Annotated in this window: 58 protein-coding genes and 3 tRNA genes (2 of these 61 only partly in view); 34 read left to right on the plus strand and 27 right to left on the minus strand. The window is 60.0% G+C overall.

Annotation, left to right across the window (positions count from 1 at the left end):
* Positions 1-695, minus strand: partial view of a phosphogluconate dehydrogenase (NAD(+)-dependent, decarboxylating) gene (gnd, locus tag AC1RBR_RS14315; protein ID WP_492567240.1) — the 5' portion only. 310 nt of this gene lie to the left of the window's left edge; the window shows 695 of its 1005 coding nt (coding positions 1-695); the start codon lies at positions 693-695; its stop codon lies beyond the left edge, outside the window.
* Positions 696-945: 250 nt separating this feature from the next.
* Between gnd and AC1RBR_RS14320 the strand changes: the two genes are divergently transcribed.
* A complete protein-coding gene (locus AC1RBR_RS14320; protein WP_007964649.1) occupies positions 946-1128 on the plus strand; it encodes a DUF6026 family protein in 183 nt (60 codons plus the stop codon).
* Positions 1129-1327: 199 nt separating this feature from the next.
* Positions 1328-3076, plus strand: coding sequence for a phosphoethanolamine transferase CptA (locus tag AC1RBR_RS14325; RefSeq protein WP_492565093.1), 1749 nt, complete (start codon positions 1328-1330; stop codon positions 3074-3076).
* Between the two features lie 343 nt (positions 3077-3419).
* On the opposite strand, the gene galU is transcribed toward AC1RBR_RS14325, so the two are convergent.
* Positions 3420-4259, minus strand: coding sequence for a UTP--glucose-1-phosphate uridylyltransferase GalU (gene galU / locus AC1RBR_RS14330; protein WP_007912230.1), 840 nt, complete (start codon positions 4257-4259; stop codon positions 3420-3422).
* Positions 4260-4517: 258 nt separating this feature from the next.
* Here galU and AC1RBR_RS14335 point away from each other — a divergent pair, with 258 nt between their 5' ends.
* On the plus strand, positions 4518-4703 hold the full coding sequence (locus AC1RBR_RS14335; protein ID WP_007964653.1) for a hypothetical protein: 186 nt from the start codon (positions 4518-4520) through the stop codon (positions 4701-4703).
* 151 nt (positions 4704-4854) lie between these two features.
* On the plus strand, positions 4855-5142 hold the full coding sequence (locus AC1RBR_RS14340) for a hypothetical protein (protein ID WP_095136105.1): 288 nt from the start codon (positions 4855-4857) through the stop codon (positions 5140-5142).
* A 3-nt stretch (positions 5143-5145) separates the two neighbouring features.
* On the opposite strand, the gene AC1RBR_RS14345 is transcribed toward AC1RBR_RS14340, so the two are convergent.
* Together AC1RBR_RS14345 and AC1RBR_RS14350 are read right to left on the minus strand one after the other, a co-directional pair.
* On the minus strand, positions 5146-5376 hold the full coding sequence (locus AC1RBR_RS14345) for a hypothetical protein (RefSeq protein ID WP_027612691.1): 231 nt from the start codon (positions 5374-5376) through the stop codon (positions 5146-5148).
* Between the two features lie 72 nt (positions 5377-5448).
* The gene (locus AC1RBR_RS14350) at positions 5449-5805 is read right to left on the minus strand and encodes a hypothetical protein (protein ID WP_095136107.1); all 357 of its coding nucleotides are present in this window, start codon (positions 5803-5805) and stop codon (positions 5449-5451) included.
* Between the two features lie 212 nt (positions 5806-6017).
* Between AC1RBR_RS14350 and AC1RBR_RS14355 the strand changes: the two genes are divergently transcribed.
* From AC1RBR_RS14355 to ada, 4 genes are all read left to right on the plus strand, one after another.
* On the plus strand, positions 6018-6320 hold the full coding sequence (locus tag AC1RBR_RS14355) for a DUF1883 domain-containing protein (protein ID WP_041064472.1): 303 nt from the start codon (positions 6018-6020) through the stop codon (positions 6318-6320).
* Positions 6321-6350: 30 nt separating this feature from the next.
* Positions 6351-6521 carry a hypothetical protein gene (locus tag AC1RBR_RS14360; protein WP_456019732.1) on the plus strand — a complete coding sequence of 57 codons (171 nt, stop codon included), beginning with the start codon at positions 6351-6353 and terminating at the stop codon, positions 6519-6521.
* A 62-nt stretch (positions 6522-6583) separates the two neighbouring features.
* Complete coding sequence (gene alkB / locus AC1RBR_RS14365; RefSeq protein ID WP_492567241.1) at positions 6584-7249, plus strand: DNA oxidative demethylase AlkB; 666 nt, start codon at positions 6584-6586, stop codon at positions 7247-7249.
* Between the two features lie 85 nt (positions 7250-7334).
* Complete coding sequence (gene ada, locus AC1RBR_RS14370; protein ID WP_492565097.1) at positions 7335-8402, plus strand: bifunctional DNA-binding transcriptional regulator/O6-methylguanine-DNA methyltransferase Ada; 1068 nt, start codon at positions 7335-7337, stop codon at positions 8400-8402.
* Here ada and AC1RBR_RS14375 read toward each other — a convergent pair.
* Positions 8399-8857 (minus strand): GyrI-like domain-containing protein, encoded by a 459-nt coding sequence (locus AC1RBR_RS14375; protein ID WP_115984802.1) that lies wholly within the window; start codon positions 8855-8857, stop codon positions 8399-8401. The genes ada and AC1RBR_RS14375 overlap by 4 nt on opposite strands.
* A 60-nt stretch (positions 8858-8917) precedes the next feature.
* Entirely contained in the window at positions 8918-9901 is a 984-nt protein-coding gene (gene acuI / locus AC1RBR_RS14380; RefSeq protein WP_166495865.1) for an acrylyl-CoA reductase (NADPH), read from the minus strand.
* A 188-nt stretch (positions 9902-10089) separates the two neighbouring features.
* Here acuI and AC1RBR_RS14385 point away from each other — a divergent pair, with 188 nt between their 5' ends.
* The 12 genes from AC1RBR_RS14385 to AC1RBR_RS14440 all read left to right on the plus strand — a co-directional run bounded on the left by AC1RBR_RS14385 (position 10090) and on the right by AC1RBR_RS14440 (position 21414).
* Positions 10090-12552 (plus strand): autotransporter, encoded by a 2463-nt coding sequence (locus AC1RBR_RS14385; RefSeq protein ID WP_492565098.1) that lies wholly within the window; start codon positions 10090-10092, stop codon positions 12550-12552.
* 101 nt (positions 12553-12653) lie between these two features.
* A complete protein-coding gene (locus tag AC1RBR_RS14390) occupies positions 12654-13718 on the plus strand; it encodes an NAD(P)H-dependent flavin oxidoreductase (RefSeq protein ID WP_492565100.1) in 1065 nt (354 codons plus the stop codon).
* Between the two features lie 169 nt (positions 13719-13887).
* The gene (gene modA / locus AC1RBR_RS14395; protein ID WP_492565101.1) at positions 13888-14655 is read left to right on the plus strand and encodes a molybdate ABC transporter substrate-binding protein; all 768 of its coding nucleotides are present in this window, start codon (positions 13888-13890) and stop codon (positions 14653-14655) included.
* Positions 14656-15336, plus strand: a complete 681-nt coding sequence (modB, locus tag AC1RBR_RS14400; RefSeq protein WP_047598540.1) for a molybdate ABC transporter permease subunit — start codon at positions 14656-14658, stop codon at positions 15334-15336.
* 3 nt (positions 15337-15339) lie between these two features.
* The gene (modC, locus tag AC1RBR_RS14405) at positions 15340-16419 is read left to right on the plus strand and encodes a molybdenum ABC transporter ATP-binding protein (protein ID WP_492565103.1); all 1080 of its coding nucleotides are present in this window, start codon (positions 15340-15342) and stop codon (positions 16417-16419) included.
* A 69-nt stretch (positions 16420-16488) separates the two neighbouring features.
* Positions 16489-17517: a DNA topoisomerase IB gene (locus AC1RBR_RS14410; protein WP_492565104.1), complete on the plus strand. Its 1029-nt coding sequence runs from the start codon at positions 16489-16491 to the stop codon at positions 17515-17517.
* 146 nt (positions 17518-17663) lie between these two features.
* Entirely contained in the window at positions 17664-19289 is a 1626-nt protein-coding gene (locus AC1RBR_RS14415; protein ID WP_492565105.1) for an ABC-F family ATP-binding cassette domain-containing protein, read from the plus strand.
* A gap of 69 nt (positions 19290-19358) precedes the next feature.
* A complete protein-coding gene (locus AC1RBR_RS14420; protein WP_095136127.1) occupies positions 19359-19589 on the plus strand; it encodes a hypothetical protein in 231 nt (76 codons plus the stop codon).
* Between the two features lie 124 nt (positions 19590-19713).
* Entirely contained in the window at positions 19714-19944 is a 231-nt protein-coding gene (locus AC1RBR_RS14425) for a hypothetical protein (RefSeq protein WP_007964939.1), read from the plus strand.
* A 107-nt stretch (positions 19945-20051) separates the two neighbouring features.
* Positions 20052-20336, plus strand: a complete 285-nt coding sequence (locus tag AC1RBR_RS14430; RefSeq protein ID WP_492565106.1) for a hypothetical protein — start codon at positions 20052-20054, stop codon at positions 20334-20336.
* Between the two features lie 208 nt (positions 20337-20544).
* On the plus strand, positions 20545-21051 hold the full coding sequence (msrA, locus tag AC1RBR_RS14435; protein ID WP_492565107.1) for a peptide-methionine (S)-S-oxide reductase MsrA: 507 nt from the start codon (positions 20545-20547) through the stop codon (positions 21049-21051).
* Between the two features lie 201 nt (positions 21052-21252).
* The gene (locus AC1RBR_RS14440; protein ID WP_166495875.1) at positions 21253-21414 is read left to right on the plus strand and encodes a hypothetical protein; all 162 of its coding nucleotides are present in this window, start codon (positions 21253-21255) and stop codon (positions 21412-21414) included.
* Positions 21415-21567: 153 nt separating this feature from the next.
* Here the strand turns inward: AC1RBR_RS14440 and AC1RBR_RS14445 are convergent, their stop codons facing one another.
* The 9 genes from AC1RBR_RS14445 to AC1RBR_RS14485 form a co-directional block, all read right to left on the minus strand.
* The gene (locus tag AC1RBR_RS14445) at positions 21568-22008 is read right to left on the minus strand and encodes a hypothetical protein (RefSeq protein ID WP_492565109.1); all 441 of its coding nucleotides are present in this window, start codon (positions 22006-22008) and stop codon (positions 21568-21570) included.
* Between the two features lie 331 nt (positions 22009-22339).
* A tRNA-Leu gene (locus tag AC1RBR_RS14450) sits at positions 22340-22426 on the minus strand.
* Positions 22427-22620: 194 nt separating this feature from the next.
* A tRNA-Cys gene (locus AC1RBR_RS14455) sits at positions 22621-22694 on the minus strand.
* A 46-nt stretch (positions 22695-22740) separates the two neighbouring features.
* Positions 22741-22816: transfer RNA gene (locus AC1RBR_RS14460), tRNA-Gly, on the minus strand.
* Between the two features lie 60 nt (positions 22817-22876).
* The gene (gene pgsA, locus AC1RBR_RS14465; protein WP_003225417.1) at positions 22877-23437 is read right to left on the minus strand and encodes a CDP-diacylglycerol--glycerol-3-phosphate 3-phosphatidyltransferase; all 561 of its coding nucleotides are present in this window, start codon (positions 23435-23437) and stop codon (positions 22877-22879) included.
* A 32-nt stretch (positions 23438-23469) separates the two neighbouring features.
* On the minus strand, positions 23470-25293 hold the full coding sequence (gene uvrC / locus AC1RBR_RS14470) for an excinuclease ABC subunit UvrC (protein WP_492565111.1): 1824 nt from the start codon (positions 25291-25293) through the stop codon (positions 23470-23472).
* 2 nt (positions 25294-25295) lie between these two features.
* Positions 25296-25937 (minus strand): response regulator transcription factor GacA, encoded by a 642-nt coding sequence (gacA, locus tag AC1RBR_RS14475; RefSeq protein WP_024012761.1) that lies wholly within the window; start codon positions 25935-25937, stop codon positions 25296-25298.
* Between the two features lie 127 nt (positions 25938-26064).
* Complete coding sequence (locus AC1RBR_RS14480; protein ID WP_492565119.1) at positions 26065-26508, minus strand: GNAT family N-acetyltransferase; 444 nt, start codon at positions 26506-26508, stop codon at positions 26065-26067.
* Positions 26505-27266, minus strand: a complete 762-nt coding sequence (locus tag AC1RBR_RS14485; RefSeq protein WP_492565120.1) for a carbon-nitrogen hydrolase family protein — start codon at positions 27264-27266, stop codon at positions 26505-26507. Before AC1RBR_RS14485 ends, AC1RBR_RS14480 begins: the two co-directional genes overlap by 4 nt.
* 615 nt (positions 27267-27881) lie before the next feature.
* Here AC1RBR_RS14485 and AC1RBR_RS14490 point away from each other — a divergent pair.
* Entirely contained in the window at positions 27882-28946 is a 1065-nt protein-coding gene (locus AC1RBR_RS14490) for a 3-deoxy-7-phosphoheptulonate synthase (RefSeq protein WP_492565122.1), read from the plus strand.
* A gap of 73 nt (positions 28947-29019) precedes the next feature.
* Here AC1RBR_RS14490 and AC1RBR_RS14495 read toward each other — a convergent pair whose 3' ends face one another.
* On the minus strand, positions 29020-30198 hold the full coding sequence (locus tag AC1RBR_RS14495; protein ID WP_492565124.1) for a hypothetical protein: 1179 nt from the start codon (positions 30196-30198) through the stop codon (positions 29020-29022).
* Between the two features lie 337 nt (positions 30199-30535).
* Between AC1RBR_RS14495 and AC1RBR_RS14500 the strand changes: the two genes are divergently transcribed.
* From AC1RBR_RS14500 to AC1RBR_RS14545, 10 genes are all read left to right on the plus strand, one after another.
* On the plus strand, positions 30536-31405 hold the full coding sequence (locus tag AC1RBR_RS14500) for an esterase/lipase family protein (RefSeq protein WP_492565125.1): 870 nt from the start codon (positions 30536-30538) through the stop codon (positions 31403-31405).
* A 96-nt stretch (positions 31406-31501) separates the two neighbouring features.
* Complete coding sequence (locus AC1RBR_RS14505) at positions 31502-31783, plus strand: peptidylprolyl isomerase (protein ID WP_007912303.1); 282 nt, start codon at positions 31502-31504, stop codon at positions 31781-31783.
* 135 nt (positions 31784-31918) lie between these two features.
* Positions 31919-33787: an extracellular solute-binding protein gene (locus AC1RBR_RS14510; protein ID WP_492565131.1), complete on the plus strand. Its 1869-nt coding sequence runs from the start codon at positions 31919-31921 to the stop codon at positions 33785-33787.
* Positions 33787-34848 carry a microcin C ABC transporter permease YejB gene (locus tag AC1RBR_RS14515; RefSeq protein WP_064587713.1) on the plus strand — a complete coding sequence of 354 codons (1062 nt, stop codon included), beginning with the start codon at positions 33787-33789 and terminating at the stop codon, positions 34846-34848. Before AC1RBR_RS14510 ends, AC1RBR_RS14515 begins: the two co-directional genes overlap by 1 nt.
* Positions 34848-35870 carry an ABC transporter permease gene (locus AC1RBR_RS14520; RefSeq protein ID WP_492565133.1) on the plus strand — a complete coding sequence of 341 codons (1023 nt, stop codon included), beginning with the start codon at positions 34848-34850 and terminating at the stop codon, positions 35868-35870. Before AC1RBR_RS14515 ends, AC1RBR_RS14520 begins: the two co-directional genes overlap by 1 nt.
* Before the next feature lie 9 nt (positions 35871-35879).
* Positions 35880-37454, plus strand: coding sequence for an ABC transporter ATP-binding protein (locus AC1RBR_RS14525; RefSeq protein ID WP_492565135.1), 1575 nt, complete (start codon positions 35880-35882; stop codon positions 37452-37454).
* A gap of 140 nt (positions 37455-37594) precedes the next feature.
* Positions 37595-39010: a sigma-54 interaction domain-containing protein gene (locus tag AC1RBR_RS14530; protein ID WP_492565136.1), complete on the plus strand. Its 1416-nt coding sequence runs from the start codon at positions 37595-37597 to the stop codon at positions 39008-39010.
* A gap of 276 nt (positions 39011-39286) precedes the next feature.
* Entirely contained in the window at positions 39287-40678 is a 1392-nt protein-coding gene (locus tag AC1RBR_RS14535) for a GntP family permease (protein WP_027612663.1), read from the plus strand.
* 7 nt (positions 40679-40685) lie between these two features.
* The gene (gene hbdH, locus AC1RBR_RS14540) at positions 40686-41459 is read left to right on the plus strand and encodes a 3-hydroxybutyrate dehydrogenase (protein ID WP_492565138.1); all 774 of its coding nucleotides are present in this window, start codon (positions 40686-40688) and stop codon (positions 41457-41459) included.
* A 167-nt stretch (positions 41460-41626) separates the two neighbouring features.
* A complete protein-coding gene (locus AC1RBR_RS14545; protein ID WP_492565139.1) occupies positions 41627-43582 on the plus strand; it encodes an acetoacetate--CoA ligase in 1956 nt (651 codons plus the stop codon).
* 301 nt (positions 43583-43883) lie between these two features.
* Here AC1RBR_RS14545 and AC1RBR_RS14550 read toward each other — a convergent pair whose 3' ends face one another.
* Entirely contained in the window at positions 43884-44996 is a 1113-nt protein-coding gene (locus AC1RBR_RS14550; RefSeq protein ID WP_492567242.1) for a PilT/PilU family type 4a pilus ATPase, read from the minus strand.
* 133 nt (positions 44997-45129) lie between these two features.
* Between AC1RBR_RS14550 and AC1RBR_RS14555 the strand changes: the two genes are divergently transcribed.
* Both AC1RBR_RS14555 and AC1RBR_RS14560 read left to right on the plus strand, forming a co-directional pair.
* A complete protein-coding gene (locus AC1RBR_RS14555) occupies positions 45130-47679 on the plus strand; it encodes a PAS domain-containing hybrid sensor histidine kinase/response regulator (protein WP_492565141.1) in 2550 nt (849 codons plus the stop codon).
* Positions 47680-47718: 39 nt separating this feature from the next.
* A complete protein-coding gene (locus tag AC1RBR_RS14560; protein ID WP_003225447.1) occupies positions 47719-47994 on the plus strand; it encodes a peptidylprolyl isomerase in 276 nt (91 codons plus the stop codon).
* A 123-nt stretch (positions 47995-48117) separates the two neighbouring features.
* Here AC1RBR_RS14560 and AC1RBR_RS14565 read toward each other — a convergent pair whose 3' ends face one another.
* From AC1RBR_RS14565 to AC1RBR_RS14610, 10 genes are all read right to left on the minus strand, one after another.
* The gene (locus AC1RBR_RS14565; protein WP_492565143.1) at positions 48118-49053 is read right to left on the minus strand and encodes a sugar kinase; all 936 of its coding nucleotides are present in this window, start codon (positions 49051-49053) and stop codon (positions 48118-48120) included.
* A 130-nt stretch (positions 49054-49183) separates the two neighbouring features.
* Positions 49184-50398 (minus strand): amino acid deaminase, encoded by a 1215-nt coding sequence (locus AC1RBR_RS14570; protein ID WP_492565145.1) that lies wholly within the window; start codon positions 50396-50398, stop codon positions 49184-49186.
* 39 nt (positions 50399-50437) lie between these two features.
* Positions 50438-51202, minus strand: coding sequence for an IclR family transcriptional regulator (locus tag AC1RBR_RS14575; RefSeq protein ID WP_027612656.1), 765 nt, complete (start codon positions 51200-51202; stop codon positions 50438-50440).
* A gap of 130 nt (positions 51203-51332) precedes the next feature.
* Positions 51333-51722 (minus strand): RidA family protein, encoded by a 390-nt coding sequence (locus AC1RBR_RS14580; RefSeq protein ID WP_007912330.1) that lies wholly within the window; start codon positions 51720-51722, stop codon positions 51333-51335.
* A gap of 29 nt (positions 51723-51751) precedes the next feature.
* Positions 51752-52549, minus strand: coding sequence for an amino acid ABC transporter ATP-binding protein (locus tag AC1RBR_RS14585; protein WP_097087296.1), 798 nt, complete (start codon positions 52547-52549; stop codon positions 51752-51754).
* Positions 52546-53208, minus strand: coding sequence for an amino acid ABC transporter permease (locus AC1RBR_RS14590; protein ID WP_222014693.1), 663 nt, complete (start codon positions 53206-53208; stop codon positions 52546-52548). Before AC1RBR_RS14590 ends, AC1RBR_RS14585 begins: the two co-directional genes overlap by 4 nt.
* A 9-nt stretch (positions 53209-53217) precedes the next feature.
* Complete coding sequence (locus AC1RBR_RS14595) at positions 53218-53880, minus strand: amino acid ABC transporter permease (RefSeq protein ID WP_003225455.1); 663 nt, start codon at positions 53878-53880, stop codon at positions 53218-53220.
* Between the two features lie 51 nt (positions 53881-53931).
* A complete protein-coding gene (locus AC1RBR_RS14600) occupies positions 53932-54780 on the minus strand; it encodes a transporter substrate-binding protein (protein WP_492565152.1) in 849 nt (282 codons plus the stop codon).
* A 283-nt stretch (positions 54781-55063) separates the two neighbouring features.
* Positions 55064-55345, minus strand: a complete 282-nt coding sequence (locus tag AC1RBR_RS14605) for a type II toxin-antitoxin system RelE family toxin (protein WP_166495892.1) — start codon at positions 55343-55345, stop codon at positions 55064-55066.
* Positions 55335-55583, minus strand: coding sequence for a type II toxin-antitoxin system Phd/YefM family antitoxin (locus tag AC1RBR_RS14610; RefSeq protein WP_003225462.1), 249 nt, complete (start codon positions 55581-55583; stop codon positions 55335-55337). The genes AC1RBR_RS14605 and AC1RBR_RS14610 overlap by 11 nt, the downstream gene beginning before the upstream one ends.
* A gap of 276 nt (positions 55584-55859) precedes the next feature.
* Between AC1RBR_RS14610 and AC1RBR_RS14615 the strand changes: the two genes are divergently transcribed.
* Positions 55860-56024 carry the start of a thioredoxin family protein gene (locus AC1RBR_RS14615; RefSeq protein ID WP_492565154.1) on the plus strand. The gene runs 264 nt beyond the window's last position, so only the first 165 of its 429 coding nucleotides appear in the window; the start codon lies at positions 55860-55862; its stop codon lies off the right edge, out of view.

Raw genomic sequence — 56024 nt, forward strand, 5'->3', positions numbered from 1 at the left:
AAACGCTGATCTTCCGGCAGGCGCTCGCTGGACTTGGTCTTGAGGATGTCGAAGCCTTCTGCGAAGGCGGCCATCATGCCGTATTCGATGCCGTTGTGAATCATCTTCACGAAGTGCCCGGCACCGGCAGGACCGGCGTGAATGTAGCCGTGCTCGGCGCGGTGATCCTCGGACTTGCGATCCTTGGTGCGCGGAATGTCACCCATGCCCGGCGCCAGAGCGGCGAACAGCGGGTCCAGACGGTTCACCGTCTCGGCGTCGCCGCCGATCATCATGCAATAGCCGCGTTCCAGGCCCCAGACGCCGCCGGAGGTGCCGACGTCGATGTAATGCAGGCCCTTCTCGGCCAGGGTTTTCGCCCGGCGAATGTCATCCTTATAGTTGGTGTTGCCGCCGTCGATGATGGTGTCACCGGCTTCCAGCAAGTCGCTCAAAGCGTTGATGGTGTCTTCGGTCGGCGCGCCGGCCGGCAGCATGACCCATACGGCACGTGGCTTGGCCAGGCCTGCCACCAGGGCTGGAAGGTCGGCAACGCCCGTGGCGCCCTCGGCGGCCAGGGTGTCGACAAAGGCGGTATTGCGGTCGTAAACAACGGTGGTGTGACCGTTGAGCATCAGACGTCGCGCAATATTGCCGCCCATGCGGCCCAGTCCAATAATCCCGAGTTGCATGTGCTGATGCTCCTTACTACAAATAAATGTGTGTCATTGGTTATAGCCCAACGCGACTGATGGAGGTTAGTCCAGAGCGTTGCGATGAAGTTTCCGGGCATTGTGCCCGATCCAGACTGATAACGCCCCGAATCCTGCCGAAGACACACCGACCATGAAAAATAAAAAAGTTCCATTCGCGGGCAAAAGAAATCAAAATTGGCGCCGATAGCAAGTCAGTAGCCCCGACGCGGGGACGATTTGCAGTTGAGACACGCCATTTGCGAGGTGAGCAATGGGCACAGTACACACAGCAATGCCGCCACAAACCCTGTACGTCACGATCCGTCGCGATGAACTGCGTCAGTTGAAAGACGAGCGCGACCAGTTGAAGCAGGAGCTGGCGCAGCTGCGCTCGCTGACCCAGGGCGCTCAGCCCAAACCTCTGCCGGTGGTCCAGCGCCATCCGCACGCCTGACCTGCCCCGCCAGCTTCGGGAACGGCGCCTGTCGTTCCCGACATGATGCTCCCCTGCCCCTGATCGGCAACTAACGAAGTTTTCACACTGCCTTGGTGATACTCCGGCGCATTCTGGCCGTGCGTTTGCGCGCGGCCTCCGTTCGTCGGTTTGATGTAGCACTCCGACGGTGGTTAGTGACGATGAGCTGGAGTGCTGAATGGCATTGTTCAAACGCAGCAAAACGACTGCGACAGGTTTCGACTGGGCCGGGGTTCTCTGGCTGTTCGCTTTCTTCTGGTATTTCTCGGGTATCACCCAACTGCTGATCCAGCTGACCGGCACCTCCGGTTTCAGCGGGTTCCGTCAGGCCTTCGTGATGAGTGCGCTGTGGCTCGCCCCGATGCTGGCGTTTCCCAAACGCACCAAACTGCTGGCCGCGCTGATCGGTGTCGTCCTCTGGGCCTGCTCGATGGCCAGCCTGGGTTATTTCTTCATCTATCAGCAGGAATTCTCGCAAAGCGTCATCTTCATCATGTTCGAGTCGAACATCTCTGAAGCCGGCGAGTACATGACCCAGTACTTTGCCTGGTGGATGGTCCCGGCGTTTCTCGCGCACACCGCGTTCGCCTACTTCCTGTGGACGCGCCTGCGCCCGGTGTACATGCCCCGTGGCCGCGCTTTCGCCGCAGCGATCGCGATCCTGATCGCCGTGGTCGGCTACCCGCTGATCAAGCAGACCCAGCGTACCGGCAGTTTCGCCGGCGGTTTCGAGAAGTTCGAAGACCGCATCGAGCCCGCCGTGCCTTGGCAGATGGCCGTGGCCTACCACCGTTACCTCGACACCCTGGCCGGTATGCAGGACATGCTGCACAGCGCGAGCAAGGTGCCGCCGCTGCATAACCTCAAGGTGGCCGACGCCGATAAACCTTCGACTCTGGTGCTGGTGATCGGCGAGTCGACCAACCGTCAGCGCATGAGCCTGTATGGCTACGGACGCAAAACCACGCCGGAACTGGACAAGCTCAAGGATCAGCTCGCGGTGTTCGACAACGTCATCACCCCGCGCCCGTACACCATCGAAGCGCTGCAGCAGGTGCTGACCTTCGCCGACGAAGAAAATCCGGACCTGTACCTGTCCACGCCGTCGTTGGTCAGCATGATGAAACAGGCCGGTTACAAGACGTTCTGGATCACCAACCAGCAGACCATGACCAAGCGCAACACCATGCTCACAACCTTCTCCGAACAGGCCGACGAGCAGGTGTACCTGAACAACAACCGCAACCAGAACGCCGCGCAGTACGACGGTGACGTGATCGAGCCGTTCAACAAGGCGCTGACCGACCCGGCGCAGCGCAAGCTGATCGTCGTGCACCTGCTCGGTACTCACATGAGCTACCAGTACCGCTATCCGCCGACCTTCGACAAGTTTCAGGACCGTAATGGCGTACCGGCCGGTGTGCGCGACGATCAGGTGCCGACCTACAACAGCTACGACAACGCCGTGCTGTACAACGATTTCGTGGTGTCGAGCCTGATCAAGGACTACGCCAAGTCCGATCCGAACGGTTTCCTGCTTTACCTCTCCGACCACGGTGAAGACGTGTTCGACTCCACCGGCCACAACACCCTGGGCCGTAACGAGAACAAACCGACCGCGCCGATGTACACCATTCCATTCATGGCCTGGGCTTCGCCGAAATGGCGCGAGAACCACGACTGGGACTTCGCCGCTGATCTGGGCCGGCCGTACAGCAGCTCGCACCTGATCCACACCTGGGCGGATATGGCCGGTTTGAGTTTCGATGAACTGGACCGCAGCAAGAGCCTGGTCAGCGACAGCTTCAAACCGCGTCCGCTGATGATCGGCAACCCGTACGAGCGCGAGCAGCGGGCATTGATCGACTTCAGCCTGATGAAGCCGAAGAAAGTCGACTCTGCCGCAACGAATGTCGTGCTGCAGTAACCGCATGGAAGGCGCCGGTCGCGACAGATCGCCATCGGCGTAACGCACAAATAAAAAGCTCCGTATCGCAAGATGCGGAGCTTTTTATTTGTGCGGGCGGACAGGTTGCCCGCTTGTGCGAGGCTCTGCTGTAACGGCTGAAGAGAATCGGGGCAGCCAGCATGCTCGAACGCACCCTCGCGCTTGAAAAAGCAGCGAGCGCGCTCAGAGCGCGTCAGTGAATCGCGGCGCTCGACTCAAGGTTTTTTCCAGCTCAAAAACAAACGCCCCGAACAGGTCGGGGCGTTTGTGGGTGCGTTCGCGCGGGTGCTTTCACACCCTTCGCGAGGCAGATCCGGCGCTATCAGTAAGCCTTGCCGGTCTTGTAGAAGTTCTCGAAGCAGAAGTTGGTGGCTTCGATGTAGCCTTCAGCGCCACCGCAGTCAAAACGCTTGCCTTTGAACTTATAGGCCATGACGCAGCCGTTCTGGGCCTGCTTCATCAGGGCGTCGGTGATCTGGATTTCACCGCCCTTGCCTGGCTCGGTCTGCTCGATCAGGTCGAAGATGTCCGGGGTCAGGATGTAACGACCGATGATCGCCAGGTTCGACGGCGCGTCTTCCGGCTTTGGCTTCTCGACCATGCTGTGTACGCGGTAGATGTCGTCGCGGATCATCTCGCCGGCGATCACGCCGTACTTGCTGGTTTCCTGTGGGTCGACTTCCTGAATCGCGATGATCGAGCAGCGGAACTGCTTGTACAGCTTGACCATCTGGGTCAGTACGCCGTCGCCTTCGAGGTTGACGCACAGGTCGTCCGCCAGCACCACGGCGAACGGTTCGTCACCGATCAGCGGGCGACCGGTGAGGATCGCGTGGCCCAGACCTTTCATTTCGGTCTGACGGGTGTAGGAGAACGAGCACTCGTCCAGCAGCTTGCGGATGCCGACCAGGTATTTTTCCTTGTCGGTGCCCTTGATCTGGTTTTCCAGCTCATAGCTGATGTCGAAGTGGTCTTCCAGCGCGCGCTTGCCACGACCGGTCACGATCGAGATTTCAGTCAAGCCAGCGTCCAAAGCTTCTTCAACGCCGTACTGGATCAGTGGCTTGTTTACCACCGGCAGCATTTCTTTGGGCATGGCTTTAGTCGCTGGCAGGAAGCGAGTACCGTAACCGGCTGCTGGGAACAAGCATTTCTTGATCATATAAGTCCTTGAAAGGGCTGTGTGTACGAGTTTCGGCGCAGTCTAATCAGGCGGCGTGCACCTTACAATGCCCCGCACTGGCTAACCGATGTCAACATAGAGAAATATTCTCGCCGATAGTTCCATTGGCGACTTCGACCCGCGAAAACAGAGTAGTTCAAACACGCAAATGCGCTGCATCACCATACGCTGATCGCCCCACAATGTGAGGATTTGTCGGTATCATGGCGCCTTTGAACCAGCGAACGAGACTGATAGATGGCCGCGGTAAAAATCATCAACGGGTATGTGATCGACAAGAAAGACGGCAAGTGGAACCTGACCACGACCAACGGCGAACACATTGCCGGGCCTTTCGACAGCGAGCAACTGGCGACGGACGTAGCGTCGGTGTTCACCGACACTCCAGCGTCGTCCAAGCGCCGTGGCAAGGATCAGGACTGATCCACTGCGACACATACCGAGCCCTGCCCTTGCGCAGGGTTTTTTATGGCCGGGCGAAAGATCCGTGCAAACAAGTGGCCAATCGCTATAACCTTTTCACTTGGGCGCTGTCAGAGCGCTTAGCCCCTCCCTCGCTGAAGACGACACATCTATGAACATGAACCGATTGCTGCCGCTGATTGCGGTACTGGCCCTGGGTGGCTGTGCTACCTCGCAAACCACCTACCTGAACAACGGCGAACAGGGCTTGAGCATCGATTGCTCCGGCGAAGCCAACTCCTGGGCCACGTGCTACGAAAAGGCTGACGCCTCCTGCGCCGGCACCGGTTATCGCATCGTCGGTACCGACGGCACACCAGCACCCAAGGAAAGCGACAAGACCCTGGGGGTCGATGTCGGCAACTACAAGAACCGCAGCGTGGTGGTGGTCTGCAAATAGACCCTACATGTGGATCTCGGCGAACTTGATCCCGAGCCCGCGCACGATCTCGATCAGGTCGTCGAGACGGGCGAAGGATTCGACTTCGTCGTTATCGTCCACCAGAAAATAGCTGCGACCGGCGCTCTTCTTGAAAAACACGATCCATTCGCCCGAATTCGCCGGATTCTGAATCACATGCGTGGCAGAGATAAGGCCCTCTGCATGCCGTTCCCGTACTTGCTCTCGCTTCATGCGCGACTCCAGAAATGAAAATGCCGTCACAGCATGGCTGCGACGGCATCGGTGCTGATGAGCGCTATTCTATCAGCCGGAAATACAGGCATTGGCGGCGTTTCGCACGTCATGCGGACGAACCGGCACATTGGACATGCGCTCATGCAGCTTGATGCTGCTACCGCCGGATCGGTCTTCGATATCAAACACCGCAGCCGCGCCAGTGGCAAATTTCCCGGGAACAATCACTCGCACGCCATCCTTGTGCGGCTGCATCTGCAGCGCGCCACGACTGCTGGCAAGCTTGTCCGCCAGGCACTGAGCATACTCATGGGGTTTCTTGCCGGAGATCACGCTCATGGTCGGCAGGGTTTCATTGATTTCGGAAACACTCGCGCAACCACCCAAAGCCAATATCAACGGCAGACACACCACACCCCACTTCATACAAACACCTCCCATAAAGACCGTCGGACAGCAGTAATGCCATTTTTCTCCGAGGCTCACTCCATTAAACCCGCATCGAATCGCGAATAACTGTTTTTAATTGTCAAAGCAGCGCTCGACGGCGGGATAATAACCCGTTCTGGCTGATAAACTGCGCCAATCGCACATGCTATCGTTTTGATTTAGTAGAAAAAGCCCTTCTGGAGGCGCCCATGAAATTCATTCACCAGCGCGAGCACCTCAACGAAGACGACATCGTCGTCATCCAGTGCTCGCAAACCTGCAACATCCGTTTGATGAACGACGCCAACTTCCGCGCCTTCAAGAACGGCGGACGCCACACCTACCACGGCGGCGCTTTCGACACGTTTCCTGCGCGCATCACCGCACCGAGCACCGGTTTCTGGAACATCACCATAGACACCGTCAGCCGTCGCGCCATCAGCGTCACGCGCAAGCCGACCCTGACCCACTCGATCAAGATCATCCGCCGCTCCAGCTCCAAACTCAGCTGAGTTGCCCCCAACGCAAAGGTAAGCACGACCGTGGCCCAAACGACCAAATACGTCATCAAATACAAGCTCAACGGCGAACGCCGCTTCGAGTTCGCGCAACTGGAAAACGGCACCGTGGAAGAAGCCAAGGCTGCACTGGACGCCATTCACGGCCAGACTGACGACGAGATCAGCGATATCGCCGTCAGCAAAGCGCTCTAAGTGCCGACTTGGGAGAAGTGGCATACCCTTGGCACTGTCTGTCACGAGGTTCAATGACCGCCATGCACCCGACCACCCTCGATCTGTTTGCCGACGACGCTCTCGAACAACAGCCCCGCGATGAACAGATCGGCGAGCAATCGTGGGTGTTGCGCGGCTTCGCCCTGCCGGTGATCGATGAACTGCTGCCGGCGCTGGATGGCATTCTCGCCGCAGCGCCGTTACGCCACATGATGACCCCGGGTGGCTTCAGCATGTCGGTGGGCACCAGCAGTTGCGGCGCGTTGGGCTGGATCACTGACCGCAGCGGTTATCGCTATAGCGCTGTGGATCCGCTGAGCGGCAAGCCTTGGCCAGACATGCCTGAGGTGCTGTCCGAACTGGCGCAGGCAGCGGCACTACGTGCAGGGTTTGCCGACTTCCACGCTGATTCCTGCCTGATCAACCAATATGTCCCCGGCGCGAAGATGTCTTTGCATCAGGACAAAGACGAAAATGCCTACGCGGCGCCGATCGTCTCACTGTCCCTGGGTTTGCCGGCGATGTTCCTGTTCGGTGGTTTTTTGCGCAGCGACAAGAGCCAGCGCATTCCTCTGCTGCACGGCGACATGGTGATCTGGGGCGGGGTTGATCGCTTGCGCTTTCATGGCGTGCTACCGATCAAACCCGGGCGGCATCCGCAGTTGGGCGAACGCCGGATCAACCTGACCTTGCGTGTCGCCGGGTGATCTGAAAGTTTGACCGCAAGGCCCGGAGTGTTACCAACATTGCTGCTGGTTAACCTGAATCAAACAGGTCAACGGACTACTCGCCATGAAAAAGCTGTCGCCAATCATCAACGTTGAAACCGATCCACGCTGGGCTGCCGTCGTTGCGCGGGATCCTCGGGCCGACGGGCAGTTTGTCTACGCGGTGAGGACCACCGGCATCTATTGCCGCCCGAGCAGCCTGTCGCGGTTGCCCAAGCCGCAGAATGTCGAATTCTTCGACAACGCCGAAGCCGCCGAGGCGGCGGGTTACCGCCCAAGCAAGCGCACCAGCAAGGATCAGACTGAAGTCGCCAGCCAGCACGCCGCGACCGTGGCGATGGCCTGCCGCCAGATCGAGTCGAGTGAAACAGTGCCCGCACTCAATGAACTCGCCGAAACCGCCAGCCTCAGTCCTTTCCATTTTCATCGGGTGTTCAAGGCCGCAACCGGCCTGACACCAAAGGGTTACGCGGCGGCGCATCGTTCGCGCCGGGTGCGGGAACGGCTCGCAGATGGCGGCTCGGTGACTGATGCGTTGTATAACGCGGGTTTCAATTCCAACAGCCGCTTTTATGAGTCAGCCGACAAAGTGCTGGGCATGAAACCCGGCGACTACCGCGCTGCTGGACGCAACAACGACATTCATTTTGCCGTTGGCCAATGTTCCCTCGGAGCAATTCTGGTGGCGCAGAGTGAGCGCGGCGTGTGCGCGATTCTGTTGGGCGACGATCCGCATCAACTGGTGTGCGATCTGCAGGATCAGTTCCGCAACGCAAACCTGATTGGCGCCGATGCCGGATTCGAGCAATTGATCGCCAAAGTGGTGGGTTTCATCGAAGCGCCAGCGCTGGGCCTCGACTTGCCACTGGATGTGCGCGGCACTGCGTTTCAGGAACGGGTGTGGCAGGCGTTGCGGGAGATTCCAGTAGGTCGCACCGCCAGTTACGCCGAAATCGCCCAACGCATTGGCGCTCCGACCTCCATGCGCGCCGTGGCGCAAGCCTGCGGCGCCAACCGTCTGGCTGTGGCGATTCCCTGCCACCGCGTGGTGCGTAGCGATGGCAATCTGTCGGGGTATCGTTGGGGCGTTGAGCGTAAACGCCAATTGCTGGAGCGCGAAACGCAGCCTTAGCGGACGCCGATGTAGACCGACACGGACTCGGGGCCGGTATAGGCCTCGAAATCCGTGGCGTAACGGCGCTGGATCTGCGGATTCTCTTCAAAGAACTTCCAGATCTTTCCCCAGGTCGAGATGACCGCGTCAGGCAACGGCCCCTGCGCTTCGAATACCAGATACTCGCCCGCCTCGATCAGGACCGACTCGAAGTCTTTGGTCGGGGCATTCACGGCGACGCCGGCAGTGACATCGAACTCACCCGAGGCATCCGACTCGTAACCCGAATACACGCCATAAATCGGCGAATTGGCTGACTTGCCGGGAATGGATTCCGCCAACTTCTCGCCGAAAAACCGGCCCCACATCGGGCCGATTTTCGCAGTTTCGGCTTGGTGCTCTGCGGCGTTGGTGGTGCGAACGCGCAGGCCGGCAACGGTAAAGGCGTCGATTTGCTGTCGTTTCAAATCCATCGAAATTACGGCTCCCTAATAGAAGTGCGGCCACACAGGGCCGCAATGACGCCTACTCTGTCAGCGATTGACGTCGACCACAACCCTGCCGCGAAGCTGTCCGGCCAGCAGTTTCGGCGCCGCGTCGATGGCTTCGCTCAGGGCGATTTCATGGCTGATCAAGGGCAACAGGGCGAAGTCCAGATCCTTGGCCAGACGCTCCCAGGCCTCGATCCGCCGAGCCTTGGGCTGGGTCACGCTGTTGATTCCGGCCAGGGTCACTCCGCGCAGAATGAACGGTGCCACCGATGCCGGAAAATCCATGCCCTGAGCCAGGCCGCAGGCCGCCACCGTGCCTTCGGCGCGGGTGCTGGCACAGGCGTTGGCCAAAGTGTGACTGCCGACCGAATCGATCACTGCGGCCCAGCGTTCCTTGGCCAGCGGTTTGCCCGGCTCCGACAAGGTTGCGCGATCAATGATTTCGCTGGCGCCCAGTTGCTTCAGGTACTCATGCTCGGACACCCGGCCGGTGGAGGCCACCACGCGATAACCCAGCTTGCTGAGCAGCGCGATGGCGAAACTGCCGACGCCGCCATTGGCACCCGTCACCAGCACCTCACCCTGATCGGGAGTGACGCCGTTACGCTCCAGCGCCAGAATGCACAGCATTGCCGTGTAGCCGGCGGTACCGATGGCCATCGCTTGCGCGGGAGTAAAAGCCTTGGGCAGCGGAATCAGCCAGTCGCCATTGAGTCGCGCCTTCTGCGCCAGACCGCCCCAATGACTCTCGCCCACACCCCAACCATTGAGCAGTACTTGATCACCGACTTTATAGGCAGGATGCGAGCTGACCTCGACCGTGCCCGCCAGGTCGATCCCCGGCACCATCGGAAACTTGCGCACCACCGGGCTGCTGCCGGTGATCGCCAGACCGTCCTTGAAGTTCAGCGTGCTGTACGCGACCTTCACCGTCACGTCGCCTTCAGGCAATTGCGCTTCGCTGATCTGTTGCAGGCTGGCGTGATAACCGCTGTCGTCTTTGTCGATCAAAATGCCGTTGAACATGGCTGCCTCTCAATCAATGGGTTCAAATCCTCGTGCCCTGAAATAACACAAAGCAACACATTGCCCCACCCGACTTTGCGCCAATTCATAAATCCGCCCGGTAATTCCAGAGCGGACGACTATGCTTTTTCGACGGTCGTGCTTTCGCTGCCCTCCTGCTGAAAGCGGCCCTGTCGATGGAGCTGACAATGTCTTACCCGCGCCCGTTGCTTGCGATGCTGATGCTATGTCTGCTGGCCGTTGGCAATGCCTGGGCAGCTCCTGCCCCGGCCACCAAAACTTCTGCGGCCGACACCGCCACGAGCGCCCCGACGTGGCCGCAAGTGATCACCAGCGGCAAGGCCAAACTGACCGTGTACCAGCCGCAACTCGACAGCTGGGATGGCTACACCCTCAATGCCCGGGCCGCCGTCGAAGCCACCGGCGCCGACGGCAAACCCACTTACGGCATAGTCCAGTTCAGCGCGCACACGCTGGTCGACAAGGCCACACGCTGGGTCGCGCTGGATCAATACAAAATCATCAAGGCCGATTTCCCTGCCGATGCCAACCAGGCCGATGTCTGGCTCGCGGCGTTGCAAAAAGATGCCGAAAGTCGCAAGAAAACCATTTCCCTCGATCAACTGGAAGCCGCCGTCGGCGTACTGTCGGCGGAGCAGAAGGCCGACAGCGCCCCACTGGAGAACACCCCGCCGGCGATCATCAGTTCCGACGTCCCTGCCCTGCTTGTCTACATTGATGGCGATCCGGTCTACAGAGCAGTGGACGCTACCGCGCTGCAACGGGTGATCAACACTCGCCCGCTGCTACTTGAGGACGCCGCAGGCAAGCACTACCTGCACGTGTTCGATGGCTGGATGGTTGCCGACAGCCTCAGCGGCGAATACACCCGCCTGACCACGCCTCTGGCCGATCTGGAGAAAGCCAGACAGGCGGCGATTCAGAGTCGTCAGGTCGATCTGCTGACCGGCCAGAGTGACCCGAAAGACAAGATCCCCAGCCTGGCCAAACCGCCGCAACCGAAAATCTTCATCGCCACTACCCCCACCGAACTGATCGTTACCGATGGTGCGCCGCAGTGGTCGCCGATTCAGGGCACCAGCCTGCTCTACGTGAGCAACACCACCGGGCACATCTTCAAGGAAATCGGCGACCAGAACAGTTACGTGCTGATCTCAGGACGCTGGTTCCGGGCGGCCGACATGCGCGGCCCATGGACGTTTACCCCGGCGGACAAACTGCCGGCAGATTTCGCCAACATCCCCGACGACAGTCCGAAAGAGAACGTCAAGGCCTCGGTCGCAGGTACGCCACAGGCCAGGGAAGCCGCGATCGCCGCGACCATTCCGCAAACCTCGGCGATCAAGAAAAGTGCAGTGAAAATGACCGCACCGCAGTTCGATGGCGAGCCGCAACTCAAGGCAATTAACAGTACATCGCTGCAGTACGTGGTCAACAGTGCCACGCCAATCATCCGGGTCGCCAACGACAGTTGGTATGCGGTGGAAAACGGCATCTGGTTCACCGCGACGTCGGTGAACGGGCCATGGGCCGTAGCCAGTTCAGTACCGGCGGTGATCTATTCGATCCCGCCGAGTTCGCCGATGCATTACCTCACCTACGTCAAAGTCTATGAATCCAGCGGCGACACCGTGGTAGTCGGTTACACCCCGGGTTATCAGGGATCGACGCTGGACCCGGCCACCGGTGTGGTGGTCTACGGCACCGGTTATCCGTATACGCCGTGGGTCGGCAGCGTCTGGTACGGGCCACCGGTGACCTACGGTTTCGGCGTCGCGATGCGCTACACACCGTGGACCGGCTGGACCTTGGGTTTCGGCTTCGGCTGGAGCTGGGGCGGCAACACCGTGGCGATGGGTTGGGGCTGGGGCGCTTATCCGTGGTGGGGCAATTACGGCTGGGGTTACGCTTGGGGCCCGCGCCTGTACCCCGCGCCGCTGGCCTGGGGCGGCGCCGCTTATGGATATCGCGGCGGTGCTGTGGCCTGGGGGCCCGGTGGCTGGGCTGGCACCACCGGCAACATTTATCGTCAGTGGGGCGACCGCGCGACCGTCAGCCGCTATGGCGCCGGCTACAACGCCTGGACCGGCAATCGCTGGGCCGGCCAGGTCGGCTCGTCCTATAACTCACGCACCGGCATTGCGGCGGCAGGCCAACGCGGCGCGGTACACAATGCCTACAACGGCAATTACGCGGCTGGACGCAGTGGTGAAGTGGTCGGGCCGAACGGTGGCGCCATTGCCGGTGGCCGGGTCACCGCAGGTAATGCTCGCACCGGCACCCAGGTCAGCGCCAATCGTGGCGCGGTGTACAACCCCAACACCGACAAGACCACGCAATACGCCGGCGTGAAAGGCCGCAACGGCGGCGCCGCCCGGGTCGGCGACAACGTCTATGCCGGGCGCGACGGCAACGTCTACAAGAAAACCGATAACGGCTGGCAATCGATGGTCAAGGGCAGCCCGGCCCGCACGGCGCCGGTCAACAACAATGCGCAGTTGCAGAACCTCAATCGCGAGTCTGCCGCCCGCAACTTCGGCAACCAGCGCACCAACAACTTCCACAACTCTTCGCAATTCATGAACCGCTCATTTGGGGGCGGCGGAGGCGGCGGTTTGCATCGACGCTGATCGCTGCATTGAAAATTCAGGCTGGCCCTGAGTCCGGTTTTGCTGTTAAAAAACCGGCTCTGCCGTCCCTGCCCCGCTTCATCGTTCGGAGAACCGCTTTCATGAGCCAATGGCCTGACACCCGCATCCTTGACCTGCTCGGCATCGAGCTGCCGATCATCCAGGCCCCGATGGCCGGTGCCACGACGTCGGCGATGGTAATCGCCGTGTGCAATGCCGGAGGCTTGGGTTCGATGCCGGCGGCGATGCTGAGTACCGAGCAATTGCGCGAAGAGCTGAAGACTATTCGTGAGCACACGGACAAACCGTTCAACGTCAATTTCTTCTGCCACCAGCCACCGGCCGCCGATGAACAGCGCGCGCAAGACTGGAAGCATCTGCTCGAGCCGTACTACCGCGAACTGGGCATCGACTTCGATGCACCGACACCGGTTTCCAACCGCGCGCCATTCGATGAGGCAGCGTGCGCAGTGCTTGAAGAATTTCGCCCGCCAGTGGTGAGTTTTCACTTCGGCCTGCCCGAGAAATCCCTGCTGGAACGGGTCAAGGCCACAGGTGCGAAAGTCCTCTCCTCTGCCACCACGGTCGACGAAGCGGTTTGGCTTGAGCAAAACGGCTGCGATGCAATCATTGCGATGGGGTACGAGGCGGGTGGTCATCGCGGGATGTTTCTCAGCGAAGACTTGAGCAGTCAGGTCGGTACCTTTGCGCTGGTTCCGCAGATCGTCGATGCGGTCAAGGTGCCGGTGATTGCTGCCGGGGCGATTGCCGATGCCCGCGGTGTGGCCGCAGCACTGGTACTCGGTGCGTCAGCGGTGCAAGTCGGTACCGCGTATCTGTTCACACCGGAAGCGAAAGTCAGCGCCTCCCATCACCAGGCGTTGCGCAGCGCCAAGGAAAGCGAAACCGCGGTGACCAATCTGTTCACCGGGCGCCCGGCGCGGGGGATTCTCAATCGGGTGATGCGCGAAATCGGCCCGATGTCGGCCAAAGCCCCGGCCTTCCCGCTGGCCGGTGGAGCCTTGATGCCGTTGCGCGCCAAAAACGAAGCGCAGTTCAGCAACCTCTGGGCCGGTCAGGCGTTCCCATTGGGACAAGATCTGAACAGCGCTGATCTGACCCGGCAACTGGCGCAAGGCGCCCTGGCAAAACTGGCTCGCAGTTGATCCAGTGAACAGGGTGAGACATGGCACCACCTCACCCTGTGTTCACCAGCGCTTCCTGTTTAGCGGCCTTTCGCTATATATTTCGCTATATAGCGTTTCACCTTTCGCATCGGTGCAGTTCACCTCCAACAATCACTGCCCTCTGCACTCGCCCTAACGGAGCCGTTACATGACCATTCGTGCCTCTCGTTTTGCCCCGACTTGCCTGGCCACCTTGCTTGCGGTATTCGCCTTCGGTACCGCTCAGGCTGATGAAGTGCAAGTGGCGGTTGCCGCCAACTTCACCGCGCCGATCCAGGCGATTGCTGCCGATTTCGAAAAAGACACCGGGCACAAACTGGTCGCCGCCTACGGTGCCACCGGCCAGTTCTATACCCAGATCAAAAACGGCGCGCCTTTCGAAGTGTTCCTCTCGGCGGACGACACCACGCCGGAAAAACTGGAAAAAGAAGGCGACACCGTCAAGGGTTCGCGCTTCACCTACGCCATCGGCACCCTGGCCCTGTGGTCGGCGAAAGATGGTTATGTCGACGCCAAAGGTGAAGTCCTGAAGAAGAATGAATACCAGCACCTGTCCATCGCCAATCCGAAAGCCGCGCCATACGGTCTGGCCGCTACTCAAGTGCTGGAAAAACTCAATCTGACTGAGGCGACCAAGGCGAAGATCGTCGAAGGCCAGAACATCACTCAGGCCTACCAGTTCGTGTCCACCGGCAACGCCGAACTGGGCTTCGTCGCGCTGTCGCAGATCTTCAAGGACGGCAAGGTCAGCAGCGGTTCGGCGTGGATCGTTCCAGCGAGCATGCACGACCCGATCAAGCAGGACGCGGTGATTCTCAACAAAGGCAAGGACAGCGCCGCCGCCAAAGCGCTGGTTGAATACCTCAAGGGGCCGAAAGCCGCTGCGGTGATCAAGTCCTACGGTTACCAGCTCTAAATGTCGCTGACGAGTGCCGACTTCGCGGCGATCTGGCTGACCCTGAAACTGGCGTCCCTGACCACCGCTATCCTGCTGGTCGTCGGCACGCCGATTGCCCTGTGGTTGTCGCGCAGCCGTTCCTGGCTGCGTGGCCCCATCGGCGCAATCGTCGCACTGCCCCTCGTGCTGCCGCCGACAGTGATCGGCTTTTATCTGCTGCTGGCGATGGGACCCAATGGCTTTCTCGGCCACTTCACGCAATGGCTGGGCCTGGGCACTCTGACCTTCAGCTTTACCGGGCTGGTAATCGGTTCGGTGATCTATTCCATGCCGTTTGTGGTGCAACCGCTGCAGAACGCGTTCTCGGCCATCGGCACCCGCCCACTGGAAGTGGCCGCAACCTTGCGCGCCAATCCGTGGGACACTTTTTTCAGCGTGATCCTGCCCTTGGCGCGCCCCGGTTTCGTAACGGCGGCGATCCTCGGCTTCGCGCATACCGTCGGCGAATTCGGCGTGGTGCTGATGATCGGCGGCAACATTCCCGACAAGACCCGCGTGGTCTCGGTGCAGATCTACGACCATGTCGAGGCGATGGAGTATGCCCAGGCCCATTGGCTGGCCGGGGCGATGCTGGTGTTTTCGTTTCTGGTGTTGCTGGTGCTCTACTCCAGCCGCAAGACCCGCGCGGGTTGGAGCTGATCGATGATTGATGCACGTCTGAAAATCGCTTATCCGGGTTTCAGCCTGGATGTCGATCTGCACTTGCCGGGGCGTGGCGTGACTGCGCTGTATGGTCATTCCGGGTCGGGCAAAACCACTTGCCTGCGCTGTATCGCCGGGCTTGAGCGAGCCGAGCAGGGTTTCATCCAGATCAACGACGAAGTCTGGCAGGACAGCGAACGGCGCATTTTTGTCCCGCCGCACAAACGTGCAATCGGTTACGTGTTCCAGGAAGCCAGTTTGTTTCCGCACCTGTCAGTGCTGGCCAACCTGCAATTTGGCCTTAAACGCATTGCCAAGGCCCAGCGCTTGGTCGACATGGCGCAAGCCACCGAACTGCTGGGCATCGGCCATCTGCTGGAGCGCCATCCGCAACATCTGTCCGGTGGCGAACGCCAGCGTGTCGGCATCGCCCGTGCGCTGTTGACCAGCCCGAAACTGCTGCTGATGGATGAGCCACTAGCCGCTCTCGACAGCCAGCGCAAAAACGAAATCCTGCCTTACCTGCAACGTCTGCACGACGAACTGGACATCCCGGTGCTTTACGTCAGCCACGCGCAGGATGAGGTCGCGCGCCTGGCCGATCATCTGGTGCTGCTCAGCGACGGCAAGGCCCTGGCCAGCGGCCCGATTGGCGAGACCCTCGCCAGGCTGGACCTGCCAATGGCGCTGGGCGACGACGCCGGGGTGATTATCGAAGGCCAGGTCAGCGCCTACGATGCCGATTATCAATTGCTCAGCCTGCAGCTGCCGGCCACTGAAATGAATATCCGTGTGACTCACGCACCGATGACGGTCGGTCAGGCCCTGCGCTGCAAGGTGCACGCCCGCGACATCAGCCTGGCTCTGCACAACAGCGAGGCCAGCAGCATCCTCAATCGCTTGCCGGTGACCGTGGTCAGCGAGCTGGCGGCGGACAATGCCGCGCACGTGCTGATTCGTCTGGACGCCGGTGGCACACCGTTGCTGGCGCGGATCACCCGCTTCTCTCGGGATCAGCTTGGCATCCATCCGGGCCAGCATTTGTGGGCGCAGATCAAGGCTGTCGCCGTGCTAGCCTGAATTGGTTGGCACGACGGCCACGGCGCGCGGTCAATCGCTGTAACAGAGCGATTCGCCAAGGACACCGCCATGCCCGACACCGCACTAGCCGACGTCTTACCGCCCGACCTGCATTACGTCGACGATACCCAACCCGGCCTCACCCGTAAAAAGCTGCGTGGCAAGTTCGCCTATTTCGATCCGGCCGGGCAGCGCATCACCGACCCTGATGAGATCAAACGGATCAATTCACTGGCAGTGCCGCCGGCCTACACCGACGTGTGGATCTGCGCCGATCCGCGTGGCCATTTACAGGCCACCGGACGCGATGCCCGGGGCCGCAAGCAGTATCGCTATCACCCGCGCTGGCGCGAGGTGCGCGATGCCGACAAGTACTCGCGCTTGCGAGAGTTCGGCATGGCGTTGCCGAAGTTGCGCAAACAGCTCGAAACCTTGCTGGACGCCCCCGGCTTCAGCCGCGACAAGGTCATGGCCACGGTCATCACGCTGCTCGACGCCACGCTGATTCGTGTCGGCAACACCCAGTACGCGCGGGACAACCGCTCCTATGGCCTGACCACCCTGCGCAGCCGGCACGTCGAGGTCAACGGCAGCGCGATTTTGTTCCAGTTTCGCGGCAAGAGCGGCATCGAACACCAGATCACCGTCAAGGATCGACGCCTGGCGCGCATCATCAAGCGCTGCCTGGAGATTCCCGGGCAGAATCTGTTTCAGTATCTGGATGAAAACGGCGAGCGGCACACCGTCAGCTCTCACGACGTCAACAGCTACCTGCAAACCCTTACCGGCGCCGATTTCACCGCCAAGGATTACCGCACCTGGGCCGGCAGCGCATTGGCCCTGGCGGTATTGCGCGAACTGCAATGGGAGTCGGAAGCCGAGGCGAAACGGCACGTGGTGGAGATGGTCAAGAGCGTGTCCAAACAGCTGGGCAACACCCCGGCGGTGTGCCGCAAGTGCTACATCCATCCGGCGGTGGTCGAGCGCTTCCTGCTCGGTGCGCTGGCCGAACTGCCACGCCCGAGAGTGCGCAAGGGCTTGCGTACAGAGGAAGTCGCGCTGGCGATGTTTCTCGAGCAAATGATGGACGCGCCTTGATCGAGGCGCACCGCTGATCTACGCTGGCGACCTTTCCCCTCTTCAGGACAACCGCAGAAAGTGAACAATCAAGCCTTCTGAAAATGTAATCGCGACACGCGCTGAAGCGCGACTGTCAGTCTTCACGATATTTTTCGGAGGTGCCGATGACTCACGTCTCGCGTACGCCTGCCCTCGTCTCGCTGAATCAAACAAGTTTTCAGTTCGCCAATGGCGAAACGATTTTCAACGACCTGAATCTGCAATTCGATTGCACCCACACCGCGATTGTCGGACGCAACGGCATCGGTAAAAGTGTGCTGGCCAAGTTGATTGGCGGACGCCTGCAACCGACTGCCGGCAGCGTCACCTGTACGGTGGCCATGGCCTATGTGGCGCAAACATTCACCGCCGACGCGGCGCAGACCGTGGCCGACGCCACGGGCACCGCTGCCGCTCTTCGCGCATTGCAACGGCTGCAGTCCGGCGAGGCGGCGGTGGAAGATTTTGACATCCTCGGCGAACGCTGGGATCTGCCCGAACGTCTGCGCCAATGGCTGGATGACGCGGGTCTACCGGACATTGCCCCCTCGGATTTGACCGAGTCGCTGAGCGGCGGCCAGCAAGCCCGACTGGCGTTGATCGGCGCCTTCCTGAGTCCGGCGCGCCTGCTGGTGCTGGATGAGCCGACCAACCATCTGGATGCCGCCGGTCGGCGCTGGCTGATGCGTGAGCTGCAACGCTGGCCTGGCGGACTGATCGTTGTCAGTCATGATCGGCAATTGCTTGAGCGGATGCAGCGTATCGTCGAGCTGACGCCATTGGGCGCCACGGTGTTCGGAGGCAATTTTTCCGCTTACCAGCAACAACGACGGATTCATCAGGCGGCAGCGCAAGCGACACTGGATCAAATCAGAACCGAGCGCCGGCGCGAGCAGCAGCGCTTGCAAAAGGAACACGACACCATCCAGCGGCATGCCGCCCGCTCTCTGCGCAATGCCAAAACCGCCAACGTCTCGGGCTTCGAACGCGCCGGCCTGAAAGGTGCCGCGAGGCAGATCATGGGCCAGGTGCGTCATGGTCATCAGCAGCGCAAATCCGGACTCGATGCGCGGGTGCGCGATGCCTACGCCAAAGTACTCCCGGATGATGCGGTGCTGATGAATCTGCCCGGCAGCGCAGTGCCCGCTGCGCGCAGGGTCTGTACGCTGATTGATGCGCGTGTGCCATGGTTGCCGGCGCAACCGTTCAACCTCGCGCTGAGCGGTCCTGTACGCATCTCCGTCAATGGTCCGAATGGCTGCGGCAAATCGACGCTGCTCAGGTTGCTCGCGGGTCAACTGCATCCCGCCAGTGGCGAATGCATCACCCATGTTCCTGCGGCTTATCTGGACCAGCATCTGCAGCTGCTGGACGACGGTCTCAGCGTCATCGAGCAACTGCTCGCGCTGCAGAGTCCGTTGAGTGAAAGCGAATTGCGCAGCCATCTGGCGCACCTGCAACTGGGCGCGCAGCAGGTCACTCGATCAAGTGCTTCACTGAGCGGCGGCGAACGCTTGAAAGCCGCACTGGCGGTGGCCTTGTGGGGCAAGACGCCTGCGCAACTGTTGCTGCTCGATGAGCCGAGCAATCATCTGGATCTGGCATCGGTTGAGGCTTTCGAACAGGCATTGCAGACGTTTCCCGGCGCAATTGTTGCGGTTTCCCACGACATTGAGTTTCTACAAGCGTTGAAACCGACGCACCGTCTGGATTGGCATGCCACAGAATGGCGGTTGCAACCGACGAACTGACTGTCTATTTTTTGCACGATTGGCCAAGGCTTCTATAGTTGATCTGACACCAATTGCTGTGGTGACGCCATGGAAGACATATTTGTCGTGAAGCACTGCAACAAGATCATCATTCACGGCCGCCGCGCCGGGGAAAGCGAGCACGAGCCCGCCGAGGCCAGCAGCTGGTTTCGGATCAATGACACCCGCACCGGCGGTTTCATCGGTGATGGCTACGATCTTGAGGAAGATGCCCGACGCGAATGCCAACGGCTCAATGCAGCCAGCTCGCTACTACCGGCGCGACGATCGGCCGGCTGATGCAATTGACAGGTGGGGTCTATACTCAAAGCAGCTGAAGGACCAGCGCTCCCCAACGGCAAAGCGCTCGCCGCCCGCGGGCTTTTTGCTGCCTCTCAACGGTTTGTCTGAACGGAGGTGTTCCATGTCCGAAAAAGAGTCCATCACCACCCTCCTCACCCTGCTCGACTCCCGTCAGGCTCGCCTGGCGGCGGCCTGCAAGGAAATCGCCGACTGGGTCGATCATCAAGGCGGCCATCCGACCGCCCTGCGCATCCGCGACCGACTGAACGACATCGAAAAAGACACACCGCTGATCCGTAGCACCCTGTCCTCGCTACAGCCTGTCGAACGGCCACTGCCGCGTTTCAGATGACTGCGCCGCGATAAACGACAGCTAACCGGCGTACCGTCTGGCCGATGTAACGAACGCCCCGGGGTGTGGGAGGTCAAAACCTGTACACGTCACCCAGGAGACGGTTCATGGTTATCCATTTCAAAACAGACGGACATCTGGCTTGTGGTCACAAGGGCAGCAACCTTGCCTCAAGCCTGGAACTCAATCGTGTCAAATGCCGCAGCTGCCGCAACACCGACGCCTACAAAGAAGCACGCAAGACCCAACGCAATGCCGCACGCCGCGCAGCGCGCCACACCAAGGCTGATCACGGTACGTCTGACTGGCGTTCGGAGTGGATCGAACGGCTGACCGCGCTGGCCGGGCCGCAGCGCCTGCCTCGGGGCTTTTTCGGGCAAGCGTTTGTATAACCGCTTGATGTTGCGTTTTTAGTCCATCACTCGACGCGAATTGCCCCGAATACTCCACTCGAACCCATCAATGCCCTGGCCTTATCGTCAGGGCTTTTTGTTCAAAACACCGGCTCGAGCAACCCGTAGCCCTGAGTCAAGCTTGCAAATAGCCGACGCGCCCTCATAACCAGAACCGTATCCACAGTCACCGAGAGGCAAAAAAATCATGACCGGACAAACCGAAACCGCGATTCTCGCCGGGGGCTGCTTCTGGGGCATGCAGGACCTGCTGCGACGCTATCCCGGCGTGTTGCAGACGCGAGTCGGCTACAGCGGCGGCGATGTACCGAACGCCACCTACCGCAACCACGGCAACCACGCTGAAGCCATCGAAATCATCTTCGACCCGGCCGTGATCAGCTACCGGCAGATTCTCGAGTTCTTCTTCCAGATCCACGATCCGAGTACGCCCAACCGTCAAGGCAACGATCTCGGCTCCAGCTATCGTTCGGCGATCTATTATCTCAGCGAAGAGCAACGCGACATCGCCGAGGATACCGCCGCCGACGTTGACGCTTCCGGTCTCTGGCCGGGCCGAGTAGTCACCGAAATCGCACCGGCGGGCCCCTTCTGGGAAGCTGAACCTGAGCACCAGGACTACCTGGAGCGGATCCCGAACGGTTACACCTGCCATTTCATCCGCCCAAACTGGAAGCTGCCGAAACGCAGCTGAAAACATACCTGCGTAATCACTCAACGCACGGCGCTGGCCTCAACTTAAGGCCGGCGCTTGCGCACCTCTGGAATCGATCATTTTGGTGAGCCCTCCGTAGCACAGTTTAAGCGCCCGAGGATGAACATACGTTCATCGCAAGCATGGCTCAATGCGTCTAGCCTGCAGGTTCCAACATAGTGCCTACAGGAGTACCCCACCATGTTCTCGCACGAAAGCCTCCCGCTGATTGCCATTTTCACCATCATGCTACTGTGCGTACTGGCTGCGTTTTTACACCCGGTACATGCATTCTTCAGCTGGCTGCGCAGGCGCAAGGAACGATCAAACGCCCAGGCTGCAAAAGAGGTTGATTCGCGCTGAATGTGTTCCCTCAACTGGCCCGGGTATGCCTGGGCTTTTTGTTTTCTGGCCGAACAGCAGGTACAAAAAAGCCCAGCGCGGGGCTGGGCCTGATTTTTCGTCAACGTTAAAGACACCCAGGCTTTTTAGCCACGAGAGTGCAACCCAAGTGACTTACGCAAAGCTCCTTTCGTGCTCGCTTTCATGGACATAAACCCATGAAATTCCAGATGGCGAGGCCTGATCGACGCGCATCAGCGCCGAATCGACTTTCTTCTTGGTAATCCCGTCTTTGACAAGGTCGAAGACGGCCAGGAAACAGTCCCCGGGAAGCGCTGTGATCGAGAGGTTGGTGATGTGTGATTCAGGGCTTCCAGCACGCTTGCCATACAAGCCCCAAAGTCGCTCCCAATAGTCCGCCCGACTCATGATCTGTCCATCGGTGAGTACCACACGGAAGTCATTCGCCAACGCATCGTACAGAGGCTTGATAGCGCCTTCCGACTGGGAAGACATACCGCGCGACCACGGAAAGAAGAGATTGTACCAACGGTACACCTCGGCTTCGACGAGAGCGGTTTTATCGGTTGCTGCGTGCACTTGATTGATTGCCATCGGTGTTCTCCTTAACACGTCAAAAATGGCGGGGCTGGCGTAACAGACAGGCCGTCTGAATGCCCATCGCCTGAGCGATGTACCGCGCCTTGATCAAGATCCATCCTGATATCAACGCCACCGGGTCAAGCTAAAATGTTCACTCAATGACTTTTGATATCTTCGACCAAGCCACAAACGTAGACGCTTGCAGGATTGGTTGCATCGAGAAGTGACCAACGGTCTTTGCGCGCAGAAACGCAAGGAATTGATGAGGAGCCAGTTAAAAATGGCAATCCGAAAACAAACAAGGGTTTGCTTCAGCTTTCGCCCGCAAACCCTTGATTTTAGATGGTGCCCGAAGCCGGAATCGAACCGGCACGCCCTTACGAGCGGGGGATTTTAAGTCCCATGCGTCTACCAGTTTCGCCATTCGGGCGGTAGCGCTGTTGTAGTGCTCAAATCAGTCGACCAGAGAATCTGTCTGTGTTGAGCCTTTGAAGCAGAGCGGGAAATATATACATCACGTCCCGGTGAAGCAAGTTCACAGTGGCTGATTTCAAGACTAAATCTTGCAGTGCACTGAAAATAAAAAAGCTCCGTAAATCATGGATCTACGGAGCTTGTTTATAGTGGAGGCCGAGGTCGGAATCGAACCGGCGTAGGCGGATTTGCAATCCGCTGCATAACCATTTTGCTACTCGGCCTCAAACGATCGCTGTTTAGTAGCACAACAACAACCGTGTACAAACTTGGAGCGGGAAACGAGACTCGAACTCGCGACCCCGACCTTGGCAAGGTCGTGCTCTACCAACTGAGCTATTCCCGCTTGGTGTGGCGCATTCTATAGATTTCAGATGCCCCGTCAACCCTTTGATTCAAAAAAGTTTTATTTCTTTTCAACGTCGGTTTTCAGATGCGGCCAGGCGGCCCGCAGGTATTGAACCATCGACCACAATGTCAGGCCCGCCGAGATCATCAGCAAGGCGTAACCCAGCAGCACCCAGAAGCTGAAATCGCGGGGATTGGCCAGCAGGATCACCAGCGCCAGCATCTGCGCCGCGGTTTTCCACTTGCCGAGATTGGACACTGCTACATGAGCGCGGGCACCGAGTTCGGCCATCCATTCACGCAAGGCCGATACGACAATCTCACGGCCAATGATGACTGCAGCGGGGAGTGTCAGCCACAAGTTGCCGTGTTCCTGCACCAGCAATACCAGGGCGACCGCCACCATGAGCTTATCGGCGACCGGATCGAGGAATGCGCCGAACGGCGTGCTTTGCTCCAGGCGACGGGCCAGATAGCCATCGAGCCAGTCAGTGGCCGCCGCAAAGGCGAATACCGAGGCGGAGGCCATATAGCTCCACTGATAAGGCAGGTAAAACAGCAAAATGAAGATCGGGATGAGCAGGACGCGGAGGACGGTAATCAGATTAGGGATATTCATCGGCACAACTGGCTACGAGGTGAGTTGGCATTCTACTCGCTATGCAGGTTTGCATAAATCGACTCTGCGAGCTTTTTACTGATCCCCGGTGCTTTGGCGATCTCTTCGATGCTTGCACGAGACAGCTCCTGCAATCCACCAAAATGTTTCAACAAGTCCCGACGTCGGGTCGGCCCGACACCCGCAACGCCTTCCAGCGTCGAGGTACGGCGGGTCTTGCCGCGCCGCGCACGGTGGCCGGTAATTGCGAAGCGGTGAGCCTCGTCACGAATCTGCTGGATCAGGTGCAACGCCGGTGAGTCGCCACGCAGCGTGAACTCATGTGCGGCATCATTGAGATACAAAGTTTCGAAGCCCGCCTTGCGTGTTGCGCCCTTGGCCACACCCAGCAGAATGAGATCCGGCACCGCCAGTTCGTTAAGCACGTCACGGGCCATCGACAACTGACCTTTGCCGCCGTCCACCAACAGAATGTCCGGCAGCTTGCCCTCCCCGTCCTTCAGCTTGCTGAAGCGTCGGGTCAACGCCTGGTGCATGGCTGCATAGTCATCACCCGCCGTGACCCCTTCAATGTTGTAACGACGATAGTCGGATTTGATCGCGCCTTCCGGGCCGAACACGACACATGAAGCGACGGTAGCCTCACCACTGGAGTGACTGATGTCATAGCACTCAAGACGCTGCGGCGGCTCATCCAGGTTCAGCACCTCAGCCAGTGCATCGAAGCGCGCAGCCGTGTGTTGACGGTTGGCCAGGCGTGCGCCCAGCGCCTGCTCGGCATTGGTGACCGCCAACTGCTGCCAGCGCGCCCGTGTGCCCCGCACCCGGTGGCTGATGGTCAATTCACGACCGCGCAACTCGTGGATGGCTTCGATCAAGGCCGTGGCATCTTCCGGCACCACGTTGACGATCAGTTCGCTCGGCAGGTCGCGCTCCGGACTGCTGATGTAGTACTGACCGAGGAACGCCGCCATGACTTCAGCGACCTCCTCCTCGATACCCACCTGCGGAAAGAAGTTCTTGCTGCCCAACACCCGACCGCCGCGCACACTGATCAAGTGAACGCAAGCGCCGCCCGGGTTGACGAAAGCTGCGATAACATCGATGTCGCCCGTTCCACCTTCCATGCTTTGCTGATCCTGAACACGGCGCAGCAAGGCAATCTGGTCACGCAGCTCGGCGGCGCGCTCGAATTCGAGATTGATCGCCGCCTCTTCCATTGCCGTTGACAGCTCATTGGTCAGGGCATGACTGCGCCCCTCGAGAAACATTACCGAGTGGCGCACATCCTCGGCATAAACCTCAGGCTCGACCAGGCCGACACACGGCGCCTTGCAACGTTTGATCTGATATTGAAGACACGGGCGCGTGCGATTTTTGTAATAGCTGTCTTCGCACTGACGGACGAAAAAGGTCTTTTGCAAGAGACTGAGACTTTCGCGAATCGCCCCGGCGCTCGGGTACGGGCCGAAATACTTGCCCTTGGCCTTTTTCGCGCCACGGTGGATGCTCAGACGTGGGAATTGGCCGTCAGACAGAAAGACATAGGGATAGGACTTATCGTCGCGCAACAGAATGTTGTACGGCGGCCGCCACTCCTTGATCAGGGTCTGCTCAAGCAGCAACGCCTCGGTTTCGTTGGCGGTGATGGTCGTTTCGACCTGTGCGATGCGCCCGACCAGCGCTGCGGTCTTCGGCGCCAGCCCGGTTTTGCGAAAATAGCTGGCAAGGCGCTTCTTGAGGTTCTTGGCCTTGCCGACATACAGCAGGCGCGCATCGCTGTCGAACATGCGATAGACGCCGGGGCGCCCGCTGACAGTCGCCAGGAAGGCGCCGGAATCGAATACTTCAGTCATGATCAGGCGCTGGCATCCACCATGCCGTGGCGCACAGCCAGCAACGTCAGCTCGACGTCACTGCTGATCGACAGCTTTTCGAAAATCCGGTAGCGGTAGGTGTTTACCGTTTTCGGTGACAGGCAGAGTTTGTCGGAGATGATCTGCACCTTCTGGCAGCCGACAATCATCAGCGCGATCTGGATTTCCCGTTCGGACAAGGCATCGAAGGGTGAATCGTTGGTTGGCTGGAACGATTTGATCGCCAGTTGCTGGGCAATCTGTGGGCTGATATAGCGCTGCCCGGCAAACACCAGACGGATCGCCTGGACCATTTCCGGCAAACCAGCACCCTTGGTCAGGTAGCCGGCGGCACCCGCCTGTAACAGGCGCGTAGGAAATGGATCTTCCTCGCACACGGTCACCGCGACGACCTTGATGTCCGGGTGGCTGCGCAACAGCTTGCGCGTGGCCTCGAGGCCACCAATACCGGGCATCTTTACGTCCATCAGAACCACATCGGGTTTCAATTCACGGGCCTTGATCAGGGATTCTTCCCCGGACTCGGCCTGTCCAACCACCTGCAAGCCATCGATATCGGCCAGCATACGTGTAATGCCTGTACGAACGAGATCATGGTCGTCGACCACTAGCACCCTAATCAAGCAGACACCTCGCGATATGGTCTTATTGGGATGCCGGACACCTTAGCAAAAAGTGCCAGACAGACCTAGCGGCAAGCATCATTTAAAAAGTTTCAATTCATCATCGAAGGCTTGCCGGCCGTGGGTTTCAGAGCACAGGTGTATCGAAATCGAGTTGCATCCTCAGGAAACACTCGTCCTCACCGCACTCCTTGAAGCCTTTTCTCTTATACAGGCTATGTGCCGGATTATTTTTGAATACTGTCAAGCGCAGTGCCGGGAGTTTTTCGCTGTGAGCCAGGGCGACAACCTGATCAATCGCCCAGGATCCTGCGCCCTGCCTGCGAAAGGCCTCGGTTATTTGCAGCTCGCGGATGTACAAGGCCCGGCGATCGTGACTGAGACTGAAAAATCCCACAGGAGCTTCACCAAGAAGGATCAGCCAGCTGTCGCGGCCATCCCAGGCAACGTCGAACGCTTCGTCCTGCCACAGCAGATCGTGGTCAATGTAATAGCGCAGCATGTTCTGGCACGTCAGCTCTCGGGCGAACGCCCGATCTGCCGATTCGGCACGGCGCAATGCCCATGTCACCGGCCCACCGCCACGGGTACTACCCGTCCCTGCCATGCGCCTGCATCTCGCCGGGCAATAACCAACACTTCACCCGGTCCTTGTGCCGCCACCACCAACGTACCGCTTTCAGACCAGACAGCACTGCGACCCGCCGATTGCCATCCACCCGTGAGCCCGGCGTGATTGGCCATCAGCACTGCCATCGCGTGTTTTTGGGCATAACCCTGCAGCAGCGCGCTATCCACGCCATAGCCTTTTTCCCCGATCAGCACGCCTGCTGCGTACAGGTCGGCGCCCGCACCAGCGGCCGCTGCCGCGTGGCTGGCATGGGAAAAATCAGCGCAGACCGCCAGCGCGACAGTATCGCTGCCTATACGTAGAGTCGAACCACCAACCCCAGGGGCATAGAAGCGTTCTTCGCCACTGTGCAAATGTTGTTTGCTGTAAACCTCAAGAGAACCATTCCCGCCTAATGTCAGCGCGCCGATCAATACCTTCGAACGTTCCTTATTGCGAATCGGCATGCCGACGACAGCGGTGAGGCCCAGCTCGCGAGCGCAATCGCGCAAGGGTTGCAGCACCGCATCCTGCGGATCGATTGCCAGGTCTGCCGCCACTTGGCCTTCGTAGCCTGTCAGCGACAACTCCGGGAACACCAGCAGCTCGACGCCCTGCTCCGCCGCCTCGGCCATGAAGCGCAAATGACGGGCGATGTTCGCCGCCAGATCACCGGCAACGGAAAAGGATTGGGCTGCAGCGATGGTGAATCTCGACATTATTCATCCTTGGGATTGTGCCAAACACGCAGTGTGTCACAACGTCCCTGGCACTCAAGCGATAGGTAACCTCTTGAATGGGCCATAGCAATTTCTGATTGCTCAGGCGTACGGGCCTCTAGTAAGCTCGGCGCATTCATTGGAGACAGACCATGTTCAACGCCCTCTCACAGCCTCGTTCCGCCAGCGCCCTGCGCTCGGTTGCGGCTGCCCGGGTGAATGACGTTTGTGCTCCTGCCAGCTTTTATTTTGGGTATTGGTTTAGCCACTGGCGCGCCTGATACCCACCGGCGCCCATGAAAACGGGTCGCCTACCAGAGAATTCTCAACCCCCGGTCGGCCTCCCGACCGGGGGTTTTGTTTTTTCAGGCCCCAACTTTTTCAGCAACACACCAGACACTTTGAGGATTACCCCATGAACTACGCCACTTATTACCGTTACGACACTTTTACCGCCTGGCGATTTAGCAGCCTCCGCTCGGGACAGCCTGCCGCCTCCGATCGGTCACCCACAGGTGGCAAGCACACACACGCAGCCAATACGGCCAATTGTCGAACACCCCAATAGGGCCGAGTGAGCGGGAAGCACCCGCCGCCAGCCCAGGAATCCCGAATATGAACTCGTCTGTTTCTGCTCTGCCACTGACCACCCTTGATTCTGCCAACGAAGCACTGACCCTGCGTCTGCCCAGCGCGTTGCAGCTCAAACAGCAATTGCCCCTGAGCAATGCCCTCGCCCAGCAAGTCGCAGCCCACCGCCAGGCGGTCCGCGCGATTCTCGATGGCGAAGACCATCGACTGCTGATCGTCGTCGGCCCTTGTTCGATTCATGACCCGCGCTCCGCACTCGAATACGCCGAAAAACTTTCCCGCCTGGCCCATGAAGTCAGCGACGAGATGCTGCTGGTAATGCGCGCTTACGTCGAAAAGCCCCGCACCACCGTTGGCTGGAAAGGTCTGGCCTACGACCCGCACCTGGACGGTAGCGATGACATGGCTGCCGGCCTGACCCTGTCTCGCGAATTGATGATCGAGATGATCCGTCTGGGCCTGCCCATCGCCACCGAACTGCTACAGCCGATGGCCGCCGGCTACTTCGACGACCTGCTCAGCTGGGTTGCCATCGGCGCACGCACCACCGAATCGCAGATCCACCGGGAAATGGCCAGCGGCCTGAACATGCCCGTAGGTTTCAAGAACGGCACCGACGGTGGCGTGAGTGTAGCCGTCGACGCCATGCGCTCGGCAGCACATCCGCACCGACACTTCGGCGTCGACAGCCAAGGACACCCGGCGATCATCCAGACCCCGGGCAACCCCGACACTCATATAGTGCTGCGCGGCGGTCATCACGGTCCGAACTACGATCGCGAAAGCGTCGCCCGGGTACATGCCGACCTCAGCCGACTGAAGATTCCGAGCCGGATCATGGTCGACTGCAGCCACGCCAACAGCGGTAAGGACCCATTACGCCAGCCCGACGTGTTCAACGCAGTTCTCGAACAACGCCTGATGGGCGATCGCTCCTTGATCGGCATGATGATTGAATCCCACCTGTTCGAAGGCTGCCAGACGCTAAGCCCCACACTGCGTTACGGCGTGTCGGTTACCGATGGCTGCCTCGGGTTCAGTGCGACGGAACAGTTGCTGTCGAGCGCTGCCGAACGTCTTCGAGCCTGATGATCCGAGCAGTCTTTGCGGGCTTATCAAAATCCCGCAAAGGCTGATTCATCGTTCAGACTTCACCACCGGGTTATGCCCGCACCCGGATGCGGGTTGTCTCGGAAGCCTGGCTGACATCATCCAGCCGCTCCACTGAATACGACACCTGCACCACAGTTTCCCGGTGTTCTCGCCAGAAACGGTAAGGCACGATGAATACCAAGGGCTGGCCTGCGGTTTCCCGGGTAATGTCCCGATCATCGCGGTGACTGAAATACTCACCATCGCATTTCAAGTAAACCAGCTCCCCCTCCTCGGCCTGGGCATTGCCGATCACCACGGTGATGCCATCCTCGGCATCTACTACCTCCAGTTCGCCATCTTGCGCTTCCAGTACCTGCGGAGCTGCGAGATCGCCGCGCATCAATGGCGCGATCAGAATTCGCGAGCTGGCAGAGTTCCTCACCTGCGCCGCCCCTGATTCCACCCGGTAGCTGACGCTTACCTCCTGCATACGATGAGGGGCGATGCAATCTGCGGGTATCCAGAAGGACAGCGCTTCGCCGACCGCAAACTGCTCCACGAGCAACACATCGTTGATCACCGGCAGTCCTTCGACACCATGCCAGGACAGGATTACCCGGTCCCCGACAGCCATCCGGGCGTAAGGTCGCACGATAACGCTAGTGCCCTGCGGAACACGGGCTGGATCGAGCGTCCCACCCACCGTCTCTTCAAGAATCGGGGCCAGCAGATCGGGTTCCGGATCACCCACATTCAGTTGCAAACGACTGGACGACACCGGCTTCGGCTGCGCAACGCTGTACAGCGTCCAGTAAACTTCCAGCGAGCCGCGCTCCAACGCTGCGATATGCGAACCCTTTACGACAAAGACGAGTTCCTGACCCACCTGCCTTTCACTGACCGCACGTGTGGTTTCGTGAATATAGGGCAATCCTTCGTCATCCAGTCCTTGCCAGCTCAGCACAAGTTTGTCGCCGCACAGCATGTTCGGGTAAGGCGCAACCCTGACGAATGCGTTGTCGAGTGAAGGATCAAGCATTCCGCCCTCCATAACCTCGAGCATCGGTGCAGGCAGCCACGAGTCTGGAGAGGGTGCCGCTGCAGACCCAGGTCGATAGCAGAATTCGAAGTGCTTGCCGTCCACCTTCAAACTCAGAAGACCGCGCTCATCAGAGTCATCCGCTACAGGGGACATATTTGACGCTGATGCCACAGAAGAATCGCCATTGGCTTCGTATATAGACATTCGTAGCTCCATTCCTTGGATAAAACGCCGCCGTGAAGGCCGCGTCGAACGAAACCCATTGAACACCATCCAGCGATTGGCGGAAGTCAGCACAACGTCTTCCATCGGCAGGGTAAATACACCGCATAACGTAGGCTTATGAAGCAGAATCCAGCGATAACGGGCAAAAGATTGCCAAATGTTCCGACTACCCTCTCAAGCAGAAGCGAAAATTCGTACCGCTTTTAGTCCAATTTCCTTTCAGTACCGAGGATTTTTCAGACATCGCCGACCCGCAGGCCTGTTTTACAGTTGCACGCACCAACCACAGACAAGCATCTGCAAAAGAGGCAGGAACATGCAACGGAATGCGACAACCCGCTACCCCATCCTTTTGGTCCATGGCCTGTTCGGGTTTGACCGTATCGGCCATTTCGAGCTTTTTCATGATGTCAAGCAAGCGCTGAGGGAAGCAGGCGGGCAAGTCTTTGTGCCGCAGCTGTCCGCAACCCATGACAACGAAGTTCGCGGCCAGCAATTGATGTTCCAGGTTGATCGCGTTCTGCGCGGCACCGGCGCCGGTAAAGTCAATCTGATCGGACATAGTCAGGGCGCGTTGGCATGCCGTTATGCCGCTGCGCTCGCGCCGGAGAAAGTCGCCTCGGTCACGTCGGTCAGCGGCCCCAATCACGGCTCGGAACTGGCTGACGCCTTACGCCTGGCGCTGATTCCAGGAGGCCTGCCGGAGCAGGTGGCGGAGCACGCTGCGACACAGTTTGCTCGATTCCTCTCGCTGCTCAGCGGTCAACCCGGCATGCCGCAGAACGCCGTCGCCGCACTCAATGCCCTGACGACTGCGGGCGTTGCGCAATTCAACAAAAAGTACCCTCAAGGCCTGCCTTCTACCTGGGGCGGCCAGGGGGCGGAACGAGTCAATGACGTTCACTACTATTCCTGGAGCGGCACGCTGCAGGACAATTTGTTGCAGGCTCTAGACCCAGTGCATTCCGTCTGCCACGCATTATCCAGCCATTTCGTCAAGGAGGCCGGACAGAACGATGGCTTCGTGGGTCGCTACAGTTCTCATCTGGGTCGGGTCATCCGCGCCGACTACCCTTTCAATCACCTTGGCAGCTTGCGCCGTCCGGGCGGGTTGCGAATACCCGGCGCGGATCCCGTCGACCTCTATGTCGAACACGCGGTACGCCTGAAGGCCGCGCACCTATAGATGTACATCAACGCACCGAGTGGAACTTTGCCGAGAAATCGCTTACTGAATCCGGTAGGCTCCGCACTTTACTGAAATAGATTGGAGAGTTTCCCCATGGCTAAAGCCACTGCCCGCCACATCCTGGTTTCCAGCGAAGACAAGTGCAACGAACTCAAGGCCCAGATCGAAGGCGGTGCTGATTTCGCCGAAGTCGCCAAGGCCAACTCCACTTGCCCGTCCAGCCGTCAGGGCGGCGATCTGGGTTCTTTCGGTCCTGGCCAGATGGTCAAGGAATTCGACACCGTGGTCTTCAGCGCGCCAATCAACGTCGTGCAAGGCCCGGTGAAGACCCAGTTCGGTTATCACCTGCTCGAAGTCACCAGCCGTCAGGACTGATTCCGCGTCCGGTCTGCTGTACAACGGCCCGCCTTTTGGTGGGCCGTTGTGTTTTGGTTACAGGATACGGCTGGCGACTGCCGCGCCGCTCGCGTACAAATTGCGCTTATCGATCACCCGGCTTTAAGGCTGACAATGCGACTGGCTTTCCCGACTTTGCTGTTCACTGCCGTGGCCCTGCTGTTGGGCGCCGCTGGTGTGGACGCTACCCCGCAACACGCGTTGACCGTCTATGGCGAACCTGCCAAATACCCGGCCGGCTTCAGCCACTTCGACTACACCAATCCGCAGGCACCCAAGGGCGGCACCATGCGCCGCTCGGCGATAGAGATCGGGCATTTCGATCACATCCTGCCTTATATAGACAAAGGCATCGGTGTCACCCAGATTGACGGCATGCTCTATTCGCCGCTGGCCCAGCGTTCGATGGACGAGCCTTACACCGTCTACGGCCTGGTGGCGCAGAAGATGGAGCGCTCGGAGGATGGTCTGTCCCTGCGCTTCTTCATCGATCCCAAGGCACGTTTCGCTGACGGCAAGCCGATCACTGCGCAAGACGTGCGCTACACCTATGACCTGTTGATGACCCAGGGCAGCCTGCGCTATCGCACGCAGTTCGCCGACGTCAAAGGTGTTGAAGTGGAAGCGCCGCTGACCGTGCGTTTCGATTTCAAGAGCAACGAGAACCGCACCTTGCCGCTGGACATCGCCACCCTGCCGGTATTCCCCGAGCATTGGTGGAAAACCCGCGACTTCGCCGGCGGCGGTGGCTATGAACCGCCACTGGGCAGCGGCCCGTATCGGGTCGGCAAGGTTGATTCCGGGCGCAGCATCACCTTTGAGCGCAACCCCGACTGGTGGGGCAAGGATCTGCCGGTCAGTCGCGGCCTGTACAACTTCGATCACTTCAGCATCGAGTATTTCGGCGACACCGATGTCGCACGCCAAGTACTGCGCGGCGGCGCCTATGACTACAACCGCGAGTTTTCCGCCACCGGCTATTCGATCGGTTACGACAGCCCTGCGCTGAGTGACGGTCGTTTGCAGAAGGCCCACCTGGCCACCGAAGCCCCGCAATCGGCTCAGGGTTTCGTGTTCAATCTGCAGAAGCCGATGTTTCAGGATCGTCGAGTACGCCAGGCGCTGGCGATGCTCTGGGATTTCGAGTGGAGCAACCGGCAGATGATGCGCAACATGTACATCCGCCAGCAGAGCTATTTCTCCAATACCGCACTGGCAGCCCGCGAGCTGCCGGATGCCGCCGAGCTGAAAATCCTTGAGCCATTGCGCGGGCAGGTTCCCGACGAGGTCTTCACCCAGGTCTTCGAGGCACCGAAAACCGATGGCAGCGGGCTGATCCGCGATAAACAGCTGCAAGCCCTGGAGTTGCTCGAACAGGCCGGCTGGAAACCTGATGGCGACCAACTGGTCAATGCCGAGGGCGAGCCGCTGAGTTTCACCTTTCTGGTCAGCCAGAACGGCATGGACCGCCTGCTCCTGCCTTACAAGCGCACGCTGAAACAGATCGGCATCGAGCTGAATATCCGCCGCATCGACTCCTCGCAATACGTCAATCGCCTGATGAGCCGCGACTACGACATGATCGTCACCGGCTACCCGGTCAGCACGTCACCGGGTGCCGAGCTGCTCAACTACTTCGGCTCGATATCGGCCAACGACCCCGGCGCCAACAACTACATGGTGCTGAAAAATCCGGCGGTCGACACCCTGATCAACGGCCTGATCCGAGCCTCGACCCAGAGTGACATGCTGCACTATGCCCATGCGCTGGATCGGGTGTTGCAGTGGAACTACTACTGGATTCCCAACTATTACCCGCCGGGCACCTCCACCGTCTGGTGGAACCGCTTCGGCATGCCGGCGATCCAGGCCAGCAATGACGAAGCCATCGAGAGCTGGTGGGAAATCAGCAGCACGCCGTTGACCAACCAACAGATGACCGCCGAGAAAATCGGGCGTGGCAGACCCGGAGGACCGCACTGATGTGGGCATACATTCTGCGGCGCCTGCTGCTGATCATTCCGACGCTGGTGATCATCCTGCTGGTCAATTTCGTGATCATTCAGGCGGCACCCGGTGGCCCGGTCGAACAGGCCATCGCCCATCTGCAAGGGATCGGCGGCGCGAGTGTCGGTGGCGGCTCCAGCGAAACCATGAGCAGCACCTCGCGTGCCAGCCGTGGCCTCGATCCGCAACTGATCAAGGACATCGAAAAGCAATACGGTTTCGACAAACCGGCGCATGAGCGTCTGTGGCTGATGCTCAAGAACTACGCGCAGTTGGACTTCGGCAAGAGCTTTTTCCGCGGCGCGACGGTCACCGATCTGATTCTGGAAAAAATGCCGGTGACCATTTCTCTGGGTTTATGGGCGACGCTGATCACCTATCTGGTGTCGATCCCGCTGGGCATCCGCAAAGCGGTGCATCATGGCAGCCATTTCGATATCTGGAGCAGCACCGCGATCATTATCGGCTACGCGATGCCGGCGTTTCTGTTTGCGATGTTTCTGATCGTGGTGTTTGCCGGTGGCACGTCATTGAACTGGTTCCCGGTGCGCGGGCTGGTTTCCGACAACTTCGAATCGCTATCGACCCTGGGCAAGATCGCCGATTACTTCTGGCATCTGGTGTTGCCGGTGACGGCGCTGGTGATCGGCGGCTTCGCCACGCTGACGATTCTCACCAAGAACTCGTTCCTCAATGAAATCACCCGCCAGTACGTGGTCACCGCCCGCGCCAAAGGCCTGAGCGAACGACGCGTGCTTTACGGTCACGTGTTCCGCAACGCGATGCTGCTGGTGGTCTCGGGGATTCCGCAGGCGTTCATCAGTGTGTTCTTTGCCGGTTCGCTATTGATCGAAGTGATCTTCTCCCTCGACGGTCTCGGCCGCATGAGCTACGAAGCGGCGGTTTCCCGGGACTATCCGGTGGTGTTCGGCTCGCTGTTCATCTTCACTCTGTTCGGCCTCCTGATAAAACTGATCGGCGACCTGTGCTACACCCTGGTCGATCCGCGTATCGACTTCGCCGCGAGGAACGCCTGATGTTCAAGCTCTCGCCTCTGGGCCGTCGCCGTTTTGCGCGATTCAAGAAAAACCGCCGTGGCTGGTGGTCGCTGTGGCTTTTTATCGGCCTGTTCGTGGTGACACTGGGCGGTGAACTGATCGCCAATGACAAACCGCTGGTGGTCAGCTATCAGAACCAGCTCTACTTCCCGGTCTTCAAGCGCTACACCGAACAGCAGTTTGGCGGGCAACTGCCGTTCCAGGCCGATTACCGCAGTGACTATGTGCAGAACCTGATCCGCAAGGACGGTGGCTGGCTGCTGTTCCCGCCGATCCCGTTCAGCGATGACACGCCCAACTACGACCTCAATCAACCTGCGCCGAGCCCGCCTTCCAAGGTCAACTGGCTGGGTACTGACGATCAGGCACGTGATGTGTTGGCGCGGGTGATTTTCGGCGCCCGGGTATCGATCCTGTTTGCCCTGATGCTGACCGCCGTCAGCGCGCTGATCGGCATTGCCGCCGGCGCCCTGCAAGGCTATTACGGCGGTTGGGTCGATCTGCTCGGGCAGCGCTTGCTGGAGGTCTGGAGCGGATTGCCGGTGCTGTACCTGCTGATCATTCTGTCCGGTTTCGTCGAGCCGAATTTCTGGTGGCTGTTGGGGATCATGGCGCTGTTTTCGTGGCTGGCACTGGTGGATGTGGTGCGCGCCGAGTTCCTGCGCGGGCGTAATCTGGAATACGTCAAAGCGGCGCGCGCGTTGGGCCTGAGCGACCGCAAGGTGATTTTCCGGCACATCCTGCCGAATGCGATGAACGCGACGCTGAGTTACCTGCCGTTCATTCTCACCGGCGCGATTTCCACCCTCACCGCTCTCGACTTCCTCGGTTTCGGCATGCCCGCCGGCAGTGCCTCGCTGGGCGAACTGATCGGCCAGGGCAAGCAAAACCTGCAAGCGCCGTGGCTCGGGCTGACGGCGTTCTTCACCCTGGCGCTGATTCTTTCCTTACTGGTGTTCATCGGCGAAGCGTTACGTGACGCGTTCGACCCTCGATCCTGAAGTGTGACCATGACTGATAACCTGATCGAAATCCGTGACCTGAACGTCGCCTTCCATGGCCAGCCGGCGGTGCGCAACCTGTGCCTGGACATCCGCCCCGGCGAGTGCCTGGCGCTGGTCGGCGAGTCGGGCTCGGGCAAATCGGTGACCGCGCATTCGATTCTGCAATTGCTCCCCGAAGGCGATACGCAAACCAGCGGCAGCATTCGTTATCGCAGTCAGGAACTGCTCGGAGCCGATCCGAAGGTGCTGCGTGAACTGCGCGGCAACCGGATCGCGATGATCTTCCAGGAACCGATGACCTCGCTCAATCCACTGCACACCATCGAAAAGCAGATCGGCGAGACCCTGCTGGTGCATCGCGGCCTGGGCGGTAAAGCGGCGCAGCAGCGCATTCTTGAACTGCTGGAACTGGTGGGTATTCAAAAGCCCAAAGAACGCCTCAAGGCCTATCCGCATCAACTGTCCGGCGGCCAGCGGCAACGGGTGATGATTGCCATGGCGCTGGCTTGCGAGCCGGAACTGCTGATCGCCGACGAGCCGACCACGGCGCTGGATGTGACGGTGCAGCGCAAGATCCTGCTGCTGCTCAAATCCTTGCAACAACGCCTGGGCATGTCGCTGCTACTGATCAGTCACGACCTCAATCTGGTGCGCAGCATTGCGCAACGGGTGTGCGTGATGAAGGCTGGCGAAATCGTCGAGCAAGCCCCGTGCGAAACCCTGTTTACCGAGCCAAAGCATCCTTACAGCTGCGTGCTGCTCAACGCCGAGCCGGAAGGCGAAGCCCTGCCCCGCGATGAACGCGAGAACGTGCTGGAAGTGGATGATCTGCGGGTCGAGTTCGTCGTCGGTGGCGGGCTGTTCCAGCGCAAACAATATTTGCGGGCGGTGGACGGCATCAGCCTGAATATCCAGCGCGGCAAAACCCTGGGCATTGTCGGTGAGTCCGGTTCGGGCAAGTCGACCCTGGGCCAGGCGATTCTGCGGTTGCTCGATTCCGAAGGCAGTATCCGTTTCCAGGGTACCGCCCTCGATGGCCTCGATCAGAAGCAGTTGCGGCCATGGCGTCGGCAGATGCAGGTGGTGTTTCAGGACCCGTTCGGCAGCCTGAGTCCACGGATGTCGGTGGCGCAGATCATCAGCGAAGGGCTGGAGGTGCACTGTCACTCCAGCGCCGATGAATGCGACGAACAGGTGATCCGCGTACTCAAGGAAGTCGGTCTCGACCCGCAAAGCCGTCACCGCTATCCGCACGAATTTTCCGGCGGCCAGCGCCAGCGCATCGCCATCGCCCGGGCACTGGTGCTGAAACCGGCGCTGATCCTGCTTGACGAGCCGACTTCAGCCCTCGACCGAACCGTGCAGAAACAAGTGGTCGCCCTGCTCCGCGACCTTCAGGAAAAACACGGTTTGACCTACCTGTTCATCAGCCACGACCTGGCGGTGGTGCGAGCGCTGGCACATGACATGATCGTGATCAAGGACGGCAAAGTGGTGGAACGCGGTGCCAGCCACGAGGTGTTCGACTCGCCGCAGCATCCTTACACCAAGGAGCTGTTGGCGGCGGCGCATCCGGGGTAGGCATAATCGGCGCTTGCCTTGATACCGAGTAGCATCTATCGCGAGCAGGCTCACTCCTACATTTGAAATGCGTTCCATTGTAGGAGTGAGCCTGCTCGCGATGGCGTCGCCAAAGCCGAAAGATATTCAGGATCTGTCAGATGAACACCACCGAAAGCCTCAAGGACTACCAACGCGTTCGCTCGCTGGCAATCCGCTCGCTGTTCGAGATCATCGAGCAGTCCAGCGAAGGCACGGTGATTGTCGATCGTGATGCCAACATCGTCTGGATGAACGAGCGTTACGCCCGGCGTTTTGGGCTGGAGTCGGCGAAAAAAGCCATCGGCCAACCCTGCGAAAGCGTGATCCCCGGCAGCCTGCTGCGTGAAGTGGTGCGCACCGGCCGGCCGATTCTGCTGGACATGCAGGACACGCCGAAAGAGCCGCTGGTGGTGATGCGCCTGCCGATCCACGACGATGCCGGGGCGGTGATCGGCGCCATCGGTTTTGCCCTGTTCGATGAATTGCGCAGCCTGTCGCCGATGCTCAAGCGCTACCTGAGCATGCAGGAAGAACTGGCCTCGACCCGCTCGCTGCTGCGGGCCCGGCAGACCAAATACAACTTTGCCCATTTCATCGGCACCAGCAGTGCCAGCCTCGAAGTCAAACGCCGCGCCCGCCGCAGTGCCAGCGCCGAATCCCCGGTGTTGCTGCTTGGTGAAACCGGTACCGGCAAGGAGTTGCTGGCTCAGGCGATTCACAGCGCTTCGCCCCGGGCGCACAAAGCCTTCGTCAGCATCAACAGCGCGGCAATCCCGGAGGCGTTGCTCGAAGCCGAATTCTTCGGCACTGCGCCCGGTGCGTTTACCGGCGCCGACCGCAAGGGTCGTACCGGCAAGTTGCAGATTGCTCAGGGTGGGACGCTGTTTCTCGATGAGATCGGCGACATGCCGTTGCCGCTGCAAAGCAAACTGCTGCGGGTGCTGCAGGAAAAGGAGTTCGAACCGGTTGGCTCCAACGACGTGATCCAGAGCGATGTGCGAGTGATCGCCGCGACTTCGACCGATCTGCAAGCCGCGATCAAGCGTGGCGAGTTCCGCGCCGACCTGTATTACCGTCTCAACGTGCTGCCGATTCAGGTTCCGCCGCTGCGCGAACGTCTCGACGATCTGCCGGCGCTCAGTGAAGCGATCCTTGAAGAGCTGCGCAGTCAGCATGAGCTGAGTCGCGCAGCGCTGGAATTGCTTGGACAACATGCGTGGCCGGGCAACATCCGCGAATTGCGCAACGTGCTGGAGCGCGCGGCGCTGCTCAGCGATGACCTGATTCTCACCGAAGAGGATATTCGCGCTGCGATCGGCACCTTCACACCGGTTGAACGCCCGTCTGCAACCACGCTCGCCCCGTTGGCGGAAGAAACTTTTGCCGAGGCGCGGCAGCGGTTTGACCGGCAGCTGATCCAGTCTGCACTCGCGCAATGTGCGGGCAAAGTGCCGGAGGCGGCGGCTCGGCTGGGGTTGGGGCGCTCGACGTTGTACAAGAAGATGCTGGCGTTGGGTATCGCCGAGTCTCAATAAAGAGACCAAAGTCTCCAATAAAAGACAACAGCAAAAGCTTCCCGAGCAAGCCCGCTCCCACGGGGGATACGCATTCCAAATGTGGGAGCGGGCTTGCTCGCGAAGGCGTCAGCCTCTCGACAAAAATCTCCAAAGAGAGATAGTTCTTCAACTCTCAACACGCTTAAACCCATAAAACCCTTACATTTCAATGATTTGAGTATCTGGCACAGATCTCGCTAACACCTCTACTGCATCCGCTTCACCCACAAAAATAACAATCCCTGGAGACACTCCATGAGTGTGATCATCGCCTTGGCAGCCCTCGCGCTGCTGATGCTTGCCGCCTACCGTGGCTACAGCGTCATCCTCTTCGCCCCGATTGCCGCCCTCGGCGCTGTCCTGCTCACTGACCCTTCCGCCGTCGCCCCTGCCTTCACCGGGGTGTTCATGGAGAAAATGGTCGGTTTCATCAAACTGTATTTTCCGGTGTTCCTGCTCGGCGCCGTGTTCGGCAAGTTGATCGAATTGTCGGGGTTCTCCCGTTCGATCGTGGCCGCAGCGATTCGCTTGCTCGGCACCCGTCAGGCGATGCTGGTGATTGTGCTGGTCTGCGCCCTGCTCACTTACGGCGGCGTGTCGTTGTTCGTGGTGGTGTTTGCGGTGTATCCGTTTGCCGCCGAAATGTTCCGCCAGAGCAATATCCCCAAGCGCCTGATCCCGGCGACCATCGCCCTCGGTGCATTCTCGTTCACCATGGACGCCCTGCCCGGCACGCCGCAGATTCAAAACATCATCCCCAGCACCTTCTTCAACACCACCGCGTGGGCCGCGCCGTGGCTGGGGGTGATCGGCACGATTTTCGTGTTCTGCGCCGGCATGTTGTTCCTGCAGCGCCAACGCAACAAAGCGCAGCGCGCCGGCGAAGGTTATGGCACCGAGCTGCGTAACGAGCCAGAAACCGCCGAAGACCTGAAGCTGCCGAACCCATGGATCGCCCTGTCGCCGCTGCTGGCGGTGGGCATCATGAACCTGCTGTTCACCCAGTGGATTCCGCAGTGGTACGGCAAGACCCACAGCCTCGCGTTGCCGGGGATGGCCACGCCAGTGACCACGGAAATCGCCAAACTCACGGCGATCTGGGCGGTGCAGGCGGCATTGCTGATCGGCATCCTGATGGTGCTGGTGTTCGGCTTCAAGGCGATCCGCAGCAAACTCGCCGAAGGCAGCAAAAGCGCGGTCAGCGGCGCACTGCTGGCGGCGATGAACACCGCCTCGGAATACGGTTTCGGTGCGGTAATCGCTTCGTTGCCGGGCTTTCTGGTACTGGCTGACTGGCTCAAGCAAATCCCCAATCCGCTGGTCAACGAAGCGATCACCGTGACCCTGCTGGCGGGTATCACCGGTTCGGCGTCGGGCGGCATGAGCATTGCGCTGGCGGCGATGTCCGAGCAGTTCATCGCGGCGGCACACGCCGCGAACATTCCGCTGGAAGTGCTGCACCGCGTGGCCGCGATGGCCAGCGGCGGCATGGACACCCTGCCGCACAACGGCGCGGTGATCACCCTGCTGGCAGTCACTGGCCTGACCCACCGCGAAGCCTATAAAGACATTTTCTGTATTACGCTGATCAAGACCCTGGCGGTTTTCGTAGTGATCGGCACTTTCTACGCCACTGGCATTGTGTGAGGTATTCATGACGACTCTTTCGGGCAAGACCGCACTGGTTACCGGTTCCACCAGCGGCATCGGTCTGGGCATCGCCCTGAGCCTGGCCAAGGCCGGCGCCAACCTGATTCTCAACGGTTTCGGTGATGCGTCGAGGGTGATCGCCGAAGTCGGCCAGTTCGGCGGCAAAGTCGGTCATCATCCGGCGGACGTCAGCGACCCGGCGCAGATTGCCGACATGATTGCTTACGCCGAGCGTGAATTCGGCGGCGTCGATATTCTGGTCAACAACGCCGGGATTCAGCACGTGGCGGCCGTGGAGGAGTTTCCGGTGGAACGCTGGGACTCGATTATCGCGATCAATCTGTCATCGGTGTTTCACAGTACGCGCCTAAGCCTGCCGGGGATGCGCGCCAAGGGCTGGGGGCGAATCGTCAACATTGCTTCGGTGCATGGTCAGGTGGGGTCGACCGGTAAAGCCGCGTATGTCGCGGCCAAGCATGGAGTGATCGGTTTGACCAAAGTGGTCGGGCTGGAAACGGCTACCAGTAACGTCACCTGCAACGCGATCTGCCCGGGCTGGGTGCTGACGCCGCTGGTGCAAAAACAGATTGATGATCGTGCCGCCAAAGGCGTCGATCCGCAGCAGGCGCAGCATGATTTGCTGGCGGAGAAGCAGCCGTCGCTGGAGTTCGTCACGCCGCAGCATCTGGGGGAATTGGTGTTGTTTCTGTGCAGCGAGGCTGGCAGCCAGGTGCGGGGGGCGGCGTGGAATATTGATGGGGGCTGGTTGGCGCAATAGGTAGCGCAGGCCCCCTGTGGCGAGGGAGCTTGCTCCCGCTGGGTGGCGAAGCCGCCCCCGACAATTTACGACTGCTGCGCAGCCGATCGGGAGCAAGCTCCCTCGCCACAGAATTAAGTGCTGCACCCTGGCCTGCGTGCTTGAACAACACAACAAGAGGCAAACCAATGTCCGACCTCCTCTGGCAACCCGATGCCGAGCGTATCGCCCAATCGCGCATGGATCAGTTCCGCCGCGATATCAATCAGCGTCATGGCCTGGCGCTGAGCAGCTACACCGACCTGCACCGCTGGAGCGTGGATCAGCGCGAAGCGTTCTGGCAGGCGATCGTCGACTGCTTCGACATCCGCTTTCACACCCAGCCCGACGCCGTCCTGCGTGAAGGCGCACAGATGCCCAGTGCCGAATGGTTTCCCGGCGCGACCCTGAATTTTGCCGAACACCTGCTGCGCCGTCGTGACGATGCCGTTGCAGTGATCGCCGTGGCGGAAAACGGTCAGCGCGTACAGCTGACCTGGGCCGAACTGGCCGAGCACGTCGCCGGTTTTCAGGCCAGCCTGCAAGCCGCCGGTGTCGGACTCGGCGATCGGGTGGCCGCGTGCATGCCCAACACCTGGCAGACTCTGGTGGCGATGCTCGCGACCACCAGCCTCGGCGCGATCTGGTCGTGCTCCTCGCCGGATTTCGGCACCCACGGTGTGATCGACCGTTTCGGCCAGATCGAACCCAAAGTGTTGATCACCTGCGCCGGCTACCGTTACGCCGGCAAAGACATCGACCAGACCACCAAGGTCAACGAAATCCTCGCGCAACTGCCATCGCTGCAGCAGTTGATCATCGTGCCCTATGCTCGCGCACAGGCCAGTGCCGAGGATTACCACACCCGTGCCAACGTGACGTTGTGGGACGATTTCTACCAACCCGGCGGCGAGCCGCGCTTTGTCCCGGTGCCGTTCAATCACCCGTTGTACGTGTTGTATTCCAGCGGCACCACCGGCGTGCCCAAATGCATCGTGCACAGCACCGGCGGCGTGCTGCTGCAGCATGCCAAGGAGCATGGGCTGCACGTCGATCTCGGCCCCGGCGACCGGTTGTTCTACTACACCACCTGCGGCTGGATGATGTGGAACTGGCTGGTCTCGGCCCTGGCAGTCGGCAGCGCGGTGGTGCTTTATGACGGCTCGCCGTTTCATCCCGGCCATGAGCGCCTGCTGGATCTGATCGACGACGAGCGCATCAGCGTGTTCGGTACCAGCCCGAAATTTCTCGCAACACTGGAAAGCAGCGGTTTGAAGCCTGCGCACAGCCATGATCTGAGTAGCCTGAAGACCCTGCTGTGCACTGGCTCCGCGCTGTCGCCACAGAGCTATGACTTCGTCTACCGCGACTTCAAGCGCGATGTGTGTCTGGCGTCGATGTCCGGCGGCACCGATGTGGTGTCGTGCTTCGTCAACGGCAACCCGCTGTCCGCGGTGCGCCGGGGCGAAATCATGGGCAAGAGCCTGGGCATGGCCGTTGAAGTGTGGAACGACGCCGGCGTTGCAGTGATCGGCGAAAAAGGTGAATTGGTGTGCACCCGGCACTTTCCGGCGATGCCCGTCGGTCTGTGGCACGACCCTGACGGCGAAAAGCTGCGCAAATCCTATTTCAGCCTGTTCGCCGGTATCTGGGCACAGGGCGACTACGCCGAGCAACTGCCCCACGGCGGGATGCTGATCCACGGCCGCTCCGACGCCGTGCTCAACCCCGGCGGTGTGCGCATCGGCACGGCGGAAATCTATCGTCAGGTGGAGAAAGTCCCGCAGGTGCTGGACAGCGTGGCAATCGGGCAGCAATGGCAGGACGATGTGCGCGTGGTGCTGTTTGTCCGTCTGCAGGATGGCGTGACGCTGGATGACGCCCTGCAACAGCAGATCCGCCAGGTGATCCGCGCCAACACCACACCGCGCCACGTGCCGGCGAAGATCGTCGCGGTGACCGATATTCCGCGCACCATCAGCGGCAAGGTGGTAGAACTCGCGGTGCGCAATGTGGTGCATGGCGAAGCGGTAAAAAATACCGATGCGCTGGCCAATCCCGAAGCGCTGGAGCAGTTTCGCAATCGCCCGGAATTGTCGGACTGATCCCAATCCCTTGTGGGAGCGGGCTTGCTCGCGAAGGCAATCTGTCAGTGATAACAATGTGACTGATACACCGCTTTCGCGAGCAAGCCCGCTCCCACAGGGGTGAGGTGTTAATCCATCAAGCCCCAATCGCCTGATATTGGGGGCGCCGGCAGCGGCCCCGCAATAGCCCGGAGCTTTCGGATTAGCACGCCATACCCTTGTGGGAGCGGGCTTGCTCGCGAAGGCAATCTGTCAGTCGATAACAATGTGACTGATACACCGCTTTCGCGAGCAAGCCCGCTCCCACAGGGGTGGGGTGTTAATCCATCAGGCCCCAATCGCCTGATGTTGTGGGTGCGGGCGCCGGGCCCGCCTCGGTGTGCAGTTTCAAACGCAGGCGCAGATTGTTCTGCGAATCGGCATGCTTGAGCGCTTCGTCTTCACTGATCACGCCCTCCACCACCAGCCCGTACAACGCCGCGTCAAAGGTCTGCATGCCGGCCTCGCCGGACTTCTCCATGATGCCCTTGAGTTCGCCCAACTCGTTGCGGCGGATCAGGTCGGCGATGGTCGGGGTGCCGAGCATCACTTCGACCGCCGCCCGCCGCTGACCGTCCAAAGTGCGCACCAGCCGTTGCGAGACGAACGCCTTGAGATTGTTGCCCAGTGCATGCAGCAACTGCGGGCGGCGTTCTTCGGGGAACAGATTGACGATACGGTCCAGCGCCTGATTGGCGTTGTGCGCATGCAGCGTCGACAGCACCAGGTGTCCGGTGTCGGCGAATGTCAGCGCATGCTCCATGGTTTCGCGGTCGCGAATTTCGCCGATCAGCACCACGTCCGGCGCCTGGCGCAGGGTGTTTTTCAGCGCCGCATGGAAACTGCGGGTATCGACGCCGACTTCGCGTTGATTGATGATTGAGCGCTGGTGTCGATGGATATACTCCACCGGGTCTTCGATGGTGATGATGTGCCCGCTGCTATGGCGGTTGCGGTGATCGATCAATGCGGCCAGCGAGGTGGATTTGCCGGAGTCGGTGGCACCAACGAACAGGATCAGCCCTTGTTTGAGCATTACCGTTTCCTGTAACACCGGCGGCAGCTTAAGGTCTTCGAAACGCGGAATATCGAGTTTGACGTTGCGGATCACGATTGACACGTCGTTGCGTTGCTTGAAGATGTTCACCCGAAAACGGCCGATGCCCGTACGGGAAATTGCCAGGTTCATTTCCAGATCCCGATCGAACTCGCGCCGCTGCTCGGCGTCCATCAGGGAGCTGGCGATCGCTTCGACCTCACCGGGCTTGAAAGGCCGCTCGCTGAACGGCGTCAGCACGCCGTCGATGCGCGCACTGGGTGGCGCTCCCGTGGACAGGAACAGGTCAGAGCCGTGCTGGCTCGACAGACGGAGCAACAGTGCATCGATTTCCATGGCAATAAGCACCCGCGAAGCATTCAATGAACAGAAATGACCCGCTGTCGTGACGTAACGGGTCATACAGCGTCTACCGCAAGTGCAAGAATAGTAGATGCCAACGCACTGACCGACGCTCAGGATAGATGTGATGAACGCAACACCCTCCCCCGATGACGCCCAAGCCCTGATCGCCCGTATCGACTGGAGTCGCACGCCGTTGGGCGCTTCTGGCACCTGGCCGCAAAGCCTGCGCACCGCGGTGGACATCGTGATTCACTCGCCGATGCCGATGCTGCTGTTGTGGGGGCCGCAGCTCACGCAAATCTACAACAACGGCTTTGCGATGCTCGCCGGGAGCAAGCATCCGCACGCTTTCGGACAGCCGGCGCACCTTATATGGCCGGAACTTCAGGACTTTACCGACCCGATTTATCGAGCCGTCCTACAAGGCCAGGTGCGCACCTACAGCGAACGGCGATTTACCCTGCAACGCGGAGGCGTAGAGTCCGACTTCTGGCTGGACCTGACCTACAGCCCCATCCGCGATGAAAACACGCAAGTGGCCGGGATCCTGGTGACCGCCATCGAAACCAACGAACGCCGGCGCATCGCCCTCGAATTGCAACGCCGTTCCGAAGAAAGCCTCAAGGCCCAGCGCGATACCGAGGAGCGCCTGCAACTGGCGCTTGCCGCCACCGATGCGGTCGGCACCTGGGACTGGGACATCGGTGAAGACCGCTTCATTGCCGACGCCCATTTCGCTCAGTTGCACGGCATCGATCCGGCCCACGCCAGCCAGCTACCGATCAGCGACTACCTGCAAGGCGTGCACCCCGAAGACCGCGCCCTGATCGCCCGCAGCATCAAGCATTGCATTACCCACGGCACCGAATACGCCGAGGAATACCGCCTGCTGAAAGCCGACGGCGAACTGCGCTGGGTGTTTGCCCGGGGCCGCTGTTACAAGGATCACCACGGGCGACCGGTGCGCTTCCTCGGCGCCGCGCTGGACCTGACCGAGCGCAAGCACACCGAGCAGGCGCTGCGTCAGAGCCAGACGGAATTGCAGCTGATCATCAATGCAATGCCGATCCTCATCAGTTACGTCGACCACGAAGAGCGCTTTCGCCTGAACAACGCGGCGTATCTGGACTGGTACGGCCTGACGCCGCAGGAACTGTATGGCCGCACCATTCGCGAAGTGATTGGCGAAGAAGCCTACTTCCTGCGCGCGCCCTATATCGCCGAGGCGCTGGCCGGGCGGCCCTGCTCGTTCAGCCTGTACACCCCGCATCGCGACGGCAGCAGCCGCCACGCGCTGATGAATTACCTGCCGCGCCACGGTGCCGATGGCTCAGTCAACGGTTTCTATATTTTCGTGATCGACGAGTCCGAACGGAAGAAGACCGAAGAAGCCCTGCGCAATCTCAATGAAACCTTGGAGGAACGGGTCAGCGCCCGTACCGAACAACTGGCCCAGGCCAATCAGCGCCTGCAGAACGAGATGTTCGAACGCGAACGCGCCGAAGACGCGTTGCGCCACGCGCAGAAGATGGAAGCGGTCGGCCAGCTCACCGGCGGAATCGCCCACGACTTCAACAACATGCTCACCGGGATCATCGGCAGCCTTGACCTGATGCAGCGTTACATCGCCGACGGCCGCGCCGATGAAATCGGGCGTTTCACCGAAGCGGCGGTGTCGTCGGCCAACCGTGCGGCCGCGCTGACCCATCGCTTGCTGGCGTTCTCACGCCGGCAGTCGCTGGACCGCAAGACTCTCAACGTCAACGAACTGATTCATTCGCTGGAAGATTTGATCCGCCGCACCAAGGGCGACCCGATCGAACTCACGCTGCGCCTGGCCGACGATGTCTGGCCGATCAGCACCGACGTCAGCCAACTGGAAAATGCCCTGCTCAACCTGGTGATCAACGCCCGCGACGCCATGCCCGAAGGCGGCGAGCTGCTGATCGAGACCGCCAACGTTTACCTCGACGGCAACGACATCACCACCCTCGAACCGGTCAAGGCCGGCGACTACCTGATGCTCGCGGTCAGCGACAACGGCACCGGCATGACGCCGTCGGTGCGCGCCAAGGCGTTCGATCCGTTCTTCACCACCAAACCGATCGGCCAGGGCACCGGGCTGGGGCTGTCGATGATTTATGGCTTCGCCCAGCAGTCGGGAGGGCATGTCAGCCTCGACAGCCTGCCGAATCAGGGCACCTGTGTGCGCTTGTATCTGCCGCGCCTGAACCTGCTGGAGCCGGAACGGCCAGTCGTCGAAACCCTCAGTGCCGCGCCGACGGCCACTTGCGGGGAAACCGTGGTGGTGGTTGAAGATGACCCGGCGGTGCGCATGCTGGTGCTCGATCTGCTCAAGGAGCTGGGTTACCTCGCCCACGAAGCCGCCGACGCCAGCGCCGCCCTGCCGTTGCTGGAATCGGAGCTGCGTGTGGATCTGCTGGTGACCGACGTTGGCCTGCCGGGGATGAATGGCCGGCAACTGGCGGAAATCGCCCGCCAGCATCGTCCGGGCCTGAAAGTGCTGTTCATGACCGGTTATGCGCAGAAGGCCGCCGAGCGCCAGGGCTTTCTCGAGGATGGCATGGACATGGTGGCCAAGCCGTTTTCGATTGAAGTGCTGGCCAACAAGATCCGCGAGATGATCAACCAAACGCCATCACTTGAGGCATAATCCCGCGCCCCGCCGTCACCCCGTTACAGGTATCGCACGATGAAAGCCCAAGCTCGCCACATTCTGGTGAAAACCGCCGAAGAAGCCGAACAGCTCAAACAACGCATTGCCAAGGGCGAAGCGTTCGACGTGCTGGCGAAGAAATATTCAACCTGCCCGTCCGGCAAACGCGGCGGTGATCTGGGTGAAGTGCGGCCGGGGCAGATGGTCGGTGCGATTGATGCGGTGATCTTCAAGAAGCCGCTGCGCACGGTGCATGGGCCGATCAAGAGCAAGTTTGGCTATCACCTGGTTCAGGTGTTTTTCCGCGATTGAGTGCTTGGCCTTAGGGCGTTTGTGGCGAGGGAGCTTGCTCCCGCTGGGTGGCGGAGCCGCCCCAATAAGGCTTGCGCCTGCTGCGCAGTCGAGCGGGAGCAAGCTCCCTCGCCACAAGAACACTCATTCTTTAGGGATCAACGCCCCCGGCACCTGAATCACCCGACTCGCCAGCCAATGCCCCGCCTCAGCCGCCTCGACCGGACTGCCACCCAGCAAACGCCTGGCCAGATACGCCGCGCTGAACGAATCCCCCGCCGCCGTCGTATCCACGACCTTGTCGACCTGCTGCGCCGGCACTTCGAACGCCTCGCCATCACAACGAATCAGACACGCCTCGGCGCCACGCTTGAGCACCACTTCCGGCGTGCCGATCTGCGCGTACGCCTCGAACACCGCGTCGCAATCGGCAAAATGGAACAGCGCCTGCTCGTCATCCACGGTCAGCAACGCCAGATCGACATGCGGCAACACGCTGCGATAGGCCGCCCGCGCCTCTTCCTGTGAAGCCCACAAGCGTGGTCGATAATTGTTGTCGAAGACGATCCGCGCATCGCGCTGGCGGGCTTCGATCAGGGTCTGGATCAAGCGCTCGCGGCCCTTGGCCCCCAGCACTGCGAGAGTGATGCCGCTGAAATACAGCACATCGTAGTCCGGCAGCGCCGCCAGAATCGGCTCGGCCGCCGGGGTGGTGAAGCAATCGCGCACCGCCGCTTCATTGCGCCAGTAGAGGAAACGCCGTTCACCGTTGGCGTCGGTCTGGATGCAGTACAGGCCGGGCAAGCGACCGGGCAGACGCTGCACCATGTCCAGGCCAATGCCTTCGTCGGCCCAGCTCTGGCACATGGCATCGCTGAAGCTGTCGTCGCCGAGGGCGGTGACGTAGTCGACCTGGGCTTTGTCGCCGAGAGCGCGGGACAGGTACACCGCGGTGTTCAAGGTATCGCCGCCGAAGCTTTGCTGCAGGCTGCCGTCGGCGCGGTGCTGGAGTTCGATCATGCACTCGCCGATCAGGGCGATGCGCGGGGTGTTCGGGCCCAGGGGGCTGAGGCTGGTCATTGGGAGGTGTCTCTGGATAATCATCGGTGTTTGGGCGGCCCTCATCGCGAGCAGGCTCACTCCTACAATTGGAATGCGTTCCCCTGTAGGAGTGAGCCTGCTCGCGATGGGCGCGACTCGGTCTGAAGCCTTAGAAGCAGGTCTCCATACTCTCGACCACCATCAACTCCTCATCCACCAGCAACCCCACCCGCCATTTGTCGAAGGTCAGGCACGGGTGCGAGGTGCCGAAGGAAATGATGTCGCCCACCCGCAACTCAACCCCCGACGCCACGCTCATGAACGCATGCTGATCCATCACCGCCGTCACTTTGCACGCACTAACGTCATCGCCGACCGCCGGCACCACACCGGCCTTGTAGCGCAGCAGCGGCACCGGCAGGCCGGCATCGAATGCCACATCGCGCTTGCCGAGGGCGATCACCGCAAAACCCGGCTCCGGCAGCGATTGCACGTGCGCCCAGACTTCCAGCGCCGGACGCAATCCTTCGTGCAGATCGCTGCGACGATCCAGCACGCAGCACTGCGCTTCCTTGTAGATGCCATGGTCATGCGCCACGTAGCTGCCCGGGCGCAGCACACTGAGGAAACGACCGCTCGCGTTCTGCGCTTCGAACGATTCGGCGATCAGGTCGTACCACGCCGACCCCGAGGCAGTGATGATCGGCTTGGCAATGGCAAACGCGCCGCTGTCCTGCAGTTGTACCGCCAGTCGCACCAGCGATGCGGCGAACTCGCGAATACCGCTGACCGCGTGATCGCCGTGGATCACCCCTTCGTAACCCTCGATACCGGTCAGGGCCAGCGCCGGTTGCGCGTTGATCGCCTGGGCCAGCGCGATGACTTCCTGCTCGCTGCGGCAACCGCAGCGGCCACCGACCACGCCGTACTCGATCATCACATTCAACTTCACTCCGCGCGAGGCGAAGTAGGCGCCGAGATCGGCGACGTTGTCCGGGTGATCGACCATGCAGTAGAAATCGAAATCGACATCGGCCAGCAGATCGGCGATCAGCGCCATGTTCGGCGTGCCGACCAGTTGGTTGGCCATCAACACCCGGCGCACGCCGTGGGCGTATGCGGCGCGGGTCTGGGTGGCGCTGGCGAGGGTGATGCCCCACGCGCCGGCGTCGAGCTGACGCTGGAACAGCGCCGGGGTCATGCTGGTCTTGCCGTGGGGCGCGAGCTCGGCGCCGCTGTCGCTGACGAACTTCTGCATCCAGCGAATGTTGTGCTCCAGCGCCTCACGGTGCAGCACCAGCGCCGGCAGGCTGACGTCACGCACAAGGTGCGCACCGATGGCAGCGTCGCCCTTTTCCACAGCGGTATTGATGGCAGTCGTCATGCTTGAACTCCTCACTGTCGCGGCCGCAGGCAGCCGCGGTTATTCGTTGATGCGCCGGGCGAGGCTGTTGGCGCTCTCGATCAGCACCCGGCGATAGTCGTCGTAATTGTTTTTCGCATCGGCCCGTGGGGCGACGATGCACAGGGTGCAGATGGCCACGCCACTGGGATCTTTGACCGGCGCGGCGAAGCAATGGGTGAAGGTGTCGGCCACGCTGTCGAACGAGAAGAATCCGTCGATGCCGGCCTGGCGGATCTCCGCCAGAAAGCGTTCCAGCGGCAGGCGCTCGCCATCGGGCAGGATGTAGTCGTCCTCGTCGATCAGGTCGATGATCTGCTGGTCGCTCAAATGCGCCAGCAACAGGCGTCCGGACGCGGTCCACGGGATCGGCGCGTTTTCGCCGATGTCGGACGAAATGCGGAAATGCCGCTCGCCCTCCTTCATCAGCGCCACCGTGTATTTGCGCCCGTTGAGCAAGCACATCTGCGCGGTTTCCCGGGTCTGGCTGACGATTTCCTGCAAGGCGTGATCGGCCTCGCGACTGAGGTCGAAATGGCGCAAGTGCGCCTGCCCGAGGAAATACAACTGGCGACCGAGATAGACGTGACCGTCCTTGCCCACCGGCTCCAGAATCCTTCGTTCCAGCAGCGACGCCACCAGTTCGTAGACCGTGGATTTCGGGCTGCCAATACCGTTGGCGATGTCGTTCGGACGCAGCGGCTGGCCGATCTCCTTGAGGAAATCGAGGATATCGAACGCCCGGTCCAGACCACGGGCCCGGCGTTTGATGGTGTCTTCGGTCATGTCAGTACTCACTCAAAATGCCTCTGTAGGAGCTGCCGCAGGCTGCGATCTTTTGATCTTGCCTTTGTGGCGCATCCAAAATTGCCAAAAGATCGCAGCCTTCGGCAGCTCCTACAAGAGCCGGCGTCAATCAGGCCTTTTTCTTGTACGCGATGCAATCGATCTCGACCTTGCAATCAACCATCATGCTCGCCTGCACACAGGCCCGTGCCGGGGCGTGTTCCGGTTTGAAGTACTCCCCGAAAACCTTGTTGAAACTGCTGAAATCCCGTGGATCATCCAGCCAGACGCCGGCGCGCACCACGTCCTCCAGGCCATAACCGGCCTCTTCGAGAATCGCGATCAGGTTCTTCATGGTCTGGTGGGTCTGCTCGACGATGCCGCCAACGATGATCTCGCCATCCACCGCCGGCACCTGGCCGGACACGTGCAGCCAGCCATCCGCTTCAACGGCGCGCGCGAAGGGACGTGGCTGGCCACCAGCGGCGGTGCTGCCGGTGCCGTATCGAGTAATGCTCATGGGTACTTCTCCTGATTACAAAGCAAAAATTAGAACCGCGTGCTCTTGAGAAACTCGGCCAGTCGCGGCGATTGCGGGCGTTCGAACAGTTCCTTGGGCGGCCCCTGCTCTTCGATTCGCCCCTGATTCATGAACACGATCTTGTCCGAAACTTCGAAGGCGAAACGCATTTCGTGGGTCACCAGCAACATGGTCATGCCGTCTTCGGCCAGGCCCTTGATCACGTTCAACACTTCACCGACCAGCTCCGGATCGAGGGCCGAGGTGACTTCGTCGAACAGCATCAGGCTGGGGTTCATCGCAATCGCCCGGGCAATCGCCACACGCTGTTGCTGACCACCGGACAACTGCCCGGGAAAGTGATTGCGCCGCTCCAGCAGGCCGACCCGCTCCAGCCATTTTTCGGCCAGCACCACGGCTTGGTCCTTGTGCATTTTCTTAACCTTGAGCAGACCGAGGGTGACGTTCTGCAAGGCTGTCAGGTGCGGAAACAGGTTGAATTGCTGGAAGGCCATGCCGGTCATCGCGCGATGACGGGCGATGACTTTTTCGGCGTGACGCACACGTTTACCGCCGACCTCGTCATAGCCGATGGACTCGCCGTCGAGCAGGATCTGCCCGCCCTGAAACTCTTCGAGCATGTTCACGCAGCGCAGCAAGGTGGTCTTGCCCGAACCGCTGGAGCCGATCAGCGTCACGACGTTGCCGCGCTGCATGCTCAAGTCGACTCCCTTGAGCACTTCGACTGCGCCGTACTGCTTGTGCAGGCCACGGATGTCCAGCAGCGGCTGAGCGTTCTGAACGTTGGAAACTTGAGCTTGAGTCATGGCAGGGCCACCCGCTTTTCAATATGCCGGCCGAGTAATTCGATGCCGTAGTTGATGACGAAGAACAGAAAACCGGCGAACAGGTAGAACTCCAGAGTCATGAAGGTCCGGGCGATGATCTGTTGGGTGCTGAGCAGCAATTCGGCAACGCCGATCACCGAGAGCAAGGTCGAAGCCTTGACGATTTCGGTGGACGAGTTGACCCAGGTCGGCAGGATCTGCCGTAACGCCTGGGGTAGCAGCACATAACCGAGAGACTGATAAAACGTCAGGCCAATCGCCTTGCTCGCTTCCATCTGCCCGCGTGGCAATGCCTGCAAGGCGCCGCGCACGATCTCGGCAACGTGCGAGCCGCAGAACAGCGTCAGGCCCAGCGCACCGGCCTGAAACGCGCTGATCTGCCAGCCCAGCGCCGGCGCCATGTAGAAGCAGGCCAGCACCAATACAAACACCGGCGTGCCGCGAATAATGTCGACATAAAAGCGGAACGGCGCGCGCATCCAGAACTTGCCGTAAGTCAGCACCAGACCGGCGACAACCCCGAGCAGCGTGCCGAACAGAATCGCCAATGCCGACACCTGCACACTGGTCAGGAAGCCTTGCAGCAACGTCTCGCGTGCCACCCACAATTCATGCAACCAACTGGGAGATTCGTACATCGCAGCCTCCTATCGGCGGATCGCCAGACGCTGCTCGAGGTAACGCAGCAGCATGGCAATGAGGTAACAGGCCGCGACATACAACGCCGTGGTCACCAGCCAGGTTTCGATCACCCGGTAGCTCTCGACGTTGATCTTGCGCGCGTAATAGGTCAGCTCCGGCACCGCAATCGCGGCGGCCAGCGAGGTGTCCTTGAACAGCGAGATGAAGTTGTTCGACAGCGCCGGCAACACGTTGCGCAGCATCACCGGCACGGTGACGTAGGCCTTGACCTGCCACTCACCGAGTCCGATCGCCAGCCCCGCTTCGCGCTGGCCTTTGGGGATGCTCAGCAAGCCGCCACGGAACACTTCGGTCAGATAGGCACCGGCATACAGCGACAGCGTGATGATGAACGACGGGATCTTGTCCAGCCGGATCCCCAGGCTCGGCAACGCAAAGTAGATCAACAGAATCAACACCAGAATCGGCGTGTTACGCACCACCGTGACGTACACCGAGGCCAGCACCCGCAAGGCGCGATGCTTCGAGAGCAAGGCAAACGCCATCAGCAGGCCGATCACGCAGCCGATGGCGATCGACACCAGCGCCAGTTCAAGGCCCAGACCGAGCCCCGCCAGCAAGGTGTCGAAATCGCGCCACACGGCAGCAAAGTTCAACTGATAGTTCATGGTCAGCAGTACCTTGAGCGGGGCGCGTGCAGGCGCCCCACTCTCACGGGATCATTTGAATTCGACAGGGAAACCGATCGCCGGCGACGGCAGGTCGACACCGAACCATTGCTTGAAGGATGCCGCGTAAGTCGGGAACTCAACGCCAGTCATGGCTTCATGCAGGGCGGTGTTGACGAAGTTCAGCCAGTCCTGATCGCCGCGTTTGACTGCGCAGGCGTAGGTCTGTGGGCTCCAGGCGTAGGTCGGGCTGCGGTAGCGGCCAGGGTTCTGCATTATCAGGTATTTGACCGACGACTGATCAGTGGCAGCGGCATCTGCGCGACCGGAGTTCACCGCCTGATACATCAGGTCGACGCTGTCGTACTGATCGACCTTGGCCTTGGGCAGCGCCTGATGCACCAGTTCTTCGGCGTAGACGTTTTGCAGCACGGCCACGGTGACGCCGTCGCCGCCGTCCTGAAGGTCTTCGATTTCCTTGTACTTGCTGTTGGCCGGCAGCAGCAGGCCGACGCCTTCGCGGTAGTACGGCAGGGTGAACGCCACTTGCTGCGCACGACTGGCGGTAACGGTGATGAACTGGCAACTCATGTCGACCTTGTCGGTCAGCAGATTGGGAATTCGCGCGTCGGACGACTGCACGACGAACTCGACTTTGCTCGGGTCATTGAACAGCCCTTTGGCCACCATCCTGGCGATGTCGATATCAAAGCCCTGCAACTTGCCGTCCGCACCCTGAAAGTGCCACGGCGCATTGGTGCTGCCGGTGCCGACAATCAGCTTGCCCCGGGCCAGAACACTGTCGAGCTTGCTATCGGCTGCCTGGGCCATGCCCATCACAGCGGACGAAGCCGCAAGAACAAAAACACACGCTTTGAACAACGAAGGACGGCGATGCATGGCAAGCACTCCAGGATGATGTTTATTCCGCTATACCGGAACACGGTTTGTTACTACGGAATAGACAGCAGAAAGTGTGCCACAGGAATCACAGGGAATCTGTATCGGGGTTAAATGTTTTTGGAATCAACGGGATGCAGGAAATGCGAAAAAGGAGTCAGGTGCGGGAACTGATGGGCTGCGCTACCTTAGGCTACAAATATCGAGTAGCAGGTTCCCAGATGGAGCACGAAGGGCTACTTCGGTGCAGTGGTTAGCGATTGAAGGGGCCAGCTCTCCATATCTATCGGCAAGCGGCTTTGTCGTAGACCTCTCCCCGCTCTCTTCTCCCTACCGCAATCACGGTAACTACCAAAACCTCGTTCTTTACGCGATAGACCAGCCTGTATCCAGCACTGCGAAGCTTGATTTTGTATGCGTTTCCCAACCCTCGGAGTCGATCGGCAGGAACGTGAGGATTGACCAGACGTGTAGAGAGCTTTTTCTTGAACTGATTCTGAAGTGCTGAATCGAGCTTTTTCCATTCCTTCCAGGCTTTCTCGGAAAACTCCAGCTCATAGGTCATCTATAGAGACCTTGATGGTGGGATCGTTTTCTCGCTCCTTGCATAGTGCGATCAGTTCCAGATCCTCAAGACGATTCATCATCGCCTCATACTCCTTCGCGGGAACACAATAAAACGCTGGCTCATTTCGATTGAGGATTGCAACAGATTGGCCGCCACCGGCGGCCACGGTACCCATGGGGTTTCTTTTCAATTCAGAAATACTCGCAACGATATTAGAAAGGACTACGTGAGTCATGATGGTGCTCCTTGGAGTGCTGTTAATGGTGCTTAAAATAGCACTCCAAGACGGCTTCGACGCCTATCGCTTATTACCGCCTTCTCTTTTATTGAGTGAAAAAAGGTATCACGTCCCGACATTCCACATTTCCGGGCTTCTTGTCGGGCTGGTCCTTCATAAAAGTGGGAAAAATCTCGCGAATCCACAGGCCACCTGTAATTTCTGACAGTAGACCTGTTCTTCACCCTTCTTTAACGTCATCGAACTTTCGAGGTCGTTGAAAAGGAGTTCTCAATGAGCACTGCCAATACCATTTCCAATCTGGCCCCGGTTTACCGCAAAGCCCTGAAAACCTGGCGCCCGGTGATCCTGTATTTCGCCAATGAACACTGCCCCGCCTGCGAATGGGCAGGGCCGATTTTTCGTCAGATTGCCGAGCCGTACCGTCATCGCGCCAAT

Source organism: Pseudomonas sp. GW823-FHT01D03, assembly GCF_058798255.1.

Bases quoted from the DNA above. Each gene is read 5' to 3' on its own strand.
- AC1RBR_RS14415 (WP_492565105.1), top strand. From the start codon at position 17,664: ATGACTCACGTCTCGCGTACGCCTGCCCTCGTCTCGCTGAATCAAACA.
- AC1RBR_RS14585 (WP_097087296.1), bottom strand. From the start codon at position 52,549: ATGACTCAAGCTCAAGTTTCCAACGTTCAGAACGCTCAGCCGCTGCTG.
- acuI (WP_166495865.1), bottom strand. From the start codon at position 9,901: ATGTTCAACGGCATTTTGATCGACAAAGACGACAGCGGTTATCACGCC.
- AC1RBR_RS14580 (WP_007912330.1), bottom strand. From the start codon at position 51,722: ATGAGCATTACTCGATACGGCACCGGCAGCACCGCCGCTGGTGGCCAG.
- AC1RBR_RS14505 (WP_007912303.1), top strand. From the start codon at position 31,502: ATGGCTAAAGCCACTGCCCGCCACATCCTGGTTTCCAGCGAAGACAAG.
- AC1RBR_RS14555 (WP_492565141.1), top strand. From the start codon at position 45,130: ATGAACGCAACACCCTCCCCCGATGACGCCCAAGCCCTGATCGCCCGT.
- alkB (WP_492567241.1), top strand. From the start codon at position 6,584: ATGCACCCGACCACCCTCGATCTGTTTGCCGACGACGCTCTCGAACAA.
- AC1RBR_RS14485 (WP_492565120.1), bottom strand. From the start codon at position 27,266: ATGTCGAGATTCACCATCGCTGCAGCCCAATCCTTTTCCGTTGCCGGT.
- AC1RBR_RS14440 (WP_166495875.1), top strand. From the start codon at position 21,253: ATGTTCTCGCACGAAAGCCTCCCGCTGATTGCCATTTTCACCATCATG.
- AC1RBR_RS14340 (WP_095136105.1), top strand. From the start codon at position 4,855: ATGAACATGAACCGATTGCTGCCGCTGATTGCGGTACTGGCCCTGGGT.
- AC1RBR_RS14535 (WP_027612663.1), top strand. From the start codon at position 39,287: ATGAGTGTGATCATCGCCTTGGCAGCCCTCGCGCTGCTGATGCTTGCC.
- AC1RBR_RS14335 (WP_007964653.1), top strand. From the start codon at position 4,518: ATGGCCGCGGTAAAAATCATCAACGGGTATGTGATCGACAAGAAAGAC.
- AC1RBR_RS14375 (WP_115984802.1), bottom strand. From the start codon at position 8,857: ATGGATTTGAAACGACAGCAAATCGACGCCTTTACCGTTGCCGGCCTG.
- AC1RBR_RS14390 (WP_492565100.1), top strand. From the start codon at position 12,654: ATGAGCCAATGGCCTGACACCCGCATCCTTGACCTGCTCGGCATCGAG.
- msrA (WP_492565107.1), top strand. From the start codon at position 20,545: ATGACCGGACAAACCGAAACCGCGATTCTCGCCGGGGGCTGCTTCTGG.
- AC1RBR_RS14610 (WP_003225462.1), bottom strand. From the start codon at position 55,583: ATGACTCACGTAGTCCTTTCTAATATCGTTGCGAGTATTTCTGAATTG.
- AC1RBR_RS14605 (WP_166495892.1), bottom strand. From the start codon at position 55,345: ATGACCTATGAGCTGGAGTTTTCCGAGAAAGCCTGGAAGGAATGGAAA.
- AC1RBR_RS14425 (WP_007964939.1), top strand. From the start codon at position 19,714: ATGTCCGAAAAAGAGTCCATCACCACCCTCCTCACCCTGCTCGACTCC.
- AC1RBR_RS14545 (WP_492565139.1), top strand. From the start codon at position 41,627: ATGTCCGACCTCCTCTGGCAACCCGATGCCGAGCGTATCGCCCAATCG.
- AC1RBR_RS14600 (WP_492565152.1), bottom strand. From the start codon at position 54,780: ATGCATCGCCGTCCTTCGTTGTTCAAAGCGTGTGTTTTTGTTCTTGCG.
- AC1RBR_RS14350 (WP_095136107.1), bottom strand. From the start codon at position 5,805: ATGAAGTGGGGTGTGGTGTGTCTGCCGTTGATATTGGCTTTGGGTGGT.
- AC1RBR_RS14420 (WP_095136127.1), top strand. From the start codon at position 19,359: ATGGAAGACATATTTGTCGTGAAGCACTGCAACAAGATCATCATTCAC.
- AC1RBR_RS14490 (WP_492565122.1), top strand. From the start codon at position 27,882: ATGAACTCGTCTGTTTCTGCTCTGCCACTGACCACCCTTGATTCTGCC.
- AC1RBR_RS14355 (WP_041064472.1), top strand. From the start codon at position 6,018: ATGAAATTCATTCACCAGCGCGAGCACCTCAACGAAGACGACATCGTC.
- uvrC (WP_492565111.1), bottom strand. From the start codon at position 25,293: ATGACTGAAGTATTCGATTCCGGCGCCTTCCTGGCGACTGTCAGCGGG.
- ada (WP_492565097.1), top strand. From the start codon at position 7,335: ATGAAAAAGCTGTCGCCAATCATCAACGTTGAAACCGATCCACGCTGG.
- AC1RBR_RS14595 (WP_003225455.1), bottom strand. From the start codon at position 53,880: ATGAACTATCAGTTGAACTTTGCTGCCGTGTGGCGCGATTTCGACACC.
- AC1RBR_RS14590 (WP_222014693.1), bottom strand. From the start codon at position 53,208: ATGTACGAATCTCCCAGTTGGTTGCATGAATTGTGGGTGGCACGCGAG.
- AC1RBR_RS14560 (WP_003225447.1), top strand. From the start codon at position 47,719: ATGAAAGCCCAAGCTCGCCACATTCTGGTGAAAACCGCCGAAGAAGCC.
- AC1RBR_RS14510 (WP_492565131.1), top strand. From the start codon at position 31,919: ATGCGACTGGCTTTCCCGACTTTGCTGTTCACTGCCGTGGCCCTGCTG.
- modC (WP_492565103.1), top strand. From the start codon at position 15,340: ATGATTGATGCACGTCTGAAAATCGCTTATCCGGGTTTCAGCCTGGAT.
- AC1RBR_RS14385 (WP_492565098.1), top strand. From the start codon at position 10,090: ATGTCTTACCCGCGCCCGTTGCTTGCGATGCTGATGCTATGTCTGCTG.
- AC1RBR_RS14430 (WP_492565106.1), top strand. From the start codon at position 20,052: ATGGTTATCCATTTCAAAACAGACGGACATCTGGCTTGTGGTCACAAG.
- AC1RBR_RS14570 (WP_492565145.1), bottom strand. From the start codon at position 50,398: ATGACGACTGCCATCAATACCGCTGTGGAAAAGGGCGACGCTGCCATC.
- AC1RBR_RS14325 (WP_492565093.1), top strand. From the start codon at position 1,328: ATGGCATTGTTCAAACGCAGCAAAACGACTGCGACAGGTTTCGACTGG.
- hbdH (WP_492565138.1), top strand. From the start codon at position 40,686: ATGACGACTCTTTCGGGCAAGACCGCACTGGTTACCGGTTCCACCAGC.
- AC1RBR_RS14445 (WP_492565109.1), bottom strand. From the start codon at position 22,008: ATGGCAATCAATCAAGTGCACGCAGCAACCGATAAAACCGCTCTCGTC.
- modA (WP_492565101.1), top strand. From the start codon at position 13,888: ATGACCATTCGTGCCTCTCGTTTTGCCCCGACTTGCCTGGCCACCTTG.
- AC1RBR_RS14345 (WP_027612691.1), bottom strand. From the start codon at position 5,376: ATGAAGCGAGAGCAAGTACGGGAACGGCATGCAGAGGGCCTTATCTCT.
- AC1RBR_RS14520 (WP_492565133.1), top strand. From the start codon at position 34,848: ATGTTCAAGCTCTCGCCTCTGGGCCGTCGCCGTTTTGCGCGATTCAAG.
- pgsA (WP_003225417.1), bottom strand. From the start codon at position 23,437: ATGAATATCCCTAATCTGATTACCGTCCTCCGCGTCCTGCTCATCCCG.
- AC1RBR_RS14575 (WP_027612656.1), bottom strand. From the start codon at position 51,202: ATGACCGAAGACACCATCAAACGCCGGGCCCGTGGTCTGGACCGGGCG.
- AC1RBR_RS14495 (WP_492565124.1), bottom strand. From the start codon at position 30,198: ATGTCTATATACGAAGCCAATGGCGATTCTTCTGTGGCATCAGCGTCA.
- AC1RBR_RS14525 (WP_492565135.1), top strand. From the start codon at position 35,880: ATGACTGATAACCTGATCGAAATCCGTGACCTGAACGTCGCCTTCCAT.
- galU (WP_007912230.1), bottom strand. From the start codon at position 4,259: ATGATCAAGAAATGCTTGTTCCCAGCAGCCGGTTACGGTACTCGCTTC.
- AC1RBR_RS14515 (WP_064587713.1), top strand. From the start codon at position 33,787: ATGTGGGCATACATTCTGCGGCGCCTGCTGCTGATCATTCCGACGCTG.
- AC1RBR_RS14565 (WP_492565143.1), bottom strand. From the start codon at position 49,053: ATGACCAGCCTCAGCCCCCTGGGCCCGAACACCCCGCGCATCGCCCTG.
- modB (WP_047598540.1), top strand. From the start codon at position 14,656: ATGTCGCTGACGAGTGCCGACTTCGCGGCGATCTGGCTGACCCTGAAA.
- AC1RBR_RS14320 (WP_007964649.1), top strand. From the start codon at position 946: ATGGGCACAGTACACACAGCAATGCCGCCACAAACCCTGTACGTCACG.
- AC1RBR_RS14500 (WP_492565125.1), top strand. From the start codon at position 30,536: ATGCAACGGAATGCGACAACCCGCTACCCCATCCTTTTGGTCCATGGC.
- AC1RBR_RS14410 (WP_492565104.1), top strand. From the start codon at position 16,489: ATGCCCGACACCGCACTAGCCGACGTCTTACCGCCCGACCTGCATTAC.
- AC1RBR_RS14550 (WP_492567242.1), bottom strand. From the start codon at position 44,996: ATGGAAATCGATGCACTGTTGCTCCGTCTGTCGAGCCAGCACGGCTCT.
- AC1RBR_RS14530 (WP_492565136.1), top strand. From the start codon at position 37,595: ATGAACACCACCGAAAGCCTCAAGGACTACCAACGCGTTCGCTCGCTG.